Source organism: Nocardia sp. NPDC052566, from assembly GCF_044547285.1.
Taxonomy (GTDB): domain Bacteria; phylum Actinomycetota; class Actinomycetes; order Mycobacteriales; family Mycobacteriaceae; genus Nocardia.
On record NZ_JBIUAF010000005.1, the window covers coordinates 191,453 to 248,447 of the forward strand.

Annotated in this window: 54 protein-coding genes (2 of these 54 cut by a window edge); 24 read left to right on the forward strand and 30 right to left on the reverse strand. The window is 66.5% G+C overall.

All coding sequences use genetic code 11. The features are described from left to right. The 4 genes from ACIG5A_RS25810 to ACIG5A_RS25825 form a co-directional block, all read right to left on the reverse strand. Positions 1 to 435, reverse strand: the start of a protein-coding gene (locus tag ACIG5A_RS25810) for an amidohydrolase family protein (protein WP_397244342.1). Its footprint begins 618 nt before the window's first position; 435 of the gene's 1,053 nt are visible here — the first part of the coding sequence; its start codon is at positions 433 to 435; the stop codon falls past the left edge of the window. Between the two features lie 751 nt (positions 436 to 1,186). After that, complete coding sequence (locus ACIG5A_RS25815; RefSeq protein ID WP_397244344.1) at positions 1,187 to 2,647, reverse strand: hypothetical protein; 1,461 nt, start codon at positions 2,645 to 2,647, stop codon at positions 1,187 to 1,189. Continuing rightward, on the reverse strand, positions 2,640 to 3,632 hold the full coding sequence (locus tag ACIG5A_RS25820; RefSeq protein ID WP_397244346.1) for a hypothetical protein: 993 nt from the start codon (positions 3,630 to 3,632) through the stop codon (positions 2,640 to 2,642). Before ACIG5A_RS25820 ends, ACIG5A_RS25815 begins: the two co-directional genes overlap by 8 nt. Before the next feature lie 373 nt (positions 3,633 to 4,005). After that, entirely contained in the window at positions 4,006 to 5,208 is a 1,203-nt protein-coding gene (locus tag ACIG5A_RS25825; RefSeq protein WP_397244348.1) for a serine hydrolase domain-containing protein, read from the reverse strand. A gap of 167 nt (positions 5,209 to 5,375) precedes the next feature. On the opposite strand from ACIG5A_RS25825, the gene ACIG5A_RS25830 reads away from it, so the two are divergent. The 3 genes from ACIG5A_RS25830 to ACIG5A_RS25840 are packed head-to-tail and all read left to right on the forward strand — an operon-like array spanning position 5,376 to position 8,272. Continuing rightward, positions 5,376 to 5,810, forward strand: coding sequence for a nuclear transport factor 2 family protein (locus tag ACIG5A_RS25830; RefSeq protein WP_397244350.1), 435 nt, complete (start codon positions 5,376 to 5,378; stop codon positions 5,808 to 5,810). Between the two features lie 17 nt (positions 5,811 to 5,827). Then, on the forward strand, positions 5,828 to 6,457 hold the full coding sequence (locus ACIG5A_RS25835) for a class I SAM-dependent methyltransferase (protein ID WP_397244352.1): 630 nt from the start codon (positions 5,828 to 5,830) through the stop codon (positions 6,455 to 6,457). 27 nt (positions 6,458 to 6,484) lie between these two features. Continuing rightward, positions 6,485 to 8,272: a BTAD domain-containing putative transcriptional regulator gene (locus tag ACIG5A_RS25840; RefSeq protein WP_397244354.1), complete on the forward strand. Its 1,788-nt coding sequence runs from the start codon at positions 6,485 to 6,487 to the stop codon at positions 8,270 to 8,272. Here ACIG5A_RS25840 and ACIG5A_RS25845 read toward each other — a convergent pair. The 12 genes from ACIG5A_RS25845 to ACIG5A_RS25900 all read right to left on the reverse strand — a co-directional run bounded on the left by ACIG5A_RS25845 (position 8,245) and on the right by ACIG5A_RS25900 (position 18,295). Beyond that, positions 8,245 to 9,882 (reverse strand): FAD-dependent monooxygenase, encoded by a 1,638-nt coding sequence (locus ACIG5A_RS25845; protein WP_397244356.1) that lies wholly within the window; start codon positions 9,880 to 9,882, stop codon positions 8,245 to 8,247. The two genes, ACIG5A_RS25840 and ACIG5A_RS25845, sit on opposite strands and share 28 nt — an antisense overlap. Beyond that, a complete protein-coding gene (locus ACIG5A_RS25850; protein ID WP_397244358.1) occupies positions 9,879 to 10,337 on the reverse strand; it encodes an SRPBCC family protein in 459 nt (152 codons plus the stop codon). The genes ACIG5A_RS25845 and ACIG5A_RS25850 overlap by 4 nt, the downstream gene beginning before the upstream one ends. Before the next feature lie 14 nt (positions 10,338 to 10,351). Further along, positions 10,352 to 11,110: a cyclase family protein gene (locus ACIG5A_RS25855; protein ID WP_397244360.1), complete on the reverse strand. Its 759-nt coding sequence runs from the start codon at positions 11,108 to 11,110 to the stop codon at positions 10,352 to 10,354. Continuing rightward, entirely contained in the window at positions 11,107 to 11,346 is a 240-nt protein-coding gene (locus ACIG5A_RS25860) for an acyl carrier protein (RefSeq protein ID WP_397244362.1), read from the reverse strand. Before ACIG5A_RS25860 ends, ACIG5A_RS25855 begins: the two co-directional genes overlap by 4 nt. Before the next feature lie 16 nt (positions 11,347 to 11,362). After that, positions 11,363 to 12,568, reverse strand: coding sequence for a ketosynthase chain-length factor (locus ACIG5A_RS25865; RefSeq protein WP_397244364.1), 1,206 nt, complete (start codon positions 12,566 to 12,568; stop codon positions 11,363 to 11,365). Positions 12,569 to 12,583: 15 nt separating this feature from the next. After that, complete coding sequence (locus ACIG5A_RS25870; protein WP_397244366.1) at positions 12,584 to 13,834, reverse strand: beta-ketoacyl-[acyl-carrier-protein] synthase family protein; 1,251 nt, start codon at positions 13,832 to 13,834, stop codon at positions 12,584 to 12,586. Positions 13,835 to 13,843: 9 nt separating this feature from the next. Next, a complete protein-coding gene (locus ACIG5A_RS25875; protein ID WP_397244368.1) occupies positions 13,844 to 14,602 on the reverse strand; it encodes a glucose 1-dehydrogenase in 759 nt (252 codons plus the stop codon). A gap of 1 nt (position 14,603) precedes the next feature. After that, positions 14,604 to 15,641, reverse strand: a complete 1,038-nt coding sequence (locus ACIG5A_RS25880; RefSeq protein ID WP_397244370.1) for a methyltransferase — start codon at positions 15,639 to 15,641, stop codon at positions 14,604 to 14,606. A 154-nt stretch (positions 15,642 to 15,795) separates the two neighbouring features. After that, positions 15,796 to 16,569 (reverse strand): class I SAM-dependent methyltransferase, encoded by a 774-nt coding sequence (locus ACIG5A_RS25885; RefSeq protein WP_397245896.1) that lies wholly within the window; start codon positions 16,567 to 16,569, stop codon positions 15,796 to 15,798. 34 nt (positions 16,570 to 16,603) lie between these two features. Then, positions 16,604 to 16,954, reverse strand: a complete 351-nt coding sequence (locus tag ACIG5A_RS25890) for a DoxX family protein (protein WP_397244372.1) — start codon at positions 16,952 to 16,954, stop codon at positions 16,604 to 16,606. A 45-nt stretch (positions 16,955 to 16,999) separates the two neighbouring features. After that, complete coding sequence (locus ACIG5A_RS25895; protein ID WP_397245898.1) at positions 17,000 to 17,683, reverse strand: AAA family ATPase; 684 nt, start codon at positions 17,681 to 17,683, stop codon at positions 17,000 to 17,002. An 87-nt stretch (positions 17,684 to 17,770) separates the two neighbouring features. After that, positions 17,771 to 18,295 (reverse strand): SET domain-containing protein, encoded by a 525-nt coding sequence (locus tag ACIG5A_RS25900; RefSeq protein WP_397244374.1) that lies wholly within the window; start codon positions 18,293 to 18,295, stop codon positions 17,771 to 17,773. An 83-nt stretch (positions 18,296 to 18,378) separates the two neighbouring features. Here ACIG5A_RS25900 and ACIG5A_RS25905 point away from each other — a divergent pair, with 83 nt between their 5' ends. Continuing rightward, positions 18,379 to 18,861 carry an NUDIX domain-containing protein gene (locus ACIG5A_RS25905; protein WP_397244376.1) on the forward strand — a complete coding sequence of 161 codons (483 nt, stop codon included), beginning with the start codon at positions 18,379 to 18,381 and terminating at the stop codon, positions 18,859 to 18,861. A gap of 7 nt (positions 18,862 to 18,868) precedes the next feature. On the opposite strand, the gene ACIG5A_RS25910 is transcribed toward ACIG5A_RS25905, so the two are convergent. Together ACIG5A_RS25910 and ACIG5A_RS25915 are read right to left on the reverse strand one after the other, a co-directional pair. Continuing rightward, positions 18,869 to 19,462: an HD domain-containing protein gene (locus ACIG5A_RS25910; protein WP_397244378.1), complete on the reverse strand. Its 594-nt coding sequence runs from the start codon at positions 19,460 to 19,462 to the stop codon at positions 18,869 to 18,871. Positions 19,463 to 19,626: 164 nt separating this feature from the next. Beyond that, entirely contained in the window at positions 19,627 to 19,785 is a 159-nt protein-coding gene (locus ACIG5A_RS25915; RefSeq protein WP_397244380.1) for a hypothetical protein, read from the reverse strand. Positions 19,786 to 20,199: 414 nt separating this feature from the next. Here ACIG5A_RS25915 and ACIG5A_RS25920 point away from each other — a divergent pair, with 414 nt between their 5' ends. The 4 genes from ACIG5A_RS25920 (at position 20,200) to ACIG5A_RS25935 (ending at position 23,711) form a co-directional block, all read left to right on the forward strand. Beyond that, on the forward strand, positions 20,200 to 20,940 hold the full coding sequence (locus ACIG5A_RS25920; protein WP_397244382.1) for a hypothetical protein: 741 nt from the start codon (positions 20,200 to 20,202) through the stop codon (positions 20,938 to 20,940). Positions 20,941 to 21,046: 106 nt separating this feature from the next. Then, positions 21,047 to 21,961 (forward strand): aminoglycoside phosphotransferase family protein, encoded by a 915-nt coding sequence (locus ACIG5A_RS25925; RefSeq protein ID WP_397244384.1) that lies wholly within the window; start codon positions 21,047 to 21,049, stop codon positions 21,959 to 21,961. 225 nt (positions 21,962 to 22,186) lie between these two features. Continuing rightward, positions 22,187 to 22,924: a leucyl/phenylalanyl-tRNA--protein transferase gene (aat, locus tag ACIG5A_RS25930; protein WP_397244386.1), complete on the forward strand. Its 738-nt coding sequence runs from the start codon at positions 22,187 to 22,189 to the stop codon at positions 22,922 to 22,924. Positions 22,925 to 22,973: 49 nt separating this feature from the next. Further along, on the forward strand, positions 22,974 to 23,711 hold the full coding sequence (locus ACIG5A_RS25935; protein ID WP_397244388.1) for a hypothetical protein: 738 nt from the start codon (positions 22,974 to 22,976) through the stop codon (positions 23,709 to 23,711). Between the two features lie 25 nt (positions 23,712 to 23,736). Here the strand turns inward: ACIG5A_RS25935 and ACIG5A_RS25940 are convergent, their stop codons facing one another. Next, a complete protein-coding gene (locus tag ACIG5A_RS25940) occupies positions 23,737 to 23,991 on the reverse strand; it encodes a hypothetical protein (protein WP_397244390.1) in 255 nt (84 codons plus the stop codon). Positions 23,992 to 24,307: 316 nt separating this feature from the next. Between ACIG5A_RS25940 and rph the strand changes: the two genes are divergently transcribed. Continuing rightward, complete coding sequence (rph, locus tag ACIG5A_RS25945) at positions 24,308 to 26,920, forward strand: rifamycin-inactivating phosphotransferase (protein ID WP_397244392.1); 2,613 nt, start codon at positions 24,308 to 24,310, stop codon at positions 26,918 to 26,920. A gap of 45 nt (positions 26,921 to 26,965) precedes the next feature. Here rph and ACIG5A_RS25950 read toward each other — a convergent pair whose 3' ends face one another. After that, positions 26,966 to 27,466, reverse strand: a complete 501-nt coding sequence (locus ACIG5A_RS25950) for a hypothetical protein (RefSeq protein ID WP_397244394.1) — start codon at positions 27,464 to 27,466, stop codon at positions 26,966 to 26,968. 353 nt (positions 27,467 to 27,819) lie between these two features. On the opposite strand from ACIG5A_RS25950, the gene ACIG5A_RS25955 reads away from it, so the two are divergent. After that, complete coding sequence (locus ACIG5A_RS25955) at positions 27,820 to 29,445, forward strand: alpha/beta fold hydrolase (protein ID WP_397244396.1); 1,626 nt, start codon at positions 27,820 to 27,822, stop codon at positions 29,443 to 29,445. Positions 29,446 to 29,608: 163 nt separating this feature from the next. Here the strand turns inward: ACIG5A_RS25955 and ACIG5A_RS25960 are convergent, their stop codons facing one another. Then, entirely contained in the window at positions 29,609 to 30,628 is a 1,020-nt protein-coding gene (locus ACIG5A_RS25960; RefSeq protein ID WP_397244398.1) for a phosphotransferase, read from the reverse strand. A 427-nt stretch (positions 30,629 to 31,055) separates the two neighbouring features. Here ACIG5A_RS25960 and ACIG5A_RS25965 point away from each other — a divergent pair, with 427 nt between their 5' ends. The 4 genes from ACIG5A_RS25965 to ACIG5A_RS25980 all read left to right on the forward strand — a co-directional run bounded on the left by ACIG5A_RS25965 (position 31,056) and on the right by ACIG5A_RS25980 (position 36,335). Continuing rightward, positions 31,056 to 31,292 carry a hypothetical protein gene (locus ACIG5A_RS25965; RefSeq protein ID WP_397244400.1) on the forward strand — a complete coding sequence of 79 codons (237 nt, stop codon included), beginning with the start codon at positions 31,056 to 31,058 and terminating at the stop codon, positions 31,290 to 31,292. A 51-nt stretch (positions 31,293 to 31,343) separates the two neighbouring features. Continuing rightward, positions 31,344 to 31,490: a DUF1059 domain-containing protein gene (locus ACIG5A_RS25970; protein ID WP_397244402.1), complete on the forward strand. Its 147-nt coding sequence runs from the start codon at positions 31,344 to 31,346 to the stop codon at positions 31,488 to 31,490. Positions 31,491 to 31,648: 158 nt separating this feature from the next. Then, positions 31,649 to 32,536: a dihydrodipicolinate synthase family protein gene (locus ACIG5A_RS25975; RefSeq protein WP_397244404.1), complete on the forward strand. Its 888-nt coding sequence runs from the start codon at positions 31,649 to 31,651 to the stop codon at positions 32,534 to 32,536. Positions 32,537 to 32,861: 325 nt separating this feature from the next. Next, complete coding sequence (locus tag ACIG5A_RS25980) at positions 32,862 to 36,335, forward strand: DNA-directed RNA polymerase subunit beta (protein WP_397244406.1); 3,474 nt, start codon at positions 32,862 to 32,864, stop codon at positions 36,333 to 36,335. A gap of 58 nt (positions 36,336 to 36,393) precedes the next feature. On the opposite strand, the gene ACIG5A_RS25985 is transcribed toward ACIG5A_RS25980, so the two are convergent. Both ACIG5A_RS25985 and ACIG5A_RS25990 read right to left on the reverse strand, forming a co-directional pair. After that, positions 36,394 to 37,020, reverse strand: a complete 627-nt coding sequence (locus ACIG5A_RS25985; RefSeq protein WP_397244408.1) for a hypothetical protein — start codon at positions 37,018 to 37,020, stop codon at positions 36,394 to 36,396. A gap of 136 nt (positions 37,021 to 37,156) precedes the next feature. Further along, positions 37,157 to 38,254: a hypothetical protein gene (locus ACIG5A_RS25990; protein WP_397244410.1), complete on the reverse strand. Its 1,098-nt coding sequence runs from the start codon at positions 38,252 to 38,254 to the stop codon at positions 37,157 to 37,159. Here ACIG5A_RS25990 and ACIG5A_RS25995 point away from each other — a divergent pair. Next, complete coding sequence (locus ACIG5A_RS25995; RefSeq protein WP_397244412.1) at positions 38,231 to 39,148, forward strand: MBL fold metallo-hydrolase; 918 nt, start codon at positions 38,231 to 38,233, stop codon at positions 39,146 to 39,148. The two genes, ACIG5A_RS25990 and ACIG5A_RS25995, sit on opposite strands and share 24 nt — an antisense overlap. A 9-nt stretch (positions 39,149 to 39,157) precedes the next feature. On the opposite strand, the gene ACIG5A_RS26000 is transcribed toward ACIG5A_RS25995, so the two are convergent. Continuing rightward, positions 39,158 to 39,826: a DUF5753 domain-containing protein gene (locus ACIG5A_RS26000; RefSeq protein WP_397244414.1), complete on the reverse strand. Its 669-nt coding sequence runs from the start codon at positions 39,824 to 39,826 to the stop codon at positions 39,158 to 39,160. 99 nt (positions 39,827 to 39,925) lie between these two features. Between ACIG5A_RS26000 and ACIG5A_RS26005 the strand changes: the two genes are divergently transcribed. Next, the gene (locus tag ACIG5A_RS26005; protein ID WP_397245900.1) at positions 39,926 to 40,861 is read left to right on the forward strand and encodes an SAM-dependent methyltransferase; all 936 of its coding nucleotides are present in this window, start codon (positions 39,926 to 39,928) and stop codon (positions 40,859 to 40,861) included. Positions 40,862 to 40,867: 6 nt separating this feature from the next. Here the strand turns inward: ACIG5A_RS26005 and ACIG5A_RS26010 are convergent, their stop codons facing one another. From ACIG5A_RS26010 to ACIG5A_RS26020, 3 genes are read right to left on the reverse strand one after another with little or no spacing between them, the layout of a single operon-like run. Next, a complete protein-coding gene (locus ACIG5A_RS26010) occupies positions 40,868 to 41,509 on the reverse strand; it encodes a hypothetical protein (protein ID WP_397244416.1) in 642 nt (213 codons plus the stop codon). A gap of 32 nt (positions 41,510 to 41,541) precedes the next feature. Beyond that, positions 41,542 to 42,411 (reverse strand): PaaX family transcriptional regulator C-terminal domain-containing protein, encoded by an 870-nt coding sequence (locus ACIG5A_RS26015; protein WP_397244418.1) that lies wholly within the window; start codon positions 42,409 to 42,411, stop codon positions 41,542 to 41,544. After that, entirely contained in the window at positions 42,408 to 43,259 is an 852-nt protein-coding gene (locus ACIG5A_RS26020; protein WP_397244420.1) for a tryptophan 2,3-dioxygenase, read from the reverse strand. Before ACIG5A_RS26020 ends, ACIG5A_RS26015 begins: the two co-directional genes overlap by 4 nt. A gap of 235 nt (positions 43,260 to 43,494) precedes the next feature. Between ACIG5A_RS26020 and ACIG5A_RS26025 the strand changes: the two genes are divergently transcribed. After that, the gene (locus tag ACIG5A_RS26025; RefSeq protein ID WP_397244422.1) at positions 43,495 to 43,902 is read left to right on the forward strand and encodes a hypothetical protein; all 408 of its coding nucleotides are present in this window, start codon (positions 43,495 to 43,497) and stop codon (positions 43,900 to 43,902) included. Between the two features lie 58 nt (positions 43,903 to 43,960). Here ACIG5A_RS26025 and ACIG5A_RS26030 read toward each other — a convergent pair whose 3' ends face one another. Continuing rightward, a complete protein-coding gene (locus ACIG5A_RS26030; protein WP_397244424.1) occupies positions 43,961 to 44,473 on the reverse strand; it encodes a L,D-transpeptidase in 513 nt (170 codons plus the stop codon). A gap of 239 nt (positions 44,474 to 44,712) precedes the next feature. Between ACIG5A_RS26030 and ACIG5A_RS26035 the strand changes: the two genes are divergently transcribed. Continuing rightward, the gene (locus ACIG5A_RS26035; protein ID WP_397244426.1) at positions 44,713 to 45,582 is read left to right on the forward strand and encodes a hypothetical protein; all 870 of its coding nucleotides are present in this window, start codon (positions 44,713 to 44,715) and stop codon (positions 45,580 to 45,582) included. A gap of 2 nt (positions 45,583 to 45,584) precedes the next feature. On the opposite strand, the gene ACIG5A_RS26040 is transcribed toward ACIG5A_RS26035, so the two are convergent. Continuing rightward, on the reverse strand, positions 45,585 to 47,132 hold the full coding sequence (locus ACIG5A_RS26040; protein WP_397244428.1) for a putative glycoside hydrolase: 1,548 nt from the start codon (positions 47,130 to 47,132) through the stop codon (positions 45,585 to 45,587). 160 nt (positions 47,133 to 47,292) lie between these two features. Between ACIG5A_RS26040 and ACIG5A_RS26045 the strand changes: the two genes are divergently transcribed. From ACIG5A_RS26045 to ald, 5 genes are all read left to right on the forward strand, one after another. Then, on the forward strand, positions 47,293 to 48,300 hold the full coding sequence (locus tag ACIG5A_RS26045) for a polysaccharide deacetylase family protein (RefSeq protein WP_397244430.1): 1,008 nt from the start codon (positions 47,293 to 47,295) through the stop codon (positions 48,298 to 48,300). A 65-nt stretch (positions 48,301 to 48,365) separates the two neighbouring features. Continuing rightward, on the forward strand, positions 48,366 to 49,793 hold the full coding sequence (locus tag ACIG5A_RS26050) for a serine/threonine-protein kinase (protein ID WP_397244432.1): 1,428 nt from the start codon (positions 48,366 to 48,368) through the stop codon (positions 49,791 to 49,793). A gap of 179 nt (positions 49,794 to 49,972) precedes the next feature. Continuing rightward, positions 49,973 to 52,234: a protein kinase gene (locus ACIG5A_RS26055; protein WP_397244435.1), complete on the forward strand. Its 2,262-nt coding sequence runs from the start codon at positions 49,973 to 49,975 to the stop codon at positions 52,232 to 52,234. 136 nt (positions 52,235 to 52,370) lie between these two features. Next, complete coding sequence (locus tag ACIG5A_RS26060; RefSeq protein ID WP_397244437.1) at positions 52,371 to 53,759, forward strand: cation:dicarboxylate symporter family transporter; 1,389 nt, start codon at positions 52,371 to 52,373, stop codon at positions 53,757 to 53,759. Between the two features lie 148 nt (positions 53,760 to 53,907). After that, positions 53,908 to 55,014, forward strand: coding sequence for an alanine dehydrogenase (gene ald, locus ACIG5A_RS26065; RefSeq protein WP_397244439.1), 1,107 nt, complete (start codon positions 53,908 to 53,910; stop codon positions 55,012 to 55,014). Between the two features lie 18 nt (positions 55,015 to 55,032). Here the strand turns inward: ald and ACIG5A_RS26070 are convergent, their stop codons facing one another. Next, the gene (locus ACIG5A_RS26070; protein WP_397244441.1) at positions 55,033 to 55,533 is read right to left on the reverse strand and encodes an Lrp/AsnC family transcriptional regulator; all 501 of its coding nucleotides are present in this window, start codon (positions 55,531 to 55,533) and stop codon (positions 55,033 to 55,035) included. A gap of 558 nt (positions 55,534 to 56,091) precedes the next feature. On the opposite strand from ACIG5A_RS26070, the gene ACIG5A_RS26075 reads away from it, so the two are divergent. Further along, positions 56,092 to 56,995, forward strand: partial view of an ATP-binding protein gene (locus tag ACIG5A_RS26075; protein ID WP_397244443.1) — the 5' portion only. Its footprint extends 539 nt past the window's final position; the window shows 904 of its 1,443 coding nt (coding positions 1-904); its start codon is at positions 56,092 to 56,094; its stop codon lies beyond the right edge, outside the window.

Genomic DNA, 56,995 nt, shown 5'->3' on the forward strand with positions numbered 1-56,995 from the left:
TCCGGGAAATTCCCTGTCGTACAGGGCGATTCCGTCCGGGATCGTCTCCGGCCTGGTGAGGTCCATGAAGGTCATCGACAGCGTCAGCGAGGGATCGTCCGGCTTGGATTGCAGCCAGTTCGTAACATTGGCGAGGTCGTTGCGCATGCTCGACTTCACGGGGGTGCCCGGGCAGTCGAGATAGTACGTACAGCTCGAATCCAGCGGCAGCGTCTGCCCGATGCCGTATATGGTGGCCCGGCGGATACCTGCTTTGCGCAGATAGCGCGTGAGCTCGTCGAACGCGATCGCCCCGCCACCGAAGGGACGTGCGTGGAAGTGGCTGTCGACCCGCGAGGTGTACGGTTCGCGCGCCCGGTCGAAACAATCGGCTGCCCCGGCCGACCCGGCCGCGGTCACGGATGTCGCGAGAGCGACCACCACCGCCGTCAGCACGTGGCCGATCGGGCCGAGCTTCTCGCGGAGATCTCCGATGGCCATGGATAGCGGTTTAGCACAGCTGACAGTCGATCTGTCACGAGTTTCCGCAATCCCCGGAGTGTCGCGGCCACAACGTGTTCGAGGTGAAATACGGCCGACCAACTAGTGGCGGTCAGCAGCAGACCGGTATCCGGGGCGTACCAGCGACAGGCCGCCACCCACTTGCAGGTCGGCTTCCATACGTGGTTGTCCAACTCGTCGAATGCCCAGGGGGACACGCCGTGCCACGGCCACCGCACCCGTATCGGTCGCTCGAATGCGATGCGGCTGTTCGGTTTCCGTGAGAACCAGAAGCCCGAACACCAGCCGTAGCACGGTCCAGCGAGCCTGCGCCCACCACGGCGGCAACAGCAAACGGCCAGTGATCGGTGACAGCAATCGCCTGCAATGCTGACTGAAAGTCACGCTCGATGGTTGCGGCAGCCAAATCCCCGTTGTCGCAACCAGACTCGATCGCCTGGCCCCGCAGTTCCAACGACCCGAGCGAGACCGTTCACGACCGCGACCTGTCCGGCTTCGAGATGTCTCGACACACGCTCATCGTGACTGTCTTCGTGAGACCGGATCGCGCAGCTTCTCGTTGGTGCGTTGGGCCTGCTTGTGTCCGGCGCGTTGCCACCAGGTGCTGGCTTCGGAAAGTTCTCGAAGGTGGGGCGTTCGATGACTTACTCCGCCGCCGTAGGTTGCCACGTCGGCTGTGGCCTCGCTATTCGAGGAAGTAGGCGTCGACCTTCTCATCGGAATCCAGGATCTCGTTCGAAGCCACGCCGAGTTCCATCGCTAGCTCAACTGATCCGACGAGCGCGACCTGCACGTCGGGCGAGAAGGCTCGTTCGAGCAGTCCGAGATAGTCCGACATGCTCTGGTCCAGCTTGTCCAATATCGCCTGGTACTCGGTGGCGAGTTGCTTGTCGAGTGTGCGCTGCTCGTCGAGGTAACGCTTGATCAGCGCCGCCTCTTGTTTCGTCAACGACGACGCGACGGCCTTGTACATCACAGTGCCGACCGTGGTGCCGATGACGGCGCCGAGAATGGGGATGGGGATGGTCGCTTGGCCAACGAAAGCGGACAGCGCGCGTACTGCGGCCTCCAAGGTGATGAGCTCGGAGGTTTCGATGAACTCGAGTTCGTCGATTTCGTTGCGGCGGAACTTGTTCGCTTGCTCGGCGATGCCGAAGGATGTCGTGACGATCGAGTTGGCGACGGCTGCGGAGGTCGCGGTGAGATTCGTGAGCGCGTAGATGCTCAGCCCTCGGACGCCGCCCTTGCCGAAACCTGAGCCGGTCTCGCCTGCGATGTCGATCCAGTCACGCGCGCTGAACTCATTGAGCCGCTTGCCTTCCCGGCGCTTGGCGACCACGGCCAGTATGAACGTGGTCCCGCCCGCGGTCGCGGCGGCCGTGAGTGCGGCCGTGCCTCCTTCTCGCAGCGTCGGTCGACTGCGCCGGTGGGCGTCGTCGCGCAGGGACCGGTCCGTGGCGCGGAGCGAGTCCTTTTCCGCTGCCAAGGTCGAGGTGTAGACACCGCGCTGTACCTCGTTGTACTCGAGCGTCGAGGGCTCGAGCGATTCGAACCCGACCGATCCGCCTTGGAAGAACACCTGGACCCGCTGCCAGTCTTTGAGGGAAGGTCCGTCGCCGCTGCGTGACAGCAGCTTGCTCGCTTCCTCGGGCGACAAGGCATGTAGCCGCTGGATCACCTCGAAGTGATCACGGGGGATCTGGTACTTCCCACCGTTGCGCACGTACTCGGGATACTTCTGGAGGTGCTCGGCGATCGCGCCCAACGAGAAGCGACCACCCGCTGCAACGAACTTCTGCTGGATCTCGACACTTCCGCGCATCAGATCGACGGGTCCGTTGTCGTTGACCCACTGGTAGACGGCCTCGTGGCCGAGGATCTGATTTCGTGCGTTGCCTACCCCGACCTCGGCGATCTCGGCGATGAAGCCGTGCATACCGTGCTGTCCGCCGCGGTTGGCGGCGACCACCTCGAGGTCGATCTTCCTGACGGCTTCATCGACACTGGCGAGCGCATCCCGAAGGTGCTCGTCCCGCTGGCTGAGCGCGTTCAGAAGGTTGTCTACGCGGAGCTGGTTGAGGTAGCTCACCCAGGAAGCGAGGGCCTGCTCCTGGGTGTTCGTGACGAACTCGGCGGCGTCACTCACTATCGGCATCCTGTTCGATGCGCATGCTCAGCATGGTCGCGCACGTCTTCGTGTTGTTCACCAACGCAGCGAGTGTCGACCGCTCGGCAGGGGCGAGCGTGTGAAAATCGGCGCGGAAGTGCACCAGCGCTTCGCCGTAACTCTTTACCAGCCCTTCGCGGAGCAAGGTCGTCCGCTGAAGGAGATCGTCGATCTGAGCATCCATGCCTTTGACGAAAGCGGCGTTGCGCTTTATCGCAGTCAGCGCTTCGTGCTTCGCCTCTCGATTCTCGAACTTCTTCTTCGCGAACAGAGCGATCGACGCGAGTAGGGTTGCGCCCGCGATGGTCCAGCCGATCGGGCCGGCCAGCGCGAGCAGTGTGGTGCCTGCCGCAGTGCCGCCGCCACCGGCGGCCAGCGCGCCGCCACCGAGCCACGCCAGTGCCGCCTGGCTGGCTGCCGCCCCGGAAAGGGTCGAGATCGCGGTGCCGGTCGAAGCCGTCCCGAAGGTCGTGGCGACCCACATCGCCGCCGACGGCGCCAGGCCCGCTACCGCGGTGCCCGCCGCGAACCCCGCGCCAGCACCGGCAGCCGACAACCGCGCCGCTTCCAGCTCTTTCTGAGCGAAATCCTCCGCACGCAGGAACCGTTTCCGATGTACCTCGATCTCGTCGAAGTCGGTGTCGAATGATTTCGGGGTGTTGGCGATGCTGTTCACCAACTGCTCGACCAGCTCGATCAGGTCCGTCGAACGTTCGCGCTGACGCAACAGAGACAGGCCCCTGTCGGCCATCGCCGTGAAGACGCCGTTGTACTCCGCTACGGCCACTTCGTAGGGGTCCGGCGCTTTCGCAGTCAGCTTCTCGAGCCTGACTCTGGCAACGTCCTTGACGTTGCCGACCTGCCCGGCGAACTGAGATGAAGCGGTCCGCGCCGCCTTGCCGATACTGTCGACGGTCCTGCCGATGCCGTCCTTGGCGTCGCCTACGTCGAGCTGTTCTACCATCGCACCCCTCCAAGACCGTTGCGGCTCAACAACGTAACGGAGAATATCGACCACATGCGACCGATTGGACGGGATGCACAATCTGATCCACTCAGGGGGCGGCCCCCGAGTCGACTCACCGAATGTCTATGCCGCTCCGCTCCACGACTTGTCCTCGTCGGGCCAGCCCCGGAGGCATGCCCTTACGAACGATGAATGTGCCGGCGCTCGCGCTGAGGTCGCGCACTTCATCAGGGCTGATCACCGGAGGATTGGTAGCAGTCACGTCCATGGCGAGACCGCGCATTCCGGTGTGCTGCTCGTCTTTTCGGCCGCGAGCGATTGCCACAGTGGATCCGCCTCGGGTGGAACGGGATACGGCGTCGGAGGGAAGCTATTTGTTTCCGGTACGGCATAGGGCGTGGTCGACGAGGGTCATGGCGGTGTTTTCCTGGGCGATCTGGTGGTCGTCGGTATCTTGTAGGAGGGTGGACATGGACACCACGACGCTGCGAGTGCCGTCGTCGGTGACGCCGTCTCTGGTTTTGTAGCCGGGGATGTCGCCGCCGTGCATCCAATACCGTCCACCGCAGGATAATTCGATCGAGAACAGGCCCAGGCCGTAGCGGGCGCCGGGGAAGACCGACTTGACCTCGGCGTCGGTGTCGACGGTCTTCTTCATTTCGGCGAGTTGTTCGGGCTTCAAGAGTTTGCCGCCGAGCAATGCCCGGAAGAAGGTGTTGAGGTCGGCTGTGGTGGTGATCAGCGCGCCCGCGGCGGCGGCGAACAGGCCGATCCGGTTGTTGGTGGTGTCGACCAATCCGCCTGTGGGCCATTGCGTGTATCCGGTGGCGTGCGGGGCGGGGATCGTGACCGTGTTGCCGGGGTAGCTGGTGTGTTCGAGGCCGAGAGGGGTGATGATCCGGTTGCGGACCTCCTCGTACCACGGTGTGCCGGTGACTTTGTCGATGATCATGCCCGCCAGTAGGTAGCCGGTGTTGCTGTAGCGCCAGCCGGTTCCGGGGGCGAAGGTCGGCGGGCTCTGGACAGCGGTGGCCACCACCTGTTCGGGCGGGGGCGGGGCATTGAGGGCATAGCGGTGGTAGTCCTCCGGGGAGGCCAGCTGGTACGGATTCGGGTACACCAGTCCGCTGGTGTGGTTGAGTAGTTGGCGCACCGTGATCTTCGTGCCGTCGTTGCCGTTACCGCGCACCACGCCCGGCAACCACTTCTCGACCGTGTCATCCAGGGTGAGCTTGCCCTCACCGACCAGTTGCAGCAGGACGGTAGCGGTGAATGTCTTGGTAGCGCTGGCGGTCCGGAAATACCCATCCCCCGGGACCGGACTCTGACTCGCGGTATCGCCGACACCACTGGTCACCACCGTGTTACCGCCGTCGGCGGCGACCAGTCTGGCCTGCACGCCCGTGATGCCGATATCGCGAATCGCGTCGGCATCGCGCTGGAGCGCGGTCTTGTCGGCAGCGGTCTCCGATGTCGTCGTCGCGCCCGGTGCGGCGCTGGCGGGCCGGTCGGGTTGGCAGGTGATCGTAACGAAAGCCGCGACGGCCAGTATCGGCCCGGCGGCACCAAACATCTTCGATCTCAACGGATTCCCTTCGGGTAATCGGGCGGGCTACAGCACCACCACGGTAAGAATCCGCGCCGTCGCACTCCATCCCGCCGGCATCCGGATCGCCACTACGGCCACCGCCCGGTGAGGGGTGGTGCCAGCACTACCAACCCGCCTGACTGGTGTTCGTAATGCTGACGGCGGATGACAAGTGGGCGATCGGGGAGGCGTTGGCGTTGCATGGGCATCTCTTCGACAGCGGGCAGCTCGATCGGCTCGGCGAGTTGTTCACTGCCGATGTCCACTACGACCTGAAAGATTTTGGCTGGACGTGTGTCGGCCGCGTATCCCCGGTTCAATGTGGACCGAGGTCGGCCTCTGGCGGCGATCGCATCGCGCTGTGCTGGATGAATGTCCGGTGCGCACTCAGCGGTCCGGCGTTGAACCGGCGGGGCGGATGCCTCGTATACGATGTATCCGGTTCGAGCGCTGGGGAATTCGGCGTGGATGCCGGTCGATCGCCGTGGGCCGACGGGTCTGGGTGGCGGGGAGCGGAGGCCACACAGTGGAACGCGACAGATCTGACGGCCACGCACCCGCGCAGGCTCGTATCCAGGCCGGGATAGAGCCCTATCATCGCCGGATGCTCGCCGTCTACGACTGGCTGGTTTTGGGGTTGGTATGTCGCTGGGTCTGGCGCTGCCCGCGGTCGACGATGTTGGCGCACTACAACGCTCAGGTCGGCGCCCGCCATCTCGACCTCGGTCCCGGCACCGGATGGTTCCTGGACAAGTGCCGGTTTCCCACGGCGACGCCGTCGATCACGCTGCTGGACTTGAGTGATGCCGTGCTGGCAACGGCGGCCAAGCGCATCGAACGCTATCGGCCGGTCGTCCGGATCGGCGACGTCTTCGAACCGCTGGATCTCGGTGCGGCCCAGTTCGATTCGGTCGGCATGAACTTGTTGCTGCACTGCCTGCCCGGTTCGATCCGGGAGAAGGCCGCCGTCTTCGACAATGTGACGCCCCATCTCCGCGCGGGCGCCAGGATATTCGGCAGCACGATCCTCGGCATCGATGATCGGCACAACGCGGTGTCGGCCGCATTGCAGGGGCGCCTCAATCGCCGAAACTCCTTCGGCAACAGCGCCGACCGTATCGAAGATATCGCCGGCGAACTGGAGGCGCGTTTCGCGGAGGTGCGGATCGCCCGGTCGGGCGTCGTCTGCCTGTTCTCCGCGCGACACCCTCGCGGTGCGGCTCCGGCACACTGAGCGGCCGCGGGTACAGAGGGGCTCCGAGTGAACGTCACAGTTCTCGGCGAGTTTTCGGTGCAGGTCGACGATATCGACATCACGCCACGACAGTCGAAGGTCCGAAGCATGTTGGCGCTGCTCACGATCGAGCACGGGCGGACGGTGCCGATCGAATGGATCGTCGACGAGCTCTGGCACCGCCCGGTCTCGGCGAAACCGGACAAGACGGTCCACACCTATATCTATGCGCTGCGAAAAGTACTGGCCGAGTACGGCGAAGATCTGCTCGTGACACGCCACGGCGGCTATTCGCTGCTGCTCACCGACGCCTACGTGGATTCCGATGAGTTCGAACGTCTCGCCGACAGCGGCGCGAATCTGCTCCGCGCAGGCGTCACCGAAGGCTGTCCGGAGAAGTTGTCCGAAGCCAGCGACTGTCTCGGCCAGGCGATGTCGTGCTGGCGTGGTGCGCCGCTGCGCAACGTCATACTCGGCAAGCGGCTGCACACCCGAGTGGCATGGCTGGAGGAACGCCATCGGCAGGTGATCGAGATGCGGCTGCGTGCCGAGCTGCGGCTCGGGCGGTTCGAGCAGGTGATCGCCGAGCTGGCGGTGCACATCGAGCAGAATCCGTTCCATGAGGGATTCCACGGCATGCTCATGGCCGCGCTGGCCCGGTCGGGCAGGCGATCGGATGCGCTGAACGTCTATCGCGAGCTACGCGCCCGGCTGGCCGGCGAGATGGGCATCGAGCCGGGTCAGCCGATTCAGCGACTGCATCTGGAGATACTCGACGGCGGCATGGGGCCGGTCTCGGTGCCCGGCGATCCGCGGGAGTCCGTCAAGCTGGCCCAATTGCCGCCCATGGTGCCCGATTTCGTAGGGCATCAGCACACCATCGACGCGGCAGTCGATTTCCTGACGAGCAAGTCCCGTACCGCACCGGCGACGGTCTGTGTGCACGGCATGCCCGGTGTGGGCAAGAGCGCGGCGGCAGTGACCATCGCCCATCTGGTCGCGGAGTCGTTTCCGGACGGTCAGCTCCATATCGACCTCGACGATGCGGATCGCTCCGGCCTCGCCGCGTTCGGTGACCTGCTCCGCGCGCTCGGCATCGGTGATCGCGAGCTGCCGTCGACCCTGGCGGGTGCGGTCTCGCTGTTCCGCTCGATCACGCGGGGACGCCGGATCCTCGTCGTCCTCGACAACCTGCATCGAACCAACGATATCGTGGCGCACCTGCCGCTGGGGTCCGCGACGATCATCACCGCCCGCCGGCCGCCGACCGGACTGTTCGGCGTCGAGAAGTGCCGGTTGAATCCGCTTTCCACGCCGGAGGCACTGCACCTGCTCGCGACCATCGTGGGATCGGATCGCATCAAGCGCGAGGAGAGCGCGGCCGAGCAGCTGATCGAAACCGTCGGCGCGCTCCCGCTGGCGATCCGATTCATCGGTGATCGCCTGACGAGCTCGCCGTGGTATCCGCTGGAGCGCCTCCGCAGACGGATAGCCAATCCCGTTGATGCCGTGCGACTGTCGGACCTCGCCAACCTGGGATTCGATCTGTTCTACCGCATCGACGCCGTCTATCGCGACCTGGATACGGTCGAGCGCAGCGTCTTTCGCAGCATCGCCGCGCTCGGCGATAGTCCGTTCGGAGTCGAGGACGTGATGCGGCTGGCACCGACGCCGCCGCCGCAAACCGAGTTCGGGTTGTTGAGCCTGATCGATTCGGGCATGGTGACCGTGCGAGGTCCGTGCACCGTCCTGCCCAAACCAATGGTCTTGCATCCCATGGTCGCTCGCTATCTGACCGAGCTGGACACCGACTGAGCCGCACCGCTGCCCAGGATCGACCGCAGCACGGCCACCAGCGTGTCATCGGCCCCGGTCCGCGCCGACCTGCTGCGCCATGCGATGAAGCCGTCGGGCCGCACCAGCACGGCTCCCGATTCGGTGACCCCGTACGCCGCTGCCCATCGCCCTTCGGCATCGATCAGATCCTCCTCGCCGTCGGCGGCCGAGGTGATCCGGTGGACAACAACGCCGGAGCCGGTGTGCGCCACCGCATCCCAGCATGTGCCGGCGGCGCCGGTGAGCAGGACGAAGTGCGTGCCGAACAGGTCCAAGGTGGACAGCTCCCGGCCGCCGCGCGCCAAGACGACATGCGCGCCCCGAGTGCCGGGCCGGCCGGTCGGCGCGCGCGGATCCTCCGTTTGCTCACCGCTGTCGGGCGTTTCGGGGATGAGCGCACCCGTGCGGTACCGGTAGCCGAGGCAGATGCTCGCCTTGCTCGGCCGGTTCGCGGGTTGATGGGATCCGCCCTCCGCGGCACCGGCGAGCAGCAGGCCCGCGCGGACGACGGCATCCTCGATGAGCAACTGCGCGACCGGTTTTCGTTCCTGCTCGTAACTGTCGAGCAGTTGCGGCCCCGCCGTGCCCGCCAGCACCGCCGCCAGCTTCCACGCCAGATTCTGGGCGTCCTCGACGCAGGAATTGCCGCCGTAGCCGCCGGTGGGTGGCAGGGTCTTGGCCGCATCGCCGACCAGGAAAACGCGCCCGCGTCCGAAGGAGTCGGCGAGCAGTGCCCGCATCTGCCAGATGTCCACGCCGAGGACGTCGACGTCGAGATCGGGGACACCCACCGCGCGCCGAATCAGGTCGGCGCATCGCGGCGCCGACAACTCCTCGTCGACCTCCGGATCGTGTGGAACGCTGAGCGTCCACCGATTCAGGTTGCGGTCGAGCAGGACGTTCACCCCGCTACCCGATGCGGCGGCATCGAGATCGTTCACCATGCACAGCACAAAACTTCTGCCGCGCAGCGCGGCAGTAAGATTCGCGCGGAAGAGAATGCCTGCCTGGTGCGCCAGCAAACCCGGTCCGGCATAACCGATCCCGAGCGCCGCACGGATGGGGCTGCCGGAACCGTCGCACGCGATCAGATAGTCGGCGACGACGGTGGTCCGGCGTCCGGTCACACCATCGCGCAATTCGACCCGGACCTGCCCCGGATCCTGATCGAAACCCATCGACTCCGTACCGAATCGGATCTCGGCGCCCAGTTCGACGGCACGGTCGCGCAGGATCGGTTCGAGTTGATCCTGATCGCACCACACCTGCTTCTCCGGTGTGAGCCCACCGAACTCCGCGGGCCCGCCCATCCGGTGCCGATCGAGTTCGCGCCCGGCGAGCGTGTCGACCCGCAGGATCGTACTTTCCCTGTCCTCGTCGAGCAGTCGAATCCGGTCGTGGATTCCCAAGTCGCGCAACAACTCCATCGTGCGTGGCCCGATATCGTTCATGCGTGGATGCCGCGAGAGGTGGTCGCGCCGTTCGACGAGCAGGCAGCCGACCCCGTGTTTGGCCAGGAACGCGGCCAGCGTCAGACCGCTCACCGCGCCACCGACGATCAGTACCGGCACCCGCTCGACGGCATTCATCGGACACCCGGCGTATCAGGTTGGCTCGCAAGTGATTCGATGTATTCGCGCATCGCCTCCTGATTGGCGGCGGTGTGTTCGGCCATCCGTTCCCGCCACTGCGCCTCCTCGCCGCGGTGCTCTTCGATCAATTCGAAGCACATATCCCAGGTCATCTGGCTGCGGTAGCCGGGAAGCGGCTGATAGACCCAGGTGAGGTGGTTGAATGTGAACGGCGCCAACGGCTCGTATCGCTCCGCGTAGGCGATCAGCGGGGGATACAGCATCCGCCACGACACCCAGGAAGCGTTGTCGGCGTTGGTCAGCCGGAACCAGATCTTGCGGCCTTCGCGGCGCAGGATCTCCGCCTTCAGGTACTCCGGAATCATTTCCGGCCACTGATCGATGCGGTTGGACACCTCGTAGACGAGGTCGACCGGTGCGTCGACGATGACCGAGCGAGTGATGACTTGCATGGTTGTTTCTCCCATCATGGTCGGAGGACGGCGATCGCGCGGGTCCACGCGGCGGTGGCCCCCGCGATGAGCACGGGAAGCGCGATGACGAAGAAGCCGGTGGCGGGGAGCTTGTCCAGGTTCGCCAACCGCTCGATTTGGTAGTAGGGACGGTGACGTCCGAGGACGTGCGCGGGCCAGAGCGCTCCCCGGTCCCCGTCGGTCAGATAGCGCTCGATCATCGGCTCGAAAGGACCGTCGAAACTGGCGCCGTCGGTGCCGATCACCGTGATGCCCGCGTCGAGCAGATATTCGATGACATCCGGTGCGATCGCCTTGTCGCCGCCGGTGCGGATCAGCACGATCGACCCTGGCTCGGTATCGCCGGGCAGTTCGACGTCGGCCCGGGTGACCACCGCGCCGTCGAGTGCCGCCATGTCGAACAGCACGCCGGGGCCGAGGAAGGAACGCAGTGGCGCGTCGTTGATATCGCGCCGCACGCCGTCGGCGGCCGGACCGTAATGGCCCGGCGCATCGATATGCGACCCGGCGTGCACCGACGCGTGCACCATTTCATGGCGGAGGAAGGCGCCGTCGGGAAAGTCCACCGCCCGCAACCTGCCCACCGCGTGTGCCGCGATCCTGGGTAGTACGTTCGCGCAGAAGAAGGCGGCGCCCGGTTCGGGCTCCAGTGCTTCGATGCGGGTGGTGAACGGTCCCTCGGCATGGTTGCCGAGATCGCTGGACAGATCGACCACTTCGGCTTCGGCGAGAATCCGGGCGAAGTCCCTCATTTCTGTTCTCCCGCAACCAATGTCAGCACCTCGCGCGGGGTGGTGGTGACCGCGATGGCGTCGTCGGCGAGTTTGATTCCGTAGGTTCGCTCGATATCCGAGGTCACCTCGAGCAGTGCGATGGAGTCGTAGCCGAGCGTGTCGAAGTCGGTGTCGGCGATGGTGTCGTCGAGGACGACCTGTTCGTCGACCCCCGCGCAGCGGCGCAGTATCGCGATGAGTTCGTTGAGCACCATGGCGGTTGCTCCTGTTCTAGACGTGAGAGGGGCGGCGCACCACCATCGCGGAGTTGAATCCGCCATGGCCGCGAGCCAGAATCAGCGCCGCGTCGAGCGGTACCCGCCGCGCGGCGCCGACCACCAGGTCGATGTCGTGTCCCGCGGCGGGCGTCACGTGGTGGGTGGGCGGAATAACGTTGTCCCGCAGCGACAACAGCGCCGTGGCGAGGTCGAGCGCCGCGCCACCCGCGCCGAGGCGGCCGATCAGCGTCTTGGGCGCCGTCACCGGGACGCCCTCGGCGCCGAAGACTTCGCCGATCGCGCGCGCTTCGGCGGTGTCGAGACCCACCGTCGCCGCGGCGTCGGCGAAGACAACATCGATATCCGAAGGGGTCGAATCCGAGCTCGCGAGCGCGGATTCGATCGCGCGCCGCAGACCGTCCGCGTGCTCGGTGCGCGGATCGAATGTCGCGCCGTATCCGGCGATCTCGCCGTAGCGGCGGGTGGCGCCGCGTCGCGCCGCATGGTCGGCGTCCTCGAGTACGAGCAGCGCGCCGCCCTCGCCGGGCACGTATCCGTTCGCCCGCGCGTCGAACGGTAAGTAGGCGCGGGCGGGATCGTCGGAATCACTGAGCCGCCCACGGGCGAGGTGACCGGCCCAACCCCACGGGCAGACAATGCCGTCCACGCCACCGCAGACGACGACCGGTGTGCCGCGGCCGACGAGGCGGCGGCCCTGCGCGATCGCCTCCAGTCCGCCCGCGTCCTCGGCGACCAGCACGCCGCCGGGGCCGCGTAGGCCGCGCCGGATCGAAATCTGCCCGGTGTTGACCGCGTAGAACCACGCGAAGGATTGGTACGCACTGACATACGAACTGCCTTTGCTCCAGAGGTTCTGCAGTTCGCGCTGGCCGAACTCGAAGCCGCCCGCCGAACTGGCGGTCACCACACCGACACCGAGGCCGTCGTCATCGTGGGTATCGATACCGGCGTCGTCGAACGCCCAGTCGGCCGCACCGAGGGCGAGCCGGGTCATATGGTCGGTCTGCGGCAGCAGCCGACTCGAAAGATGGTCCTCGGCAACGAAATCGATCACCTCCCCGGCCAGCCGGGCCGGATACCGCGCCGGATCGAAACGACTGATTCGCCGAATCCCGTTGGCGCCCGCCAGGATCGCGGACAGATACCGTTCGGCGCCGATTCCATTGGGCGCGACCACACCGAGTCCGGTGACCACCACGCGCGCACCCACGAGCTAGGGCCTGTCCGGTTGGGACAGCACCATGGCGGACTGGAAGCCACCGAAGCCGCTGCCGATGGTCAGCACGGTGTCGGTCGGCCACTCGCGCGCGGTCACCGGCACATAGTCGAGATCGCAATCCGGGTCCGGCTCATGCAGATTCGCGGTCGGCGGGATCACGTTGTCGCCGATCGCGAGCACACATGCCGCGACCTCGATCGACCCGATGGCGCCGAGCGAGTGACCGACCATCGACTTGATCGAGCTCATCGGAATCCGATGCGCACGCGCGCCGAAAGCGCGCTTGACCGCATTGGTTTCGTGCAGGTCGTTCTGCTTGGTTCCGGAGCCGTGCGCGTTGATGTAGTCGATATCGTGCGCATCGACCCGCGCCTGGTCCAGTGCCGCGCGGATCGCCTCCGCCATTTCCCGCCCGTCCGGGCGCAGACCGGTCATATGAAACGCATTGCAGCGCGTCCCGTAACCGGCGATCTCGGCCATGATGTCGGCGCCGCGCGCCCTGGCGGCGTCATAGTCCTCCAGGACGAAGACGGCGGCCCCCTCGCCGAGCACGAATCCGTTGCGGGTGCGGTCGAACGGCCGGGAGGCGTGTTCGGGATCGTCGTTGCGCGGTGTCGTCGCTTTGATGGCATCGAAACATGCCGCGGTGATCGGCGAAATCGGCGCGTCCGTCGCGCCTGCGATCATGACGTCGGCCGTGCCCTCCCTGATGAGTTCGGCGGCGTGCCCGACCGCGTCGATACCGGAGGTGCATCCGGTCGAGACCACCGTGACCGGTCCCATGGCGCCCACCCGGCAGGCGACCTCCGCCGCGATCGAACTGGGAACGAAGTAGTCGTAGAGATGACCGACCGCCATCCGGTGGTCGACCAGCCAGTCCCGGCCCTCCGTGCTGACGACCCGGTACTCCCGCTCCAAGCCCATCGTCGCGCCGACCGCCGTGCCGATCGTGACGCCGGTGCGGTACCCGTCGAACGCCGGTCCGTATGCGACGGCTTCGCGGACCGCCGCCAGCACCAACTGGGTCGCGCGATCGAGCCGGGACGCATCGCTCGCCGAGAGACCGTGTTCGGCAGGGAAGAAATCGATCTCGGCGGCAACCTGGGAGCGGAAGGGCGCCGGATCGAACAGTGAGATCCGCCTGGTCGCGGTGCGTCCGTCGCCCAGCAGCTTCCAGAACTCGTCGACCCCGACGCCGCCCGGCGCCATGACTCCCATGCCGGTGATCACCACACGTCGTCGCACCGCGGTCTCCTACCGAGCCACCAGGCCGCCGTCGATCACCAGGCCGTGACCGGTCACATAGGACGACTCCGGCGACAGCAGCCACAGCACCGCCTTCGCGATCTCCTCCGGCGTGGCCATCCGGCCCATCGGCACGATCGCCGTATACCGCGCCTCCACCTCGGGAACGCCGCCGGTGAAGCGCTCGAGGAACGGAGTGCGCACGACGCCGGGGCAGACGGCGTTGACCCGGACCCCGTGTTCGGCGTACTCCAGCGCCGCGGTCTTGGTCAACCCGATCACCGCGTGCTTGCTGGCGACATAGGAGCCGTTCTTGTCGAAGGCCACCATGGCGGCGACCGAGGCGCCGTTGACGATCGCGCCGCCACCGGCGCGCAGCATCGCGGGTATCTCGTATTTCATACTCAGCCAGACACCCTTGAGGTTGACGGCGAGCGCGTGGTCCCACGCCTGCTCGTCGGCCTCGTGGATCTCGCGTTCGGCCATCCCCTCCACGCCCGCGTTGTTGAACGCGCAGTCGAGCCGTCCGAACTGCTCTACCGCGCGTTCGACCATGGCCTGCGCGTCCGCGGTGCGGGAAACATCGGCGCGCACCGTAATCGACTCACCGCCGGCATCTTTCACCGCGCGCTCGACGTCGGCGCAGTCCTGCAGGTCGGCGAGGACCACCCGTGCGCCGGCCGCGGCGATCGCGACGGCGGCCGCGGCGCCTATTCCGGATGCGGCGCCGGTGATCAGCGCCACCCGATCGTCCAGTCGGATCCCCATGTCAGCGACCGCCTTCCGGCACGATGCCCTCGACCAGCGCGAGGAAGGTTCCGGTGGGCCGAACCTCGGCGAAGGTGATGCCCGCCTGTTCGAAGAGTTCGATCACATGGTGCGAACTATGTTTGCGCCCAGCCACATTCAGCAACAGCAGCAGGTCGAGCGCTGAGGTGACGACCGGTTCGGGTGTGTGATCGGTGAGGGTTTCCACCACCAGGACGCGCGCGCCGGGGCGGGCGTTGCGCCGCACGTTCTCGAGTGTCCTGCGGGTGCTGTCGTCATCCCACTCCAGGATGTTCTTGAGGACGTAGACGTCGGCTCGGACAGGGATGTCCGCACGGCAGTCCCCGGCGAGGACGGTGGCCCGATCGGCCAGCGCTCCGCCCGCGCGAAGCTCCGGAAGGGCTTGGGCGACAACGCCATCCAGATCCAATAGATATCCGCGGACGGCCGGATGGGTGTCCAGTATCGTGCGCAGCAGCCGTCCCTGCCCGCCGCCGATATCGGCCACCGTTTCCGTTCCGGACAGACCGAGTGCCTGGACCACCGCATCGGCGGTGTGATTGCTCGCCTGGGTCATCGCCGCGGTGAACACCGACACCGCCTCGGGTTCCTGTGTGTGGATATAGCGGAAGAAGTCGCTGCCGAGCACCGCGGCGGATTGCGCTTTGCCCTCCTTGACCGCTCCGGGCAGATGCGGCCACAAGCGCCAGAAAATCGGATGGCCGATCCAGCGAACCAGGTAGGTCACGCTGTTGGGGTCGTCCTCGCGCAGCAGATTCGACAGGGGATTGTTGCGGTAGTCGCCGCTGTCGTCCCTGTCGAAGATCTCGCGCGCGACAAGCGCATCCAGCAATTGCGCCAGCGCGACGGGGTCCGCATCGAGGTCCCTGGCCAGAGCCGTCGCGGAGCGGGGCCCCGCTGCCAACGCCCGGGCGATGCCGAGGTCGACAGCCGTTACCAGCGCCGCCGTCGAAACCAGGCCCCAGGCAACCTCTTTGATGCGAGAGATATCGGACTGGAGTGCCGAGATGCTCGTCATGTCTTTGCCTTTCGCGGTCGATTACCGCAATCCTGACGACCGGGTCTCCAGCCGGAGTCACCCACGGCTCGAGCCGAACTCAGTCGAGCGCAGACGCGCTTCAGATCGATCCGGGCGTGCGGGGGCAGCGGCCGAGCGCGACTATCGGCGAAGGCTAGACGGCCGGGGGACGCCCGTAGACTACGGGCAGCAGAAACTCGAATACCGTTGCACCATGCGGGAATTCGATAGTCATTCCCGGGTGTGCGGCCTGTCCGAGTGCGACGAAGGCCGATCGGCTGTAGGAGCGCAGCAGACTGATGACGGCGTCGTGCACGATCGCGGGCATCGCCGATGGTGGCGCGAAGCGCAGGGCCAGCGTCACCATCATCAGCACCATCAGCGGAAAGCCGAGCAGCAGCGCCACCGTCGGTGGGCGTTCGGCGTCGACGATCAGGAATTTGCGGCCGACGCGGGTGGCTTCCGCGATGGCTCGGCACGCCAATTCCGGTGGTAGATGGTGGAAACCGTCGACGAAGACGATCAGGTCGTAACTCTGATCGGCGGCATCGATCGCGGTGGCGTCGACAACTTCGGTCCGGGCCCGCGGATCGCGGCCGAGCGGCCCGGCGGCGATCCGGTCCACCGAGACCGGATCGAGGTCGGTCACGGTGAGCCGCGCCGTCGGGTGCCGCGCCAGGATCTGCTCGGATAAACGCCCATGACCGGCGCCGATCTCCATGATGCGCGGACGGTCGATGCCCTCGATCAATGCCAGCACCAGCCGCGCACTGCGCGCATGGATTCCCATTCGCGCACCGCCGCGGTCCAGTGCCGCGATCACGCGCTGCTTGACCTCGTCCGGCACGTCAGAGCGATCGGTGTACTCGAGCCGGTCGGTATGGAACAGTCGATTCAGCCGCGAGGCGTGGGGGCCGCCGCGCGGCATCGAGCCGATGTCATGCCGATCGAACACGGCCACCTCACATCGAGGTGATGCGTAGCACCAGCGCCACCGCCGCGAGCAGCAGCACCACGATCGGCGCCGCGATATTCGACCATTCCCTGCCTTTGACATGGAATCCGGTAGCCGCGGCGAAATAAACGACGAGCCCCACCGCCGCCGCGATCCCGATCGGCGCCCACCACAACCCGGCGACCAGCCCGCCCGCCCCGGCCAGCAGCACCGCCGCGAGCGGGTTGAGCCAGCTATCGGGCACACCGAGTTTGGTATAGGACTCGACGATCATCTGATTACGAGTGACCTTCAAGAACGCGGACATACACAGAAAACCGGCGAGCAAGACCGAAATAGCGACAGTGGCGATGAACACGACGTCTCCTCGAATGCCATCGCGGACAACTCAACCCACTGTAGGTCACCCGCACTGCCACGGCCGTCTCTTCGAGCGGCGGTTTCCGGCGGAGCTCAGCGCTTCAGCACGAAGGTGAAGGGGGCCAGGTCGGCCTGGGAGGTGGTGGCCGAGCTCGTCGGCACGCACGACGAGCAGATCCATGCAGTCGTGCAGGTGCGGGAGGGGTTCGCCGAGGTGGTCGCGCACCAAAGCGACGGCCTGAACGGCGGCGCCGCGCGCGATCATCCGTTCCCTGATCCGAGACGTCGGGCTATCCATCCAGATCGCCTGCACCACAAGCGAATCTGGAGCATGTGCGACGGCACGCATATGGTGCGCCAACGATCGGCCAGCAACGGCGGCCTGACGGATCACCGAGAGAAACGGGGCATCGAGGACGACGCGATGCCGACCCGCGATCCCCAACCCGGTGCGGATCAGCCCGTCGTAGATTCCCGGTGATATCACCGACCGATACAGATCGCTGTCTCGATCGTGCGGATCGCCCGTGAGCCTGCGCATGACGTCCTGCTCGAGGCGAGGCGCGTACCGGTCCTTGTCCAGCACGCTCGCCCCGACTTGTGATGCGATCCAAGCCGCTGCTGTCGACTTCCCTGACGCCGGGAAGCCGCACATCACGATCACCCCAGTACTGGTCAATGTCTTTGCGACAGCGTCCAGCGCAGCTAGTACTGACTGGGGGAACATCCCCGGAGGGAACTCTTGCTCGACCTGCACGGTACCCAGTCCAGCACAGCAGACGGAGTGTTCGCGCTGACCGGACCCTTCGAGCCGCTAGACGCGCCGTTGTGCGGGCGAAGACGAGGCGATGCGGCGGGCGAGGTACTCGGAGAAGTAGCCGTGATATTTGGCCTGCAGATCGTGCCGCTGCCAGTCGTGTCCGTCGATCGCCTGGCGGCAGGTCGGACGTCCGCAGGAGCAATCCATCGAACCGTCGTAGTCGTCGAACAGCGCGTAATCCGTTGTCAGCTCCTCGCCCTCGCGGATGTCGCGCATCGCGACGAGCAGAATGTTCCCCGCGAACCCGACGTTGGGCTCGCAGGAGTGGTTGATGAACAGCATCACGCGTTCGTACTCGTCGTCGGTCCGTGCGACGAGGTGCAGGTTGTCGTCGATCTGAATCTCCGAGTTCTGCAGCGATTCTGACAGCTGGTGCAGGTCATCGGTGGTGACGATGTGGCCGCCTTTGACCGCGACGGTATCACCCGCGGTGATCGGTGCGAGGGCGATAAGGCCTCGGCCGGCGATGGTGCTGTCCACACCCTTGGCTGCCTTCGGAGTGATCCAGGATTCGACCATCCTGCCATCGTGCCCGTGCGGTTCGGCGACGCGACCGCATAGCACGCGCACTCTACTGGAGGAACTGGATAGTGTTGTGTCCCATGGAGTTCGAACGAGCCGAACATATTGCCAGTTTGCCTCGCAAGCGGATGGGGGCTGGGGCGTTGTTCGTCGATGAGTTCGGTCGTGCGTTGTTGGTCGAACCGGCGTACAAGGACTATTGGGAACTGCCGGGTGGTGTGGTGGAGGCTGGTGAGTCGCCAGGGGCCGCCGCTGTCAGGGAGATCGGGGAAGAGCTTGGTCTCAGCGTGCCTCTGGGACGGCTGTTGGTCGTCGACTGGGTTCCGCCGGGTCTGTATCCCGATGATGGGCTGATGCTGATCTTCGATGGCGGCGGGCTGGGTGCTGCTCACACAGCCGCGATCGTCCTTCAAACCGACGAGCTTCGAAGTTGGGCTTGGTGCGATGAGACCGACGCTGCCGAGCGACTACCGGATGTGATGGCTCGACGAGTGGCCGCGGCACTGAAGGCTCGTGCCGGAGGCGGGACTGCCTATCTGGAGGACGGCTTCGCGATGGCGTGACGCCACGCTATGTCGTGATGGGGTAAGCGGATTGGAAGGCCAACCGCTGGTCGGCGTCGGACGCGATCCTGTCGAGTTCTTCGTCGAGTGTCATGAAGACCTGCCACGGTTGTTGGCCGCTGGCCGTCGCCAACCGTCGCACGATGAGTTGTTCGAGTTCGGGAACTCGTTTGGCCTTCCAGATCTTGTCGGCGAGGCTGACCAGTAGGTCTTCGATGTCGATCGTGGGTTCGTTCCATGCGGCGTGGGTGCGGGCGAAGCGGGCGGCGTTTTCGGGCACACCGTGGTCGAGTAGAAGCTTGTACCCGTCGGGTTCGTGCGCTGAGCCAGGACCGGACAGTTCGGCGGGGTGGCGGACCTTCCCGATGTCGTGGATGGCGGCACCGAACAGGACGGAGTCGGCGTCGAATCGCACTGTGCCGTAATTCTTTGTCAGCCAATCGACCAGCTGGCAGGCCACGTCGTGAACCGCACGCAGGTGCGCGGCGAGCCGCGGTGGAGCATCCAGTGCCCGAATGATCGCCGCGGCACGGTCGGGCAGTAGTCGCAGTGGCGTTTCGGATCGATCGGTCAATGCATGCTCCAGCACGCGTGAGGTCATTCGGTCACGGTAACCGGAGCGAGATCGGATTCGCGGCTCCGAGCGTCGAGTTCTGATTGCAGATCGCTGTCGCAGATCGTCATCGAAGCCACCTGTGGATGTCCCGGATCTCCACGAACGCTTCACTGTCGGTTGCCAGTTGAATCTGACGCTGGGGAACTGTCCTACAGGCCGTCGATCGCGGCGCCGAGATCCGCGCCGTAGCTGGACCAGCAGAAGATGGGTTCCCCTGGCTCGCCCCGGTCGCCCATGTACCACTCGCCGTCATCGACGCAGCGTGCGAGGCACAGGCCGGTGAAGCCGATGATCAGGTCGACGTCCAAGGGGTTTTCCTTGTCACGTCCGAATGGAGCCAGGAATACGGGGGTACCGGGGTCCAACAACTCCACAGTGCTGTCCCGCGCTCGCTGGCGCACCTCGTCGATAGTCCACTCATCCGGAAGCGTGTCTTTGTGCACCCTCTGATTCTTGCCCGGTGGGATGCCCGCTTCTCGTCCGGGCCGACGAAATCTCCCTCGCAGCGAACCTTTCGGGCCATGGGCGATCCCCTTAGACCACCTTCTGTGATCCGGCATGTTGGTCGGGCCGCTCACCTTGGCTGCGCCGCTTCGGCGGCGTGGTCCGATGCTCCGGTTGGCCAAATCCTGCCGGTGGAATGCCTTGGGAACTGCCGCGGACCGGCCACGAACACAGTCCGGTATATTTCGGATAGCACCCGCCCGTGAGGTGAGAATACTGTGCTCACCCATACGGTTGATTCGTTCGCGAGCGAGAATCTGGGATGCCATCGGATTGGAGGCGTGCTCATGAAAAGTCGTCGTTTACTGACCGATCCGGGCGACTATGAGGCTATTCGCAATAGGATGGCGTCATTTTTTTACCTGGACCGCAGGTTTCCCGAAGATGTGTATCGACTTTCGGGAGTGAGGACCGTATTCATCGAATACGAAGTTGGTATAAGTTCAGGTTTCTGGCTCGCTCTCAGTCGTTTGGCGGAGATGTTCGGAGATACCAGTGTCGACTTCCTCGTAGTGGACCCCGCCCATGGGAGTGTGAACATTCCCGCATCCTGGGATGTGTATCCGGCGTTCTCGATCGATGTCACATCCTCCACCGACGATTTCGCCGATGCGATCACCGAGCCGACCCCGGACGCCGAGGGTATTTGGATGGTCGGAGACCTCTCGAACGTGGTTGCGATCACGGGAAGGTCTGGACTGTGGGGATGTTGGGGGGAGCGGAATAGTGGAATTATGGCCATCCGAGCACCGGATGGTGACGCATTTCGCGTGTGGCGCGAAGAAGTGGACCTATATCTATGGGGAACCTACGGTATTCTTGACATCATTGCCTTTAATTGTCGAGATTGGTTGGTTCCGCATGAGTTTCTGGACCCCTTCGTGGAGAATTATAGGTGGATGCCGGGAGTTCGGGCTCTTGACCGTATGGCGTTCGGGTTGACTGGGCCGCCGAATTGACGCTCGCGGTCTGCATGATCGGTGAGTGATTATTGTCTACACCGTGTGCGGCCTCGAACCGGCCTGCCTGACTAGAACGGCGAAACCTGGCTTACCGTGGATCTCTATGGCGCACAACGGGATCGAGGTTACTGCGGAGCTGGTGCGGGATCTGTTGCGTGAGCAGCATCCTGATCTGGCGGACTATCCTGTGCGGCTCGGGGCGCGTGGTTGGGATAATCAGTTGTGGCGGCTCGGTGAGGATCTCGCGGTTCGGTTGCCGTGGGCGACGGAGTCCGCGGACGAGTTGTTGCGTAAGGAGCACGCCTGGGTGCCTGCTCTCGCGCCGCGGCTTCCACTGCCGATTCCGGTGCCGCAGCGGTTGGGTGAGCCGTCCGAGCGGTTTCCGAGGCCGTGGATTGTTACCACCTGGGTGCCGGGCACACCTGCTGACCGCGCGCCCGTCACGTGCGCCGCGGAGGCGGCTGACACCCTGGCCGCCTTCCTGACCGCACTGCACTGTCCCGCACCTGAACAAGCGCCTACCGGCCGGGCCCGGGGAGGTCGACTGGCCGAATACTCCGACGGGTTCGCCGAGCAGCTTGCCTCGCTCACCGAGATGGGTCTGATCTCCGATCCGGACGCCGTTCGCGCGGTGTGGGAAGATGCTGTGGCTGCGCCTGATTGGGGTGGTCCGGCGCTATGGCTGCACGGTGATCTGCATCCGGCGAACGTCCTGACCGCTGACGGCACGATCTGTGGAGTGATCGACTTCGGTGACCTCTTCGCGGGCGATCCGGCCTCCGACCTCGCTGCCGCGTGGATTCTGTTGCCGGACAACGCCGTCGAACGCTGCCATGACAGCTACCAGCCGACTCCGGATGCGGCGACCCTTCGGCGCGCTCGCGGATGGGCGGTGCTGCGCGCCTTCAGCGGCATCCTCATCGGAGACGCCGGCGTACACGGCCGTCCGGGCGGCAAGCCGACTTGGGGGCCACCCGGCCACGCCGCATTGCGACGCCTCACCGCAACGCCCCATTGACGATCTCGGTGGCAGAAACCAGCGCGGCGCAGATCCGTTCCTCGCCACCATAGGTTCGCGGATGCGCCTTCTCATTTGGAACAGGCGCTTTCGGCCCACCAGAAAATGGCGGCGGGCGAAGTGTTCGGCAGGATCGCGCTCACACCGTCGCGGACCTAGCCGACATGAGCACCGCCGTTGTCGCAGCCTCTGAGGCTGTTCGCTCGGATCGGTAGTGTCTGTCCGGTGACCGACGCTACCGACCTGATGCGGATGTATCTGGTCGATCCAGATCAGCCTTTCCCCCCTGTCGAGCTGGCCGATCCGTCTGGACTGGTCGCTTTCGGCGGGGATCTGTCGCCGGAGCGACTGCTGGACGCCTATTCCGCGGGCATCTTTCCCTGGTACAACCCCGGCGAAACGATCCACTGGTACTGCCCGGACCCGCGGAGCATTCTGGTGCCGACCGACCTGCGGGTGACCAGGTCCTATCGCCGATCTGTCGGCAATGCCGACTACGCGGTGACCATGGATCGTGCCTTCGCCGATGTCATGTCGAACTGTGCCGGGCCGCGTGCCAAGGAGGCCGGAACCTGGATCGGCGCCGACATGCTGGCGGCCTACCTGCGGTTGCACCACCTCGGTCATGCGCACTCGGTCGAGGTATGGCGCGACGGCGACCTTGTCGGCGGCCTGTACGGCGTCGCATGCGGCCGCTCCTTCGCCGGTGAGTCCATGTTCTCCCGCGCCCGTGACACCTCCAAGGTCGCGCTGTATTGGCTCTGCGCCCAACTGGCCGCCTGGGATTTCGCCCTCATCGACTGCCAGGTCACCTCCGGCCATCTCACCTCCCTCGGTGCCATCGACGTCCCCCGTGCGGACTACCTGCACCGGCATACCAAGGCCGCCGACCGCCCCGGTCTCTCCGGCCCCTGGCAGTTCGACATTCCGGTCCCCAACTCTCCCAACCACTTACCGGCGTGAACAATCACCGAAGCGACAAGTTGTCACGGTCCATGGAAGGGAAGGGCACATGCCTACGGTGCGGCGGTTCTGGATCGAATTCGATCTAGGGGACGAACCGTTGTCCTGGCCGGAGCTGATCCAAGGCGTTGGTGTGACCGGATTCGACGAGCGGGATTGCTTGTCGATGGTGGCGGATCTGGTCGAACCCGGCACGGCGTTGCCTCCCGTACGCCGCATCACGGTCGACATCTCACTGGCCGAGAAACTCCCGGTGAACCCTCCTACTCTCGGAGTCCCGGTGTGGCGAGGTGTTTGGTATCCGCCCAGGAATCTGTGGACCGGGCCGATGTGGCGCCCCCGGGGTGTCGACCGAACGATCGAACGCTCCGGCTATCCGACTCCCGTCACAGGTACGTCCCCCACTTGGTGGGACGAAATCCCGCATATCAAACGATTGTTGTTGCCGCTGGTGTACATGCACAATCCCAAGTTCGGTGTTCGGAAGTGGGAAGACATGGTCTGGATGGAGCGCGCCTGCTTGGCCAAGGATCCGAGCTATGCGGCCATGCTGCGCGAAGCACTCGACTGCGTGATCGCGCGCCGCCCGACCCCGGGCGAATGGTACGACCCGACCAATGCGTGGTTCGACGATCAACAGGAACTGGACGAATATCTGCGGGCCTTCCGAGACTACTTGTTCGGCAACCGCTCAGAGCCGATCTCCCCTCCCCGCAACAATCGGCCTCCGTCCGATCCGGGACTCGACGGTGGGGCGAAAAACCCTGGGGGACAGAACGTCCTGTGATATCGCCTAGTGCGCGGTCCGGAACCTACGACCGGTAGGCCGCATCCACTCCGTGTAGTGCGACCTCGATGGTCACATCCAGTCCGATCTCGTACACGATCACGGCGATCACGAAGGGCCACACGATATTCCGGCCGCGCACGACCGCGCGCTCGCCGAGATAGTGGCACGTGAGCCCGGCGGCAAGCCGGGTCAGCCATAGACATGCCTGCGCCGGTACCGATTTCGACGCGCCGGTGGTGAACCGCGCCCAGTCGCCGCCGCCGTAGATGAATTGCATGTAGCTCGCCCGAACACGGCGACACGCTCGAACCCGGCCACCGTCACCGCACCGGCGATCCGCACCGACTCGACCGGACGATCCTGCCACTGGTGCAGTCGATGAATTCCGGACAGCGGGATACCCACAGCGCCGCCACCGCGACCGCGACCCGGCCCAGGCGAACCGCGCGGCCGCGGCCCCACCGAGTGGCCATACTTGTCGATCGATCCCCCTCACCTTCCACTCTATACACGATTCCAGAGCCTCATGAGCCGGCGATTCGTGGTCCATAATCGCTCGCGGAACGCCGAAACCACCAGGTGAGGAGTAGCGGATGGCCTATGTGCTGAGCTTCGGGGAGATCGACCGGACGCAGGTCGCGATGGTCGGCGGCAAGGGCGCGAACCTCGGCGAGCTGTCACGCGTCGACGGTGTCGAGGTGCCGGACGGGTTCTGCGTGACGACGGAGGCGTTCGCGCGGACCGTAGCGGGCGGGCCGTCGATCGAGGCCCGGCTCGACGAGCTGTCGCGCCTCGAACCGGACGATCAGGGGGCGATCGGTGTGCTGAGCGCCGAGATCCGGTGCGCGGTAGAGGAACTCGCCATTCCCGAAGAGGTGGCGGCCGCGATCGTCGGCGCGCACGCCCGGCTCGGCGCGGACGGCGCCTACGCGGTCCGGTCCAGTGCGACCGCGGAGGATCTGCCCACCGCCTCCTTTGCCGGCCAGCAGGACACCTATTTGAACGTCGTGGGACCGGCGGCGATCCTCGAACACGTCAGCCGGTGCTGGGGCTCGCTGTTCACCGAGCGTGCGGTCACCTATCGGCTGCGAAATGGATTCGGCCAGAAGATGATTCGGATGGCGGTGGTCGTGCAGCGGATGGTGTTCCCGCGCGCCGCTGGCATTCTGGTCACCGCCGACCCCGTCACCTCCGACCGGACGGTCGTCTCCATCGATGCGGGCTTCGGCCTGGGCGAGGCTCTGGTCTCCGGCCTGGTGAACGCCGACGTCTACCGAGTGCGCGACGGCAGCATTACCGGCAGGACGATCGCCACCAAGAAGCTCCTCGTCGAACCGGCGCCGGCGGGCGGGACCCGGACGCGGGAGATCGCCGTGGCGCGACGTGACGAGCCGGTGCTTTCCGATGCCGAAGTGCTCCGGCTCGCCCGGCTCGGCCGCCGCATCGAGGCACATTTCGGCAGCCCGCAGGACATCGAATGGTGTCTCGACGGCGAGGATCTCCGCATCGTGCAGAGCAGGCCGATCACCACGCTGTTCCCGATTCCCGTCGCCGCCGACGGGCGGAATCGCGTCTACGTCTCGGTCGGCCATCAGCAGATGATGACCGATGCGATGAAGCCGCTGGGGATCTCGCTGTGGCAGCTCACGAGCCGGGCGCCCATGCGTGCGGCGGGCGGCCGGCTGTTCGTGGACGTCACCGAGATGCTGTCGTCGCCGAAAACCCGCACCGCCGTGGTCGAGGGGCTCGGCACCTCCGATCCCCTGATGGGGGACGCGCTGCGGACCGTGCTCGATCGCGGCGACTTCATCGCCCCGGTCCCGGAAGAGGATTCCGTCAGCGCACCGGCCGCGCTCGCCGCGTCCGCCGCCGCGCCGCTCGACGCCGATCCCGCGATCGTCACCGAGTTGATCGCGGACAGCGAAGCCTCCCTCGCCGCCTTGAAACGAGACATCCGGACCCTGTCCGGAACGGCGCTGCTCGATTTCATCCAGGCCGATATCCAAGAGCTGCAACGGGTCCTGTTCACGCCGCGAAGTCTGCAGGTGATCACGACCGCGATGAACGCGTCGGCGTGGCTCAACGATCACCTGCGAGAATGGCTGGGCGAGAAGAACTCCGCCGATGCGCTCACCCAATCGGTGCCAGGGAACGTCACCTCGGAGATGGGCCTGGCGCTACTCGACGTCGCCGATGTGCTGCGCCCCCATCCGGAAGTGGTTGCCTACCTGCGGCGTATCGAGCGAGAGAGGTTGACGCGCAACGAATTCCTGGACGGGCTGGCCGAATATCCGGGTGGCAGCGAGGCACGGGCCGCGATCGAAGGCTTTCTCGACCGGTACGGCATGCGCTGTGCGGGCGAGATCGACATCACCAGGCCGCGGTGGAGCGAGGACCCCGCCACACTGGTGCCGACGATCCTCGGCAATATCGCGAACTTCGGGCCGGGCGCGGGCAAACAGCGCTTCGAGAACGGCTTGCGCGACGCCGAGCGGAAGCGGGCGGAAGTCCTCGAACGCCTGCGTGCTCTGCCGGGCGGGGCGGCGAAGGCTGAAGAGACCGCGCACATGATCGACCGGGTGCGCACGTTCTCCGGCTATCGGGAGTATCCGAAGTACGGCATGGTCAGCCGCTACTTCAGCTACAAGCAGGCCATGCTCGATGAGGCGGAACGCCTTGTGCGGGCCGGGATCCTGGACGAGCCCGACGACATCTTCTACCTGCGATTCGACGAGCTCCGCGAGGTGGTGCGCACGCAACGTGCGAGTGCGGAGCTCATCGCCGAGCGCAAGGCGGCGTTCCGCTCGTATCAGGCGCTCACCGCGCCGCGGGTGCTCACCTCCGGCGGTCAGGCGCTCGGCGGCCGATATCAGCGCTCGGATCTGCCGGCGGACGCACTGCCCGGCATGGCGGTATCCGCGGGCACGATCGAAGGTCGCGCTCGCGTCGTCTCCGACATCGGCGAGGCCGATCTCGAGCCGGGCGACATCCTGGTCACCGCCTACACCGATCCGAGCTGGACCCCGCTGTTCGTCGCCATCGCAGGTCTGGTGACCGAAGTCGGCGGCCTGATGACCCACGGCGCGGTGATCGCCCGCGAATACGGCCTGCCCGCCGTCGTCGGCGTGGAGCACGCCACCACCCTGATCCGCGACGGTCAGCGGATCCGAGTCGACGGCACGGACGGATACGTCGAAATCCTTTAGGGCGCCGGGCATCTCCCACGCGACTCTCGTGGGTCTGCTGTCTCGTCAGGAACCGGATGGGGTGTCGTCCGTGGTGTTCTCGCCAGGGTTCAGGTCGCGGCGCATCGTGTTGCGCAATCGTTCGAGCGCGTCGAGGAACGGCTGATGAACCGCGTGCCACTCAGCGGATCCCGCAGGCGACCTTCCTACGACCATGGTGGCTGTGGTCAGAGCTTCCCGGATGTCTCTGAGCTTCCCGTATACCGCCTGCCCGTCCTCGCGAACGGCCTTGGACGCCACCAACTCCAACTCGTGCAGTGCCGCGACCAACGCGTGTGATCGGAAAGCGGCGGTGGCGTCTTCGCGGCTGAGCGGCGTCGGTCCGCGGAGCGCCAGCGCCTGTACGGCCGTATCCGTCTGCACCACCGCCGTCAGGTACTTCACGTAGATCTGGCGCTGTGTATCGCTGAAGCGCTGAGACTTTTCCCGGCGCGCCCTAATCGAGTCGGTGAGCAGAGTGGCGCCAGCACCCACAACGGCACCGCTCAACGTTCCGACAATCGCCACCCATTCCATCGCCATGCAGCCCCCCAAGTGCCTTACGCCGAGCGCATGTATCAATGCGCCTGTTCGAGTGGAAGTTTAGGGGCTCCGATGGCAAGGCACATCGCGCGCCGCGATGAAACGCTGCCGATGGCAGCGAAGGCCGGCGGGAGCACACTGATGGCGTGCAGCCCGGGCGACGCATGCTCGCGACGGCACTTGCGCTGGGGTTGTTCGCAAGTGCCGGTACGGCTTGCGAGGTCCCTCCCGGACGGTCGCCCACTCCCTGTGTCGACTCGACGTCGCGCTGCGCAGGTGAGATTCGGGTTCCGTTGAACTCGAACGATCCGGAGGCGGAACTTATTTCGATACCGTTCGTGTGGATTCCGCACAGCGACCCGGCCAAGGCATCGGCGGGGGTGATCGCGGGACTCGACGGTGGTCCGGCGTCGAATCTGGAGTCCGAGCAATCATTTCAGCAGGCGCTGGGCGCGATCCTCGCCGACCACGATCTGCTCCTGGTGGAGCGTCGTGGTTTCGGTGCGGCCGCGCCGTGGCGCTGCGACGACATCGACGTGCACAGGCCCGGCACGATCTCGGACTGTGCGAACCGAATCGGGCCTCGGGTGCGGTATTTCACCATCGACCAGCGGATAGCGGATCTGGATGCCGTGCGCGCCGCGCTGGGGGTGGGCAAGCTGTCGGTGTACGGCACGTCCTATGGTGCGTTCGAGGCGCAGGCGTACGTGACCAGATATCCGGACCATGTCGCGGCGGCGGTTCTGGACAGTGTGGCGGCCGCGGACCGGCGTGGCTATCTGATGGGCCTCACCACCTACGACAAGATGCGCGCCGAGCTGCGGTTGTTGTCGGTGACCTGTCGCGAATCCCATTCCTGCGCAACCCTTCCCGGCAGTGAGAACGGTCGGCTGACGGAACTGGTCGAGTTGCTGCGAGCCGATCCCGACCCCGAAGTATCGCTGGCAACGCTCGACATCCTGGTGTCGAGACCCGCCGAACCGACGGTCGGCCGCGAGCTCAACGCCGCCGTCGGCGCATACCTCGCCCGTGACCCGGCGCCGCTGCGGCGGCTGGCCGCCACGATCGACACACAGGGTGGTGATCCGAACACGATCTACCGGGAACTCACCGCGTTCTTGGCCTACGCCTGCAACGATTTCGCGTTCCCCTACGACCGCGACGCCGTGGCCGAGGTACGAGCCCGGCAGCTCCAGGAGTTCCGGCGGACACATCCCCAGCCACCGTTCACGATCGGGGAAGCTACCGGTGGCGACGGCGGTGTAGACGATCACTGCCTGCCGTGGCCGACGCCGCGTGACGCGCCGCCGATCGCGCAGACCTACCCGGATGTGCCGGTGCTGACCATCGGCGGCGGCCTCGATCTCGACATGTCGCGGAATGCGGTCGAGGTGGCGGCGAAATTTCCGCGCGGCGTCGCGATCGTGGTGCCGTTCGGCAACCATTCAGGGTCGGTGTACCCGTCCGGACCCTACGGTGAGTGCCTGCGTGGCGAGGTGCGTGCGTTCTTCGCGGATCCAGGCCGCTCACCGACGTCCGGGTGCACCGCCGAGAATTACCGGGCGCTCGGCCGGTTCCCGATCAGCGCTGCCGACCTGCCGCGCACGCCGATTCCCGGCCTCGCGGTGGCCTTCGCGACCGCGGTCGACGCGCTGTCGCGCCGCAACCCGAACACCCGCTACCTCGCTGACCTTAAGCGACAGAGCGGTTTACGCGGCGGATCGGTCGGCTTCGACGACGACGGCCACCGGATAGTGCTCGACGATGTTCGTTATGTCCGCGATGTCGCGGTGTCCGGCCAGATCCGGCTACCCGGCCAGGACGGCACGGCCACCGCGGAGCTCACATTGTCGACCGGGCAGCGAATCACGATGACCTGGTCTGCCTTCCGCGCATGCGATCAGGTCGCGGTCACCGGCACGATCGACGGCGAACCGTTCACCGCCGACCTGCCCACCACCTGAAGCCACTGTGTCTCGTTGCCCAAAACAGTGCTGTGGCTTGCCGGATCGGCTCAGGTGGACAAGTTCGGCAGCAGCCAGGGAAAGCTGGATCTCATCGACGGCATGGTGAGTGCCGTCGGTGGTGATTGATCGTGCGCAGTGACAAGGGCTGGCCGAACCCCTCTTATCTGTGTGCGGGGAGCGGCGGGAGTTCGGGCCAGCGGGTGAGCATGCTTTCGCGCATGGATGTGACGAGTCGTTGTAGCTCTGGCATTTTGTTGTTTTCGGCGGTCATTCGGGCGGTGACGCCGAGGCGGTGCAGTAGTCGCTGGCGGGCGGTGGCGGTGCCCCATGTCCAATCCCGGTGCGGGACTTCGGCCAGGTGGTCGATGGTTCGGCGGTGGGCTCGCTCGACCAGGGCGTCGCCGCGCAGGAGCCAGCCGGTGCAGGCGTCGGTGAGGTCGCCCTCGACCGCGGTGCCGGTCGCGTCGTGCCACGCCGTGCGATAGGCGCGCTCTGCCGAGTCCAGTTGTGCCGCAGTGGGAGCGGTGGCACACCAGCAGGTCGGGAAGCCGATGCGGAGGTAGGCGAGCTCCACCAGCCCGTTGCCGAGTGCGGCCTGCTCGAAGTCGATGAACCGCACACCGGTGCGGGTGTGCATGTCGTTGCCGGGACAGGGATCACCGTGTAGCAGAGCGGAGTTCGCAGTCCGGGCCGAGCGGTCGAGGAGGTCATCCAGTTCGGTGCGCACGCCCGGCGGAATCGCTACATCGAACGCTTCGGCCAAGGTGAGGAATGAGTCGATGTCCTGGCTTGTCGGACCTGACCAGGGCGGCAGATCGCCTACCGCGTCGATGCCCGTGGCATGGAGCCGGGCCAGCGCCGTCGCGTAGTCGACCATCCAGTTCTCGTGTGGCTCTTGGTGCTCCAGGTATTCCAGCACCAGCATCCGCGCACCGGGGTCGGTGCCCAGAAGCATCGGGACCACGGGCACGACGGCTTTCGACGCGAGTCGCAGCGCGGCTACTTCCCGTGCGTACCCCTCGGCGGCTCCCGAACCGACGAGCTGTTTGATCACCACGGGTGTGCCGGAGAGCTCGGCTCGCCACACCCGTGATCGCGGGCTGCTGCCCAGCCCGCGGACCTGTCGGGGCGCACCGAGTTCGGCTCTGAGCGTGTCCCCGAACGGGGGTCGCAACCACATGCGCCGATCCTGCCACGCGTTTCCGCCCCTGGTGGGCGACCGCCGGTGCCCTGAGATCTGACGAAAGATTCACCGGCGCTACCCCTTCCCCCTGTGGCGACCCGTGCGATGGATAGCGCCGCGTCCGGGTCCGTAGGGTGGCTCCCGTGGAAACCGTGGGGGAGTTCGTAGTTGGGGTCGATACTGTCGCCGTGCGCCGAGCGCGAGACCGGACGCTCAGGATCGGCGTCATCACTGTCTGCACCGATATGGCGGCAGCGGCGGTGATCATTTCGCTCGGGGTGTTCATGACGTGGCTTGGGGGACCGATCGGCCTGATGCAATGCGTCCCGGGCGGCATTTTCGCTTACGACGGGCTGCGTAGACAGCGACGCCTACGCAGGCTGCGCACGCTGTGGCGTGAACTCGGTGTCCTACGGTGCAGGGCTTGCGATTACATCGATGGCGTGGGCAGGAGCTACTGGTGGTCGACCTACTCCCCGGCGTAGACGCGCACACTCCATGCGTCGTCGGACTCGACCATCCCGATGTACAGCGCATGATGAGCAAGCGCCTGCACGGCGCCACCGGCCTCCGAACCGCCACCCGCATCCTCGACCAACCACCATCGGCCATCGATCACGCGGCCGCCTATTTCACCGGTGGTCGTGTCCGCGTCCACTGAAACGGTTCGGAGCTCGCGCCTAAGCTGTCGGGGGAGAAGGAAGGACGATTGATGAAGCGAAATCTGAACTGCCCCTGTGGCGAAGCCATCGTCGGGGTGGACGAGGACGATCTGGTGGAGAAGACGAAGAAGCATCTGGCCGAGAATCATCCCGGGCACGACTACTCCCGCGAAGAAATCCTCTTCATCGCCTACTGACCCGCGACACTCCAGTGGTGACACGCCGCTGGAGTATTGGGCGGGTGATCATCAGGAACTGAGGGATGTAGCGGCCGAGAGGCGAGTTACCTCAGTTCCTGATGATCTTGGTCGGCCGGTCGGTTGACAGGGGGCGTGGGATCGCATAGGACGGGCGAATGATCTCCTCGCCGATCGTTGCTGTGGTGACGCCGTTCGATGCGGCGGGTGGGCTGGATTTCGTCGCGCTGGGTGATTATCTCGATCTGCTCGGGGCCGCGGGGGTGCAGACGATCCTGGTCAACGGGACGACGGGGGAGTTCGCGAATATGACCGCGCACGAGCGGCGGGTGGTGCTGGAGTATTGCCGGGCGAACTGGTCGCGGCAGATCGTCGCGCATGTCGGCGGGACGGCGATCGGTGAAGTGGTCGAGCTGGCCAGGCATGCGCAGGAATACGCGAATGTCGTTGCGGTGCTTGCGCCGTACTATTTCGCGGAGCCGAGCGAGGCCGGGGTGGGGGAGTTCTTCCGGCAGGTGCTGCGCGCGTCGCAGGTGCCGGTGATGCTGTACAACTTTCCGCGACATACCCAGACCGTCATCGATCCGCGGCTGGTGGCGCGGTTGGCCGGTGAGTTCCCGGTGCTGCACGGGCTGAAGGATTCCGGCGGCGATCTGGCCGTTACGCGGGCATACAAGACGCTGCGGCCGGAGTTGCGGATCTTCGTCGGTGACGATCGGGTCGGCGCACGGCTGGCCGAGCTCGGCATCGACGGTGTCGTGACGGGCGCGGGCGGGCCGGTGGCCGAACTCGCGGTCGGCATCGCGACGGCGGTGCGGCGCGGAGATCGCGACCGGGCCGAGGACCTGCAACGGCACTTCGATCGATACACCGATGCCCGCAAGGCGATGCCACTGGCCGATATCGCCTACGCCAAGGCGGCGCTGGGCGCTCGGCTACCCGGGTTTCCGCCGTTCGTGCGCCCGCCGCTGGTCACCTCGACACCCGAGCAGCGGGCCCGAATCGGTGAATTCATGCGGGAAGAGATGGAGAGTGCGCTCGGTTGATGACCGGAGTCTTGACGAAAGTGCAGCGAGTGCGTTATTCTATTTATGGAAACATTCATTGAAGGCTCTAGCGCGGTCTAGAGAATCTGAATGTTTATTCTTCGTTGGTCTAGACTTCCAACCTCTCCCGGTGTAGCTTTGGATTTTGCGCTGGCTGGACCCTGCTCGCCCTCACTACCCGAATCACCGTTGAACACCACCGATGACGTGGTGTTTGTGGTGTGCGATCGGTGAGTTTCGGGCCGGGGATGCGACCAGGCGGAATTGATAGCAGACAAGCGATGGTCGCGGGTGCCGCGATCCGCGTGAGGTGGGAGGACGCATCTTGTCAGTTCAGGTAGTCCCCGATAATGGCCAGGCAGGCACCGGTGTTCCCGGCGCACCGAAGCGGATTTCCTTCGCGCGGGTTCGCGAGCCCCTCGATGTCCCGGGGCTGCTCGATATACAGACCGATTCGTTCGAATGGTTGATCGGCGCGCCGCAGGCGCGGGAGCGGGCCGCGGCGCGCGGCGACGGCAATCCGCTGGGTGGCCTCGAGGAGGTGCTCGAGGAGCTCTCGCCGATCGAGGACTTCTCCGGCTCCATGTCCCTGTCTTTCTCGGATCCTCGGTTCGAAGAGGTCAAGGCCTCGATCGACGAGTGCAAAGACAAGGACATGACCTACGCGGCGCCGCTGTTCGTCACCGCTGAGTTCATCAACAACAACACCGGTGAGATCAAGAGCCAGACGGTCTTCATGGGTGATTTCCCGATGATGACCGACAAGGGCACGTTCATCATCAACGGCACCGAGCGTGTGGTCGTTTCGCAGCTGGTGCGTTCGCCGGGTGTGTATTTCGATCACAGCGTCGACAAGGCGACCGAGAAGGATCTGCACAGCGTGCGTGTCATTCCGGCGCGTGGCGCGTGGCTCGAGTTCGACGTCGACAAGCGCGACACCGTCGGTGTGCGGATCGAGCGCAAGCGCCGCCAGCCGGTGACGGTGCTGCTGAAGGCCCTCGGCTGGAGCAGTGAGCAGATCGCGGAGCGTTTCGGCTTCTCCGAGATCATGATGACGACGCTGGCCAAGGACAGCACGGCGGGCACCGACGAGGCGCTGCTCGATATCCACCGCAAGCTGCGTCCCGGCGAGCCGCCGACCAAGGAATCGGCGCAGACCCTGCTGGAAAACTTCTTCTTCAAGGACAAGCGCTACGACCTGGCACGGGTCGGCCGCTTCAAGATGGACAAGAAGCTCGGCATCGACAGCGGCCCGACGCGGGTGCTGACCGAGACCGATATCGTCACGATCATCGAGTACCTGGTGCGCCTGCACGCCGGCGATCGGACCATGACCGCGCCGGGTGGCCGTGAGGTTCCGGTCGAGGTCGACGATATCGACCACTTCGGCAACCGCCGCCTGCGCACCGTCGGCGAGCTGATCCAGGGCCAGATCCGAATCGGCTTGTCCCGCATGGAGCGCGTGGTCCGCGAGCGGATGACGACGCAGGATGTCGAGGCGATCACGCCGCAGACCCTGATCAACATCCGCCCGGTGGTCGCGGCCATGAAGGAGTTCTTCGCGACCTCGCAGATGTCGCAGTTCATGGACCAGAACAATCCGCTGTCGGGCCTGACGAACCGGCGCAGGCTCTCGGCGCTCGGTCCCGGTGGCCTGTCCCGCGAGCGCGCCAGCCTGGAGGCGCGTGACGTGCACCCGTCGCACTACGGCCGCATGTGCCCGATCGAGACGCCGGAAGGCCCGAACATCGGCCTGATCGGCTACCTTTCGGTGTACGCGCGGGTGAATCCGTTCGGGTTCATCGAGACTCCGTACCGCAAGGTCGTCGACGGCACGGTGACCGACGACATCGTCTACCTGACCGCCGACGAAGAGGAAAGGTACGTTCGCGCACAAGCGAATTCGCCGATCGACGCGCAGGGCCGCTTCCTCGACGAACGCGTGCTGTGCCGGCGCGGCGACGAGGAGAACGAACTGGTCGCCGCGACCGAGGTCGACTACATGGATGTGTCACCGCGCCAGATGGTTTCGGTGGCCACGGCGATGATTCCGTTCCTCGAGCACGACGACGCCAACCGCGCCCTGATGGGTGCGAACATGCAGCGTCAGGCCGTTCCGCTGATCCGCTCGGAGGCGCCGATCGTCGGCACCGGCATGGAGCTGCGGGCGGCCGTCGACTCGGGCGATGTGGTGCTGAGCGAGAAAGCCGGTGTGGTGGAGGAGGTTTCGGCCGACTACATCACGGTCATGGCCGACGACGGCACCCGCAAGAGCTACCGGATGCGCAAATTCAATCGCTCGAATCAGGGCAACTGTGTCAACCAGAAGCCGATCGTCGACGAGGGGCAGCGCGTCGAGGCGCGGCAGGTACTCGCGGATGGTCCGTGCACCGAGAACGGTGAGATGGCGCTGGGTAAGAACCTGCTCGTGGCGATCATGCCGTGGGAGGGGCACAACTACGAGGACGCGATCATCCTGTCGCAGCGTCTCGTGGAAGAGGATGTGCTGACCTCGATTCATATCGAGGAGTACGAAGTCGATGCGCGTGATACCAAGCTCGGTGCCGAGGAGATCACCCGGGATATTCCGAATGTCTCCGATGAGGTGCTGGCGGATCTGGACGAGCGCGGCATCATCCGTATCGGTGCCGAGGTTCGTGACGGTGACATTCTGGTCGGCAAGGTCACCCCGAAGGGTGAGACCGAGCTGACCCCGGAGGAGCGGTTGCTGCGGGCGATCTTCGGTGAGAAGGCGCGTGAGGTGCGTGATACGTCGCTGAAGGTGCCCCACGGTGAGTCGGGCAAGGTCATCGGTATTCGGGTGTTCTCGCGTGAGGACGAGGACGATCTGCCGCCGGGTGTCAATGAGCTGGTGCGCGTGTATGTGGCGCAGAAGCGCAAGATCCAGGACGGTGACAAGCTCGCCGGTCGCCACGGTAACAAGGGTGTTATCGGCAAAATCCTCCCGACCGAGGATATGCCGTTCATGCCCGATGGCACGCCGGTCGACATCATCCTGAACACCCATGGTGTGCCGCGTCGTATGAACATCGGCCAGATCTTGGAGACCCACCTGGGGTGGATCGGCAAGGCGGGCTGGGAAGTTCAGGGCGCGCCCGATTGGGCGCTGTCACTGCCCGACGAGATGCTGGCCGCGCCGGCGAACAGCAATCTGGCGACCCCGGTGTTCGACGGCGCCAGGGACGAAGAGCTCGCCGGGCTCCTCGGCTCGACGCTGCCGAACCGGGACGGTGAGGTGATGGTCGGCGCGGACGGTAAGTCCACGCTGTTCGACGGGCGTTCGGGTGAACCGTTCCCGTATCCGGTCGCGGTGGGCTACATGTACATCCTGAAGCTGCACCACATGGTCGACGACAAGATCCACGCCCGTTCGACCGGTCCGTACTCGATGATCACCCAGCAGCCGCTCGGTGGTAAGGCACAGTTCGGTGGCCAGCGCTTCGGTGAAATGGAGTGCTGGGCGATGCAGGCCTACGGCGCGGCATACACGCTGCAGGAACTGCTCACCATCAAGTCCGACGACATCGCCGGTCGCGTCAAGGTCTACGAGGCGATCGTGAAGGGCGACAACATTCCCGAGCCGGGCATTCCGGAGTCGTTCAAGGTGCTCCTCAAGGAACTCCAGTCGCTGTGCCTCAATGTCGAGGTGCTCGCCGCGGACGGCGCCGCGTTCTCGCTGCAGGATCACGAGGACGACGACATCGACCGCGCCGCGGCCAATCTCGGCATCAACCTGTCCCGCAACGAGGCCGCCACACTGGACGACCTCCCAGGCTGACCGGATGACTTCCCGGTCGGGAGGTGGACCCGACCGGGAAGTGCTTTTCAGCGCGGGATCAGTACTCCCGCGGGCCGCGGGCCGGTGGACTGTGCCGGTACGCGGAGGCGGCGCGGAGGCGGCGTTTGCTGGTGCCGCGCCGGATCGCGATGACGATCAGGAAGCCGATGCCGAGGATGAGCCCGCCGAAGATGATGCCGAGCCCGCCGAGCAGCCACTTCAGCCAGTCGAAGGCGCCGCCCTTGCCGATCGCGACGGTCACACCCGCCGTGCCGGAGGTGGTGACCTGGTAGGCGCCGGTCCGGGTGATCTGGAAGTCGTACTTGCCGCGACCCGTTCGGTCGTTGTAGGTGTAGGTGAATTTCTTCGAGTCGAATGCCTCGAGCCGCACCTTCTTGCCGTCCGGGCCGGTGATGGTGACGATCACCGGCGGTGACGCGGCGTCGCCCGTCGCGCCCGGATACTCGAAGTACACCGTGTAGTTGCCGGATTCGGTGAGTTGCACGGTGCCCGAACCCGGCACCTCGACCCGCTGATAGTCCTCGAATGTGGAGACGGACCGCAGCGCGCCCGAACCCCCTAGTGCCCCGCCGCCGACGATCGCGGCGACGATGATGAACGCGACCGCGGCATACCACCATCCGGATGGTTTAACCCGTTGCGGCGCAACAGAATATGGTTCCACGACAGCCCTCCCGACCTGGTAACCCAGGGGCCATCAGCGTACTCGACCCGCGAAGGCGCCGTAGTCCCGCGTCGGGAGATTGGCCGAACTCGTCAGGTGCGCGGTCCACCCTGCGGATCGGCCGTGGCGGCCTGCGTCATTTCGGACCGAGGCACAGCGTGGTCCCGTTGTCCACGCCCGGACGAATGGTGATCTTCGCGGAGCCGGGTGCGCACACGCCGTCGTCGGGTTGGTGCCGATCGGTCACCCGGTGTTTCGCGGCGGGGTCGGTGCAGCCGACCCGCCTGGTCCGCGCGGATTTGTCCGTGCCGCTGACGGCGATGCAGTCGCCGACCTGCGCGTATTCCGAATCGTTGTCGTCGGCGGGTCCGAGGCAGAGCACGAGAACCAGGTCGGTCTTGTCGTTCTGCGTCATCGAGGACGCTCTGGCGCCGGTGACGCCGAGGCATTCCGGCTTGGCCGGTCTCTGATGTACGACGCGCACGGTGAGTACCCGCAGTGTCGCCGCGGATCCGTTGCACGGCACCAGCTTGCGCATGTCCTTGCCGGTGCAGCCGCCGACCTCGGCGTTGTCGAGGTCGTTCGGATCGGTGCCGACGACGCACAGCACGACGGCCCGCCCGCCGAGTGAGGACTGCGCGAAAGCGCTTCTGGCCTGTGGCTGATCGCGGCACGCCTGATCGGTCACGGGGATCTGTCTGTGCAGTTCGACGCTGAGCACCTTGGACAGGTTGTTCGGCCCGCAGGTGACGCGCTTGACCGTCTCACCAGCGCCTTTGACCTCGATGCAGTCGCCCGCCTCTAGCGCGCCGGGATCGGTGGTGTTGAACCGGGTCGGCGTAAGGCACAGCACCACTTCGGGTTTCGCGCCCGCACCGGGGTCGGCGACGGCCTTGGTGGCCTTGGGATGTTTCATGCACGCCGACTCCAGCGGGAACACCACGGATTCCCGTGCCGCGATGCGATACACCGCCCTGCTGTCGGTGCAGTCGTATTCGATGGGCGACGCGGCATCGGCCACGCAGTCGCCGACCGCGAACGCCACGGGCTCCGCGCGGTTCAGCACATAGCCGACGACCGCCACCGCGCCCGCGAGAACGATGACCGTGGCCAGCACGAGCAACGTCACGGTGCGGCCTTTGCGCGACCCGCCGGGCTCCGCGGGCGGCGGCGACATCGGCTGACCGATATCCGCCGTCGGTTGTTCGGCATGGTCGTACCACTGGTCGTGCAAGATCTTCCCCCACCGGCTGACGTATCAGCGTTCGAAACCTCCGCGTGCGCGGAGAAGATGATCTTATACACGCCGACGCGCTTTCCCGAACAGTCGGTTTTCTTCGATCTGGGTATCGTCGGCACCGTGAAGGTTCATCATCTCAACTGCGGCACGATGGTCATGGGAATGGTCGATCACTGCCTGCTGATCGAGACCGCCGACTGTCTTGTGCTGGTGGACACCGGGTTCGGGCTGAACTGTGTGCGCGATCCGGCGCGCGTGCTCGGCTGGTCGCGGCATGTGACGCGGCCCCGGCTTGCCGAGCGCGACACCGCGATCCGTCAGGTGGCGGCGCTCGGCTACGACCCGGCCGACGTGCGGCACATCCTGCTCACCCACCTGGACTACGATCACGCGGGCGGTCTGGCCGACTTCCCCTGGGCCACCGTGCATGTGCGGGAACCGGAGTTCCACGCCGCGAGCAATCCGACGTTGGCCGAGCGCCCGCGCTACCGTCCCCAGCAGTGGGCGCACGGGCCGAAGTGGGCGATGAGCTCGGCGACCGGCGGCGAGAACTGGTTCGGTTTCCAGGCGGTGCGCGAATTGCCCGGCCTGCCTGCGGAATTCCTCGTCGTGCCGCTGGTCGGTCACACGCGGGGACATGCCGGGGTCGCCGTCGACACCGGCGCCGGGTGGCTGCTGCACGCCGGGGACGCGTTCCTGTCCGACGTCGAAATCCGCCGGAATACCATGGCGGTCGGGGTCATCGGCCGGGTGCGTGGCGCGATGGGCTCGCTGCCGAAGACGTACGTGGAGAATGTGGCGCGCCTGGCCGAGCTGCATCGGGCGCACGGCGCCGAGATGACCATCTTCGCCTCCCACGACGCGGCTGCCTTCGAGCGGCTGCGCTGACCACCGCGCTCAGCGGGTGCGGGACGGCTCGTCGATGGTCGGTGGATGCCGTTCGCGCAGTGCCCGGATGAGTTCCGGTGTGTACTCCGGCGGCGCGGCGTGCACCGACAGCAGGTCCGCGACGGCCAGGTAGGCCTCGATATCCGCGCTGTCGTCGAGGAATACCCCTCGGGTGAGCTGCTGCAGGTAGACGATGTCGGGCAGATCTCCCTCGGCGAACCGCAGGACGGAGAACGAGCCCTCGGTCACCGCCGGTCCGCCGACATGATCGGCGAGCACCTGGATGGCGATATTCGGCGCCTGGGCGGCGCGCAGCAGATGGTCGAGCTGGGCCCGCCACACCGCCGAGCCGCCGATCGGGCGCCGCAGCGCGGACTCCTCGAGGATCACCCAGAGCAATGGGGGATCGGGACGAGTGAGTATGCGCTGGCGACGGATTCGCACCGCGACCCGGCGCCGCAGCGCCTCCTCGGTCTCCGTCGGATGCGCCAGCGCGAGCACGCTGCGGGCGTAATCGGCGGTCTGGAGTAGCTCGGGCACCGCCTTGGCCTCGTAGCAGCGGATCAGCCGCGCGGCCTGTTCCATCCCTAGATAAGTATCGAACCACCCAGGTAGCCAATCGCTTTCGCGATGCCACCAGACCGACCCGGTCAGCTGGCGCGCCAACTCCGTGACCACCTCCGAGAACCCACACCGCCCCGACCGTCGCGGCCGCCGAGCGCAGCAACAATGTATGCCAAATCCCCTCGAATGCATATAGATTCGTGCCGGGTGCAGATGCACCCGATGCTCGGCGGAGCCGAAACATCAAGCGGCGCCGCCGACATGGCGCGGCAGGCGAAAGGACGCGACGTCACCATGACTTCGGACGACACCTCGATTCCACTAGACAAGCCGACCTCGGCGCGAGCCTACGGCTGGATGCTGGGCGGCAAAGACAACTACGCGATCGACCGCGAGATCATCCTCGACGTGCTGAACGGATTCCCGGAATGCGTCGACATCGCACGCCAGAACCGGCAGTTCCTCTACCGCGCCGTGCGCTACCTGGTCGAGGAGGCGGGCATCCAGCAGTTCCTCGACCTCGGTTGCGGCCTGCCCACCGACAACAATGTGCATCAGGTGGCGCAGCGGTTCGCCCCCGGCGCCCGCGTCGCCTACGTCGACATCGATCCCATCGTGCTCGCGCACGGGCGCGCGCTGCTCGCCGATCATCAGCAGACCACCGTCATCACCGCCGATATGCGCACGCCCGAGGCGCTGCTCGCCGATCCCGAGGTCGGCCGGTTGATCGATTTCACCGAACCGGTTGCCGTGCTGTTCCTTTCGGTCGGACACCACCTCAAGGACGTCGACGAGGTCGGCCTCGGCGCGCGGCACGCGCTGCGCCACATCATCGATACCGTCGCGGTATCGGGCAGCCACCTCGCCTTCTCCCAGGTCGTCAGCGACGACCCCGAGATCGGCGGACCGTTCGCGGCCAAACTCGACGGCGCCGGAATCCCGTGGCAGAACCGAACTCCGGCCGAGGTCGACGCGCTGTTCGACGGACTGGAGCCGATCGAGCCCGGCCTGGTCAACCTGATCGACTGGCGGCCCGATCCGAATCAGCCGCCGCTGGAACCGGTCCCGGCGCCGCTGCATCCGTACGTCGGCGCGACCGAACTGCGCAACTCGGTCTACGAGTACGGCGGGATCCTGCGCAAACCCTGAGCACGGCTATTTCGCCGGCGCGGTGATGGTGACGGTGGCGCCGAGCAGGGTGGTGAACATCGGGCTGGCCGTGGTGAAGTCGGGAATGTCCTCCTCGCCGATGTAGAGGTCGATGTGGTCCTTGCCGCCCATGCCCGGGGTGAATTCGTCGTCGATCGTCCACACCGGGCCGCTCAGCTTGGCGCACACCGCGGCGGGCGGGGCGGCGCCATCGGACTGGCGGCCGCAGGAGACGACGCGGATCGTGCTGCCGAGGGTGACGCCGTCGGCGGCCGCGCTGCGGAACGGTTCGAGCCGCAGCCCGGAGGCGTTGCGCGGCAGGTCGTCGAGCCAGTAGCCGACGTCGTGGGACCAGTTGAGGTACCTGCGCGGCCCGCCGCTGGTGATCCGGCCGGTGCCCTCGTCGTGCACCGCCGCCACGAAATCCTCGGGGAACCGGCCCAATTCGCCGGTGCCGCCCGTGCAGTCGAGGTTGCGGCAGCCGGTGACGGCGGTGGCAGGCCCGTGGTGGAACGATTCGACCGCGGTGTAGTAGACCGTCACCGTCCACGGCGCGGGTTCGGCCGCTACCGGCGCCGCGGCCACCGCGATACCGGCCACCGGTACACCCAGCGCGGCGATCACGCCGCGAAATATGTTGAGCTGCATGGTGTATCGGTAGCAGCCGAAGTATTAACCGGTTATGAACGCACCGATCGGGCCGGGGCGATCGTGCGGCGCACCCACCGGCGGCTCGGTGCCAGGAAGCGTTTGTGCGCGTCGGCGAACAGGCCGAGGCTGTGCAGGCCCGGCCAGTTGGTGGGGAGCATCTGCTCGGGCAGGCCGGGGTCGACGTAGGGGATGACCCGGTATTCGTCGAGCAGCGGGACGAACAGCTCGAATGCCTGGCGGTCGCTGAGCTCGGTGCGGTCGACGGTATCCCGGTGGTGTTCGAGGAAGGCGCGGTGCCGCTCGGCGAGCGCGGGCAGATCCCACCACTGCGCCGCCGCGGCCTCCAGCGTCGTCGGCGCCGCGAGATGTGTTGCGCGGAACGAGGTTACATACTCGGCGAGGCCCAATGCGGCGACGATCGCGCTCGCCTCCGCCGCCAGATACTCCGGGCAGATCCAGAGGCCGGGGGAGACGGTGCCGCAGCCGATCGATGACAGCCGCCGCCGGAGCTGATGGCGGGCGGCGCGCTCGGATTCGGGGATGCCGAACGAGATCAGGTGCCAGGCATCGTCGTCGGCCATCTGCCGGAAGCCGAAGATCCGCGGGTCGCCACGGGCGAACATCGCCTCGGCGGCGTCGGTGATGCGGTATCCGCTACGGCCGTCGCGTGATTCGGCCGCGAGCACGCCTTTGCTCTTCAGCCGGGCGACGGCGGTCCGTGTGCTCTGCGTCGGCACGCCGAGGCGCTCGAGCAGTTCGCCGAAATCGGCGATGGCGATCCAGCCGCCGAGATCGCGCACGTAGGCGCCGAGAACGGTGCGTGCCAAGGACATCGCGCTACCCGGCCGCGCATCGATATCGTCGAGTACGGCCGCCGCGATGGGCTCGGTGCCGGTCATATGGTTTCGGTGCGCACGGCGAACAGCTCGGGGAAGAAGGTGAGGCCGAGCGCGCGCTGCAGGAAGCCAACGCCGCTGGAACCGCCTGTGCCGCTCTTCATCCCGATGGTGCGCAGCACCGTGCGCATATGCCGGAAGCGCCACAGCTGGAAGTTCTCCTCCAGGTCGACCAGCTCCTCGAATGCCTCGTAGACCGCCCAGTGTTCGTGCGGCGCTTGATAGATGGACTTCGCCAGCGGCAGCAGCGCCGGATCGAGGACGTGCGCCTTTGTCACGTCCCTGTTCAGGATAGAGCTCGGTACGTCGAGCCCGATCCGCGAAAGATGGCGCCAGAACGCGTCGTAGAGGCTCGGCTCGTGCAGGAGCGCGTCGAGCTCCTCGTGTGCGACCGGATCCGAGGCGAAGACGGGCAGTATCGCCGCGTTCTTGTTCCCGAGGATGAATTCGACGGCCCGGTATTGGTAGGACTGGAAGCCGGAGGCGTTCCCGAGCACATGGCGGAACTGGGCGTACTCGGTCGGCGTCATGGTCGCCAGCACCGACCACTGCTCGGTCAGCGTCTTCTGGATGTGCTTGACCCTGGCGACGCACTTGAGTGCCATGCCGATGTCGTCGGCATCGAATGCCGCACGCGCGGCGCGTGTTTCGTGCAGCACGAGCTTGAGCCAGAGCTCGGTGGTCTGGTGCTGGATGATGAACAGCAGCTCATCGTGATGCTCGGGACGCGTGCGCGGATGCTGCGCGCTGAGCAGGGTGTCGAGGTCGAGATACGTGCCGTAGGTCATGCGCGAGCTGAAGTCGGTGACGATGTCCTGCTCGAGCGCGCGGGTGTTGTTGTCGATGGTCATCAGGATCCCCTTTGCCGGGTGCCGCCTGTCACCACCGTATGACAAAACCGTGACGATCGCCAGATTTACGTTATACAACCCTGTTCGGTGATCGGTGCGGCGGATCGAGGTCGCCACCGGCGGGATCTTCATCGGACTCGGCGTCAGGCTCGCCGTCCTGCGCCGAGTCGGGTGAACCTGGGGCTACATTCGCGGGGTTGGGTTCGATCTATCCAGGCGACCTCAGGAGATGCACATGCGCGTGTTGGGATTGGCCGCCGCGGCTGCGGCCGTGGCGGCACTGCTGGCGGGATGTGGGACGAAAGATGGCGAGTCGGCCACGACTACACCGAGCTCGGCGGCGCCGAGCGTGGCGCAACTGAAGGACTGCGGCGGCAAACCGGTGATGCGTCCGGCGAGCATCACCGTCACCTGCGCCGACGCCAACCTGTCCGTCACCGATATCACCTGGCTGTCCTGGACCGACCGCGACGCGCGCGGTACCGGTATCGAGCACCGCAACAACTGCCAGCCGGATTGTGCGGCAGGACAGCAGGAGTCGATGCAGGTGACGATCGAACTGTCCGGCCCAGTGAACGGCGTCTTCGCCCAGATCACCCTGGCCGGTTCCGGCGCGCCGGAGAGCTACCCGCTGCCGTCCTGAACAACGAAGAACCCCTCCGAACGAGTTCGGAGGGGTTCTTCGCGAAATAGGTGCCCGTCTAGCGGACGACTTCGATGATGTCACCGGTGGAGAGGTGACGGTAGAGCGTTTCGGCGCCCTCGGGCGTCATGCGGATGCAGCCGTGCGACTGCTCCTCGATCGGGCCGATATGGGTCGCGATATCGCCGTTGAAGAAGACCGCCCACCGCATCGGAGCGTGGTGCATCGTGCTCCAGTGGTCCTCTTTCTTGAACGCCACATGGAAAACCCCGGGCGGTGTCTCATATCCCGGCCGCCCGTGCGAAATCGGGGTCGGACCGTAGACGGTCTTGCCCTTGTCCATCAGCCACGCCTTGTTCGTCGACAGCTGCAGACATGCCCGCGCCTGCGCCGAGCACGGCGCGGGCGGTGGCGGTGGTGCCGGAATGATCGCCGGAATGCCCGGAATATCCGGACCTCCCGGCCAGAGCGGTTCGGCCTGCGCGGGACCCGCCACGAGGAGCCCGGCCGACGCCACACCGACCACCATCGCGGTGCGCGCCGCCCAGCCGATTGAACGGTTGGTACTCATGGAATCTCTGACCTCTCTAGCCTTGCCCGCCACCCTGGGTGCCGCTGGGAGGGTGGTGGGACCATCTCGTCGAGCATGGAACCACCTGGAGGTGTCGGTGATCATTGTGTACCGCGGACCCGCTGGAGACGGAGATTCCACGCCTACGAGTCGGTTACGAAGTCGCAGCGGCGGCTTCGAATTCCGGGGCGGCGTTAATTCCGGGCGGTACGTTGCGATACCAGGGTGGGGAGGATGTCATGAATCGCAGACTGATCATGGTCGTGGCCGCGCTCGGCGTGGCCTTCGCGTCGTCGGGGTGTGGCGCGGTGGGCGCGCCGCCGCCGGGCGGCCGAGTGGACGCCGAGGTGTTGTCGTTCAAGTCCGATGAATTCGGCGCGCGGGGGAGTACGGCGATCCTCGACAGCGAGCGGGCCGTGCGCGCCTATCTCGGCGGGTTCACCGTGCCGAGTGTGCACACCGCGCCGAGCTTCGTCGCGAAACTCACCGAGCCGTTCATCACCGGAAAGTCGTACGTGGCGCTGAATCAGCCCGGGGGCTGCCACTACGCGGAGCGGGTCGAGCTCTGGCGCGACCGCGACAACCTCGAAGCGAGGCTGATCGGCGGCAAGAACTATCCGGAATGCGTGCGGGCCGTCGCCCCGTCGGTCCTGTTCCGCGTCGACAACAAGGACATCGACGGCATCAAGACGATCAACGGCGTCCCGGTCGACCGCGATGGGCCCGCCGCGGCAGTGGGGCTGACCTTGCTCGGATCGGGTTCACTGCTGCCGGGGTTCGCGCCGAGGGAGATCACCGGCGCGGCCGAACGCGCCACGCTGGCAGGCGAATTCGGCGCGGCGGGCGTCGCCGATCCACCCGCGGTGATGGCGCTGCTCGACGGCGCGTCCGTGCTGAGCTCGCAGAAGTATCCGGATCCGTTGCGCCGCTTCGCCTTCGTACTGCCGGGCTGTGCGGCCGTCGCCCCGCTGATGTACGTCAGTGCCGACGCGTTGCGTGCCGACCTCGGCGCGAACCCGAACGTGCAGTGCTCGGTGCCCGCGAAGTACCTCGCGGTGTTCGACATTCGCGCCGCCGACGTACCGCAGGGGGCCGAACCGGTTCGCTAGCTTCACAAGTCGGGGACCACCGCCTCGGCGTGGTAGGTGACGGTGGGACTCCACAGGAAGAAGCCGCTCGCGCCCGCGTCGTTGGCCGCATCGATCTGCGCGCGCACCTCACCGGGGCCGTAGGCGACGCCGAGGCTGAAATCCTGCAGCCACGGCACAATCGGGGTGGCGGTCAGCTTCCGGAAGTCCTGCAGCGAGCGGAAGGTGATGTCGTAGGGCTGGGCATTCGGATTCGCGACGTCGTACTCGCCGGAGTTCCAGTGCGAGGGATAGACCATCGGTGCCAGGTAGTCCAGATGCTGCGCCATCATCGGGATGTCCTGGGCGATCTCCTGCGGCCTGGTCACCGCGATACCGAACACCGCGGCGCCGAGCGTCGCGCCCGCGTCGCGGACCGGGTCCCGGCTTTCGCGCAGGAACTCCGCGATCGATACGACGGGATCGTCGCCGCCGCCGGGGAATCGCATCTGCGACAGCGGACCGTCGGGACGGCGGATGTAGTCGTACATGATCCCGTCGAAACCGAGCTTGGCCGCCTCCACCGCGAGATCGATGTTGTACCGGCGTATTTCGGGATTGGCGAAGTTGGTGAAGGCGATCGACCCGTAACCGCTGGCATACGGCTGCCCGGACGGGTTCTGGATGACCCAGTCCGGATGGCCTTCGCGCCAGGCCCATTCGGCCATCGTGGTGTCGCGGAAGGCCACGATCCGGCCGATCACCCGCAACCCCATCTCGTGCAGTTGCCGCAGTGCCGCCTGGGCGTCGTAGATATTCGCGGCCGCACCGGATTGCCGCGCGAGCGGTACCTGCGAGTCGTAGCCGACGACGCCGTCCTCGTCCTTGATATCGAGTTGCACGGTGTTGATCCGGCCCGCACGGGCCATGGCCAGCACGCTCTCGCGCAGCCCGTCGTGTGCCCACGCGTACGCGGTCACGTGCACCGCCTTGATCCGCGACAGCTCGATGGCCGCGGCGATCGGCTTGGTGGTGGTGTTGCCCGCCGCGTCGGTCGCGACCACCTGGGCGCCGACCGGGATACGAGGCATGCTGAACTCGAACGCACCGTTCGCCGCCGGTACCGTCGACTGCGTGCCGATCGACACGCGGACCGCGCCGATCGCCTTGCCGCGCACGGTAACCGGCTGGCGGTAGGACTTCACCGGGTCGATCGGCGCCAGCTCGAGGGCCGGCGGCTCGGTATCGACGACGAACGAGGCAGACGCCCCGGTCCCGGTGCGCAGGAAGCCGAACGCCCCGCCCGCGGGGATCTCGGCGGTGAACCGGTGCATACCGTCGGGCAACTGGCCGGGCCGGTATTCCACCGTTGTGCCGGTGACCGTGCCGGTCACCGGTTTGCCGTCGAGTTCGAGCCGCATGGCGCCGGGATCGTCGCCTTGCGCGTCCACGCGCAGCACGAGCCCGGGTAGCGTCGCCGCGTCGATCATCCCGCCGCCGAGCCCCGTCACCGCCAGCCCCTCGGGGGCGGCCTGCCTGGCGTCGACGACGACCGAGGTCATCACCACCACCAGTACCGCGATCCCCGTCACTGCCGTCAAGCGTCCCCGGTCTGTCCGGCGGATCCCCTCGATCAACGCGCACACCAACTTTCGCTTGTCCCTGTCCCAACTATCGCCCGCTGACCCCGTCCCGCGATACGGTTCGCCGATCTTGTACCCGAAACCGTTGCGGGCACGTAATGTTCGCTTGATGGCGAGGACCGCGGTCATCGGAATCCGGATCGTCGCGGCGGCAGCGCTGTTCCTGGCCGCCGCGTGTGCGGCACAGCGGGATCCGGCCCACGTCGAGACGAGCGCGCCACCGCCGCCACCCGCCCCGAGCCCGGCCCCCGATCCGGCCGCGGTGGCGGCGAACGAGCTGGGGCTGGTGCCGATCCTGATGTACCACCAGATCGTCGCCGCGCCGTCCGGCGAATACGACCAGACCCCTGAGGAATTCCGCGCCGAACTCGACCGCCTGCATCGCGAGGGCTACCGCCCGGTGACCGCGGCCGACTACATCTCCGGCGCCATCGACCTGCCCGCGGGCGCCCACCCCGTCGTGCTGACCTTCGATGACTCGACGGTCAGCCAGCTGTCGTTCACCGACGACGGTAAACCGTTGCCCGACACCGCGATCGGGATACTCGAGGCGTTCGCCGCCGCCCATCCCGGGTTCGCGCCGCGCGCGACCTTCTATGTCAACAACGAGCCGTTCGGCAACGATCCGCGCGCACTGCCGTGGCTGGCCGCGCACGGATACGAGATCGGGGCGCATACCGCGAGCCACGCCAACCTGGCACGCCTGGACAGCACCGGGGTGCAACGGGAACTGGCCGAAAACGTGTCCGCCATCGAGTCAGGTGCGCCCGGTGCGCGGGTGCGGACCATGGCGTTGCCGCTCGGCGTCGCCCCGGCCGATCGTGCCCTGGCCAGTGCGGGTGAGTGGCAAGGCAGGCGGTACAGGTTCGACGCGGTGATGCTGGTCGGCGCCGAACCGGCGCCGTCACCGTACGGTCAGGTCGATCCCACGGGGGTGCCACGGATTCGATCGGCAAGGGGCGAGGTCGATTTCGACTCCGCGTACTGGCTCGACCGGCTCGCCGCCGATCCCGGCCTGCGCTACACCGCCGACGGCGATCCGGCGCGGATCTCGTTCCCGCGCGCGCTCGCCGAGCGGCTCGGCGGGCCGTGGTCGAACCGGGCCGCCCCGTACTGAGTCCGCCCTTTACACTGAGGCGCTGGCACATTGGGGGGCGAAGCCCGGATAGGTAGTGGTACAGCGTGGATGGCACTGCGTTCGGCCGGTACCGGCTGCTCGAACTGCTCGGCCAGGGCGGCATGGGGCAGGTCTATCGTGCCTACGACACCGGCACCGACCGGATCGTCGCGCTCAAGGTGCTGCCGCCGCAACTCGCGCACGATCGGGTGTACCGCGAGCGATTCCGGCGGGAAGCGCAGGCGGCCGCGCGATTGAGCGAGCCGCACGTCATTCCCATTCACGACTACGGCGAGATCGACGGGCGCCTGTTCCTGGACATGCGGTTGGTCGCGGGCACCGATATGGCCGCGCGGCTGTCCGCGGACGGTCCGATGACACCGGCCGCGGCGGTCGGCTACCTCGGCCAGATCGCCGCCGCCTTGGACGCGGCGCATCAGGCGGGACTGGTGCACCGTGACGTGAAGCCGTCCAACATCCTCATCACCGCGGACGATTTCGCCTATCTGATCGATTTCGGCTTGGCGCTCGGCGGCGACGACACCAACCTGACCACCGCCGGCGCGGCGATCGGCACCTTCTCCTACATGGCTCCCGAACGGCTCGCCCACGGCACCGTCGACCAGCGCTCGGATGTCTACTCACTGGCCTGCGTGCTGTGCGAATGCCTGACCGGCGCGAAACCCTTTCCCGGTGACAGCGTGGAGCGCCAGATCGCCGCGCACCTGACCGCGCCGCCGCCGCGCCCGTCCGCGACCGCGCCCGTACCGGTGGCGTTCGACGAGGTGATCGCCCGTGGGATGGCGAAGGATCCGGCTGCCCGCTATGCCACGGCGGGCGCGCTGGCCGTCGCTGCCCGCGCGGCGCTCGACGGCCGAGCGGCCGGGGCGGGCCCCACGACCGTGGCGGCCACCTTGGTCGGCCCGACGTTGCCGGGGGTGACGCCGCCGAAGCCGGCCGGTCCGCGTCGCGCGGTACTCGCTTGGGCGGCAGGGATAGTGATCGCGCTCGTCGTCGGCGTCGCGGTGCTGGTGAGTCAGCTGTCGCGCGACGACCAGGCCGCGCCGCCCACCGCGCCCACCGAAGAGGTGACCACACCGAGCACCGAGGAGACCGGCCCGACCGCACCGCCGCTCGGCCCGCGCCGGGACGAGCCGACGACTCCGCCCACCACCGCGACGGCCGCGGACCGGATGGGAGATTTCGTGCGCGATCATTACGACCTGCTGCCCAGCAACATCCCCACCGCGTGGGCGCGGCTGACCCCGCGCTACCAGGGCGAGATCGGTGGCCTCGCGGCATACCAAAAATTCTGGGGCACAGTAGGTTCCACCGCCACGGAGATCGTCCGTGTCGATACCGGCGCGCTGACCGTCACCTACCGCCTGACCCTCAATTACACCGACGGCCGCAGCGCCACCGAAACCCGCCGCGCCAAACTGGTCGTCAAGAACGACACCTACCTCATCGATCGCGCCGACCTGGCTTCCTGATAGCCGGAAAACCCGTAACCCTCAAGGCTATTCCTCGGAGCAGTGGTGCGTGGGCGATCTGTCGATGTGGGTGATCGGCGGATCTGCCAGGGACGTCGGCGAAACGCGGTGACGCGGCATAGAGTTGACGGCGAGGATGGATCGCGGATCGGGCTTTGTCCGCTGCATGGAGGGACGCGATGACGAACCGACACCCGCCGCTGAAGGTCGGTGCGCAGTTCGGGCGGTATCGGCTGGAGCGGCTGATCGGGCGCGGCGGCATGGGGGAGGTGTTCGAGGCATACGACACCACCAAGGACCGCACGGTCGCGGTGAAGGTGCTGCCCGAACGGCTGGCGCACGATCCGGTGTACCGGGAACGGTTCCGGCGTGAGTCGCACGCCGCGGCGCGGCTGAAGGAACCGCACGTCATCCCGATCCACGACTACGGCGAGATCGACGGCAGGCTGTATCTGGATATGCGGCTGGTCGACGGGGTCAGCCTGCGGACGCTGCTGCGCAACGAGGCGCCGCTGGCGCCGGAGCGCGCGGTGGCGCTGGTCGCGCAGATCGCGGCCGCGCTGCACGCCGCGCACGCCGACGGGCTGGTACACCGCGACGTCAAACCCGACAATGTGCTCGTCACCGCGGACGATTTCGCCTACCTGGTCGATTTCGGCATCGCGCATTCGAGCAGCCACACCAACCTGACCACCGACGGATCGGCGGTCGGCTCTTTCCACTACATGGCGCCCGAGCGGTTCGTCGCCGGTGCGGTCACCCCCGCGGCCGATGTGTACGCACTGGCCTGCGTGCTGTACGAATGCCTCACCGGCGCAAGGGTTTACCCGGTGGACAGCGACGGCGAGCTGGTCCGCGCGCACATGTTCGAGCCCGCGCCGCGGCCGAGCAGGGGCGAGGTGGACGTGCCGCTCGCGTTCGACGCGGTGATCGTGCGCGGTATGGCCAAGGATCCGACCGAGCGCTACGACACCGCGACCGCGCTGGCCGCCGCCGCCCGCGCCGCGCTCACCGATGGGCAGCCGATCGACAATCGCACGGCCCCTGGTGATCTCGTGGTGCGGACGGATTCGTCCGAGATGCGGACCAGGCCCGACGCCACGACGAAGACCTCCACTCCGCCGGTGCGCCCGATCGGGGAGCCGACGGGACCCGGCGTTCCGGTGTGGTCCGGTGAGTCGACGGTGGGGGGTGACCTATCGAGCGGCCCTGAGCCGGTGGTGGCCGTGCCGCCGGATCCATCGGCGGAACCCGGTGAGCCGGTGGAAGAATCGTGCTGTCCCGAGGAGGCGGGGACCGGCCGTGAGCTCGTGGCCGTTGTGACGGAGTCGTCGGTTCCGCGATCTGGGCTGCCTGATGCCGATGGCCTGCCTACCGGTCGAATCCGCACCCGGCGCACGGTCCGCATCGGGGCCATGGTCGGCGCTGTAATACTCGCCGCCGCAGCGGTATTCGGTGTCTGGTCGCTGGTCGGCGCACACCATGGCGGCTCGGCAGTCCCCAATGCCACCGCACTGCGCGGCGCCGATCTCGACCTGCTCTTCATCGTCGACCCCGTCGGATACAAGCGCGCCAACTGCATGCATGTGGAACCCGACGTATCGACCACCGCCATAATCAACTGCACCGCCAATCAGGCCGCGAGCGTCCCGTGGGCGCGCTTCGTGCGGTTCCGCAGCCTCGACAAACTGCAGGAGAACTATCGGATGCTCCGGGAGGATGCCTTCAAGGCGGTCAGCTGCGCGAGTGACGCGCCAGGTCCCGACGGACCTTCGATCCGTGGCGGAAAAGAGGTGGGCCGCAAGGCCTGTTTCGCCAGCCGTATCGACGATCCGGCCGTACCGAAGCCCGCGATGATGGTGACCGACGACGCCGCGCTCGCCATGGCGATCTTCGTCTGGGCCTCCCCCGATCAACAGCCGCTGCGTGATTACGGCGCCAAACGCAACGCCTGGCAGTTCAATCCGGACAACCCCCGCGATCCCGACCGGTTCACCCCGGCGGACCGTCGCGTATTCACCCATCTCACCAACGATCTCGGACCGGCCAACTGCCTGCACGACGATCCGCCCGCGGGTCCTGCCGACTCGCTGATGATCTGCGCGACCCGGTTCGGCTGGCCGCTCGGGCTGCTCTTCGGCTCCCAGGACCGCCGTGCGGTTACGCAGCTCTATCAGGGCAATCTGAATCGCACCGGGGGCCATGCCTGCGGTGGCGGTGGCGGGTCGGATGATGTGTGGCGCAAGCCCACCGGCCCGGTGGGCCGCTTCTTCTGCTATTCGAACCTCGACAGTGACCGCAACCCGCAGACCTGTCTGTTCGCCTATCACGACGAGTACTTCCTGACCGTCATGTTCTGCACCAGCGAGGCCGACTCGCCATCCCCGAGCCCGAAGACCGAACCCGAACTGCTCCAGTGGTTCCGCACCAACTTCGGCTGACATACACATTCCGCGGCCCCCGGCAAGTACGCGATGGCCTTCTGCACAGCGACGGTGACCTGGCTCACGCCCTGCTGTGATCATTCTGCCCACGAGGCAGCGGTTCGCCTCGTCGTACTCGAAGGGCGGAAGTGCCATGGGCGACACCAGAAGACGGCGCGGAGATCGGACCAGGTGGTTGTATCCGGCCGTCGTCGTCGCGGTGCTGGCCGGGGTCCTGGTCGGCTGGCGGGCGCCGGAGGCGGGGCAGGCGGTCGGCCCGCTCGGCACGATGTTCATCAATCTGATCAAGATGATGATCGCGCCGATCGTGTTCTGCACCATCGTGCTCGGCATCGGCTCGGTGCGGGCGGCGGCCACCGTCGGCCGGGTCGGCGGCATCGCGCTGGCCTACTTCCTCGCCATGTCCACCGCCGCGCTCGCGATCGGCCTGGTGGTCGGCAATGTGCTGCAACCCGGCACCGGGATGAACATCGATGCGTACGCGAAGTCGGGCGCGCAATACGCGCAGCAGGCGCACAGCGCCGGTGGCACTTGGGATTTCATCCAGGGCATCGTCCCGACGACATTGGTTTCCTCACTCACCGCCGGAAGTGTGCTGCAGGCGCTGTTCGTCGCGCTCGTCGTGGGTTTCGCGCTCCAGGCGATGGGCGATTCCGCCGCGCCGGTGCTGCGCGGGGTGGCGGCCATGCAGCAATTGGTGTTCCGCGTCCTGTCGATGATCCTGTGGCTGGCGCCGATCGGCGCGTTCGGCGCGATCGCGAATGTGGTCGGGCGCACCGGCTTGGACGCCGTCACACGGCTCGCGACGCTGATGGCCGCGTTCTACCTGACCTGCCTGGTGTTCGTCTTCGGTGTGCTTGGCGTCGTATTGCGCACGGTCGCAGGCGTTTCCATCGTCAAGCTGATCCGCTATCTCGCCAGGGAATACCTGCTGATCATCGCCACCGCCTCCTCGGAGTCGGCGCTGCCGAGGCTGATCGCGAAGATGGAACACCTCGGCGTCGAGCGGACGACGGTGGGAGTGGTTGTGCCGACCGGATATTCGTTCAATCTCGACGGCACCGCCATCTACTTGACGATGGCCTCACTGTTCATCGCCGACGCGATGGGTAAACCGCTCGCGCTCGGCGAACAGATCGGCCTGTTGCTGTTCATGGTGGTGGCGTCCAAGGGGGCGGGCGCGGTGACCGGCGCCGGGCTCGCGACGCTGGCGGGCGGGCTGCAGAGTCACCGGCCGGAATTGCTCGACGGCGTCGGTCTGATCGTCGGCATCGACCGGTTCATGGGCGAGGCGCGCGGCCTGACCAACTTCTCCGGCAATGCGGTGGCGACCCTGCTCGTCGGCACCTGGACCGAGACCGTCGATATGGATCGGGTCCGTAGGGTGCTCGACCGCGAGCTGCCCTTCGACGAGCAGGCGATGGTCGACGCCGGGCACGGTGCACCGGCCGCCGATCCTGGACGGTCGTCCGATCGGCAGAAGATGATTCGGGACGGCGCCCCGACCGAGGTGGCAACCTGAAGATAGCGCGCATTCAGCGCTCAATATGAGAATTATCTTCAACAAACTAGACCTGATCTTGGTGAATATTCATAATTCGCCATGAAAGATGATCCGGTGCACAGGGGTCATCCCACTCATTCCAACGAGCGGATGTTCAGGAGTATTGGTGAAGATCGGAATTCCCCGCGAGGTCAAGAACCACGAGTATCGGGTCGCGTGCACGCCTGCCGGGGTGCACGAGCTGGTGACCCGCGGCCATGAGGTGTTCATCGAATCCGACGCCGGTCGCGGCTCGGCGTTCGAGAACGAGGCGTACAAGGTGGCGGGCGCGCGCGTGCTCGACTCCGCCGACGAGGTCTGGGGCGTCGCCGACCTGGTGCTGAAGGTGAAAGAGCCGGTCGCCGAGGAATATTCGCGGATGCGCGAGGATCAGGTGCTGTTCACCTACCTGCACCTGGCCGCGTCCAAGGAGTGCACCGACGCGCTGCTGCACTCCGGCATCACCTCCATCGCCTACGAGACGGTCACCGCGGCCGACGGCTCGCTGCCGCTGCTCGCGCCGATGAGCGAGGTCGCGGGCAGGCTGGCGCCGCAGGCGGGCGCCTACCACCTGATGCGCAGTGGCGGCGGTCGCGGCGTGCTGATGGGCGGCGTGCCCGGCACCAGGCCCGCGAAGGTGGTCGTGCTCGGCGCCGGTGTCTCCGGCCGCAACGCCATCGCGGTCGCCGTCGGCATGCACGCCGACGTCACCGTGCTCGACCTGAACATCGCGCGGCTGCGCGAGATCGACGACCTGTACCGCGGCCAGGTGCGCACGGTGATCTCCAACGGTTTCGAGGTCGAGAACCTGGTCCGCGAGGCCGACCTGGTGATCGGCGCGGTGCTGGTGCCGGGCGCCAAGGCGCCCAAGTTGGTCTCCAACAACCTTGTCGCGCAGATGAAGCCGGGTTCGGTGCTGGTCGACATCGCCATCGATCAGGGCGGCTGCTTCGAGGATTCGCGGCCGACCACCCATGCCGAGCCGACCTACCAGGTGCACGGATCGGTGTTCTACTGCGTCGCCAACATGCCGGGCGCGGTGCCGTACACCTCGACCATCGCGCTCACCAACGCGACACTGCCGCACGTGGTTTCGCTGGCCGAGCGCGGCTGGCGCGAGGCCACCGTCGCCGATCCGCACCTGGCCGCCGGTCTGAGCACGCACCGCGGCATGCTGCTCTCGCCGTCGGTGGCGCAGGCGCACGGCTACGCCGTGCAGAGCCTGGCCGCGTAACCCCGAGGCGGATAGCTCTCAGGGGCGGGTGTGCTCGAAGATGAGGATCGTCTCGGTCGACGCGACCGCGGGATGGGCACTCAGATGTTCGAGCACGAACCGCCGCAGCTCGTCCGAATTCGCGGTGGCCACATGGATCAGGTAGTCATCGGCGCCCGCGATGAAGTACACGTTCAGTACTTCGGTGAAAGTCGCCATGCGCGTCCCGAATTCGGCGAGCTGCCCCCTGGCGTCGGCCCGCACCCGCACCGCGATCATCGCCTGCAGGTCACGGCCGAGCGCCGCCGGATCGATATCGGCGTGGAAGCCGCGGATGACGCCGCGCTCCACCAGCGACCGCACCCGCCCGAGGCAGGTGGACGGCGCGATCCCCGCCGCGGCGGCGAGCGCGTTGTTGGTGATGCGACCGTCCCTGGCGAGGTGATCGAGTAGTACCCGGTCGACGTCGTCGATCGCGGCGGCCGTTCTGGGCCTGGTCTCCGCTATCGGAATGTTGACGGGTGAATTTTTCGTCCGCACCAGGCCAGTTTACCGAAGATTATTCGCTCGATGGCGGCTTCCGGCGCGTGATGACGCTGCGATGAGCCCGCTGTCGATCTCCCAATGACCGGTGCGCAGGGTGCCGCCCCGTCATCGGATTCCGGATCGCGCTGCCGCCCAATTTCTTTGATGACCTGCGACGATGCGCATCTGTTCCGGCTGCTCCGGCGGCCGTCGTGATCCATAGCAGCCCAACATATTTGCCCGTCACACGGAAACCGGACGTTCGGCACCCGATGCGTCGAGGGTTCGCCCGAATGCTGCTAGGGTGGGCGGATCGTCGGGTTCTGGGTCGCTCACCGCGCTCGCTCCGGGCGGCGATTGGCTCGTGGAATCGCCTGTCCCGCAGGCACTATGCGGTGATTCGGGGCGCGACACGTACCTTATCCGGCCAGAGTCGAGCATGGTCGGCGTCGCGAGGAAGGTGAGACGTAGCTCTGTGGCACAAGGCAGTCCGCATCGCCGATGCGTCGACGCCGTTCGCGATCCGGCCGGGCCGCCGGGCGATCCTCGAGCCAGTCGACGACGAGAGAACTGATGAATCTAGATATCGCCGTGCTACTTTCCTGGATCCTTGCCATCGTGCTCGTCCTTGCCGCGGCGTGGTACGCGGTCGTGGCGGTGCGCGCGCGGCAGGCAAAGATCGACGAGCTGACCGAGCAGATCGAGGCGCTCACCAACGATCAGCGGGCGCGTGAAGAAGCACTCGAACATCTCGCGGTGACCACGCTGCCGACGGTGGCCGAGGCGGTCAGGCGCTTCGAGGCGCCCGCCTTGGATCTGCCCGCCGGCCTGCCCGATTCCCGCTTCGCCCAGATGCTGCGGTGGATCGCCGAGCGTTACGCCGACGACCTACGCCTGCTGCAGGTCGACACCAGAGACCGCACCAACCGCGAGGCCGAAGAGCGCGCCAAGCAGGCGATCGCGGCCGCCGAAGAGGTGGTGCGCACCAAGGTGAGCGCCGCGTCGCGCGAGGCGACGAGCGCCGCCGTCCGTTCCTTCGGCACCTCGGTGGTCAGCCTCGGCGCCGACGTCGGCCAGGTGGTCAGCGCGGCACTGCGCGAGCATCGCGGCGACGAGGTCTACGCGACGCTGACCCGCATCGACCACACCGTCCAGCAGATGATCCGCCAGGCGCAGTCCTATGTGATCGTCTCCGGCGGCCTGCCCGGCCGCCGCTGGCCCGCGCAGTCGCTGACCGACGTGATCGGCGGCGCCATCGGCCGCGTCCGCGACTATCTGCGGGTACGGCCCAACCAGCTCGACCGCGTCGTGATCGCCCGCGCGGTGGAACCGCTGGTCCACACGCTCGCGACCCTGCTCGACAACGCACTGCGCTACTCACCGCCGACCTCCTACGTCGACGTCAGCTTCCAAGAGGGACATCACGGCGTCACCGTCATCATCGACGACGCGGGCGTGCGGATGAACGCCGAGCAGA

What these genes read in the sequence shown, in the direction of transcription:
- ACIG5A_RS25820 (WP_397244346.1), bottom strand. Translation starts at nt 3,632, where the DNA reads ATGGTAGAACAGCTCGACGTAGGCGACGCCAAGGACGGCATCGGCAGG.
- ACIG5A_RS25825 (WP_397244348.1), bottom strand. Translation starts at nt 5,208, where the DNA reads ATGTTTGGTGCCGCCGGGCCGATACTGGCCGTCGCGGCTTTCGTTACG.
- ACIG5A_RS25830 (WP_397244350.1), top strand. Translation starts at nt 5,376, where the DNA reads ATGCTGACGGCGGATGACAAGTGGGCGATCGGGGAGGCGTTGGCGTTG.
- ACIG5A_RS25835 (WP_397244352.1), top strand. Translation starts at nt 5,828, where the DNA reads ATGCTCGCCGTCTACGACTGGCTGGTTTTGGGGTTGGTATGTCGCTGG.
- ACIG5A_RS25845 (WP_397244356.1), bottom strand. Translation starts at nt 9,882, where the DNA reads ATGAATGCCGTCGAGCGGGTGCCGGTACTGATCGTCGGTGGCGCGGTG.
- ACIG5A_RS25850 (WP_397244358.1), bottom strand. Translation starts at nt 10,337, where the DNA reads ATGCAAGTCATCACTCGCTCGGTCATCGTCGACGCACCGGTCGACCTC.
- ACIG5A_RS25855 (WP_397244360.1), bottom strand. Translation starts at nt 11,110, where the DNA reads ATGAGGGACTTCGCCCGGATTCTCGCCGAAGCCGAAGTGGTCGATCTG.
- ACIG5A_RS25860 (WP_397244362.1), bottom strand. Translation starts at nt 11,346, where the DNA reads ATGGTGCTCAACGAACTCATCGCGATACTGCGCCGCTGCGCGGGGGTC.
- ACIG5A_RS25875 (WP_397244368.1), bottom strand. Translation starts at nt 14,602, where the DNA reads ATGGGGATCCGACTGGACGATCGGGTGGCGCTGATCACCGGCGCCGCA.
- ACIG5A_RS25880 (WP_397244370.1), bottom strand. Translation starts at nt 15,641, where the DNA reads ATGACGAGCATCTCGGCACTCCAGTCCGATATCTCTCGCATCAAAGAG.
- ACIG5A_RS25885 (WP_397245896.1), bottom strand. Translation starts at nt 16,569, where the DNA reads ATGCCGCGCGGCGGCCCCCACGCCTCGCGGCTGAATCGACTGTTCCAT.
- ACIG5A_RS25895 (WP_397245898.1), bottom strand. Translation starts at nt 17,683, where the DNA reads ATGTTCCCCCAGTCAGTACTAGCTGCGCTGGACGCTGTCGCAAAGACA.
- ACIG5A_RS25900 (WP_397244374.1), bottom strand. Translation starts at nt 18,295, where the DNA reads ATGGTCGAATCCTGGATCACTCCGAAGGCAGCCAAGGGTGTGGACAGC.
- ACIG5A_RS25905 (WP_397244376.1), top strand. Translation starts at nt 18,379, where the DNA reads ATGGAGTTCGAACGAGCCGAACATATTGCCAGTTTGCCTCGCAAGCGG.
- ACIG5A_RS25910 (WP_397244378.1), bottom strand. Translation starts at nt 19,462, where the DNA reads ATGACCTCACGCGTGCTGGAGCATGCATTGACCGATCGATCCGAAACG.
- ACIG5A_RS25925 (WP_397244384.1), top strand. Translation starts at nt 21,047, where the DNA reads ATGGCGCACAACGGGATCGAGGTTACTGCGGAGCTGGTGCGGGATCTG.
- ACIG5A_RS25935 (WP_397244388.1), top strand. Translation starts at nt 22,974, where the DNA reads ATGCCTACGGTGCGGCGGTTCTGGATCGAATTCGATCTAGGGGACGAA.
- ACIG5A_RS25940 (WP_397244390.1), bottom strand. Translation starts at nt 23,991, where the DNA reads ATGCAATTCATCTACGGCGGCGGCGACTGGGCGCGGTTCACCACCGGC.
- rph (WP_397244392.1), top strand. Translation starts at nt 24,308, where the DNA reads ATGGCCTATGTGCTGAGCTTCGGGGAGATCGACCGGACGCAGGTCGCG.
- ACIG5A_RS25960 (WP_397244398.1), bottom strand. Translation starts at nt 30,628, where the DNA reads ATGTGGTTGCGACCCCCGTTCGGGGACACGCTCAGAGCCGAACTCGGT.
- ACIG5A_RS25970 (WP_397244402.1), top strand. Translation starts at nt 31,344, where the DNA reads ATGAAGCGAAATCTGAACTGCCCCTGTGGCGAAGCCATCGTCGGGGTG.
- ACIG5A_RS25975 (WP_397244404.1), top strand. Translation starts at nt 31,649, where the DNA reads ATGATCTCCTCGCCGATCGTTGCTGTGGTGACGCCGTTCGATGCGGCG.
- ACIG5A_RS25995 (WP_397244412.1), top strand. Translation starts at nt 38,231, where the DNA reads ATGGTCGTACCACTGGTCGTGCAAGATCTTCCCCCACCGGCTGACGTA.
- ACIG5A_RS26005 (WP_397245900.1), top strand. Translation starts at nt 39,926, where the DNA reads ATGCACCCGATGCTCGGCGGAGCCGAAACATCAAGCGGCGCCGCCGAC.
- ACIG5A_RS26010 (WP_397244416.1), bottom strand. Translation starts at nt 41,509, where the DNA reads ATGCAGCTCAACATATTTCGCGGCGTGATCGCCGCGCTGGGTGTACCG.
- ACIG5A_RS26015 (WP_397244418.1), bottom strand. Translation starts at nt 42,411, where the DNA reads ATGACCGGCACCGAGCCCATCGCGGCGGCCGTACTCGACGATATCGAT.
- ACIG5A_RS26020 (WP_397244420.1), bottom strand. Translation starts at nt 43,259, where the DNA reads ATGACCATCGACAACAACACCCGCGCGCTCGAGCAGGACATCGTCACC.
- ACIG5A_RS26025 (WP_397244422.1), top strand. Translation starts at nt 43,495, where the DNA reads ATGCGCGTGTTGGGATTGGCCGCCGCGGCTGCGGCCGTGGCGGCACTG.
- ACIG5A_RS26030 (WP_397244424.1), bottom strand. Translation starts at nt 44,473, where the DNA reads ATGAGTACCAACCGTTCAATCGGCTGGGCGGCGCGCACCGCGATGGTG.
- ACIG5A_RS26035 (WP_397244426.1), top strand. Translation starts at nt 44,713, where the DNA reads ATGAATCGCAGACTGATCATGGTCGTGGCCGCGCTCGGCGTGGCCTTC.
- ACIG5A_RS26045 (WP_397244430.1), top strand. Translation starts at nt 47,293, where the DNA reads ATGGCGAGGACCGCGGTCATCGGAATCCGGATCGTCGCGGCGGCAGCG.
- ACIG5A_RS26055 (WP_397244435.1), top strand. Translation starts at nt 49,973, where the DNA reads ATGACGAACCGACACCCGCCGCTGAAGGTCGGTGCGCAGTTCGGGCGG.
- ACIG5A_RS26060 (WP_397244437.1), top strand. Translation starts at nt 52,371, where the DNA reads ATGGGCGACACCAGAAGACGGCGCGGAGATCGGACCAGGTGGTTGTAT.